We start from the raw sequence: 57,671 nt of genomic DNA, 5'->3' as shown, positions 1-57,671 counted from the left end.
TCTACAATGCCTAATTCGATAAATCCTGTAGAGTTAGTTTATTCCAACTTATGCGGCGTTGTTGAAAATTCCATGTCGCGCAATTCCGCTGTCGGACCTGCGTTGGATTCATTGTTCTGCGCCGGTCGTGCATGACATATTCGGGAGGGGTTGGTGGCGGGGACACGGAAGCAGGACGAGCGCGCCATGAAAAAGGTCGCGGTGTTCGGAAATGCGGGTGGTGGAAAATCGACGCTGGCCAGACATCTGGCAAGCCTGACCGGACTCCCGTTGTATCCGCTGGACATGATCCAGTTTCGGGCCGGAGGCGGGGAAGTTCCGCATGAGGACTATCTGGAGGCGCATGCCAGGTTGCTGCGCGGGGACGAGTGGATCATCGACGGCTATGGGAATGAAGTTTCGGCCTGGGAGCGGTTCGCCGTCGCCGACACGCTGGTCTACATCGATCTCCCCATTCCCGTACATTATTGGTGGGTGACGAAGCGTCTTTTCAAAGGCCTGTTCGTCACGCCCGAGGGCTGGCCTGAAAATAGTCCGATCTGGCGCAGCACGATGGACAGTTACCGGGTCGTCCGGCTCTGCGATCGCGAGATGACACCCAGATACAGGCAGCTTGTCGCCGATGCACCGGCGTCGAAGCGGGTTCACCACTTGACATCGCCGGCCGCGATGAAGGCGTTCCTCGATGCAGTCGGACGCGAATACGCAACAGCCTGAGGATTCTTGGTGGAATGCAACCGAGGCTGGCGCGGCACGCCATGCGGACGCAGCGGCCATTCCGAGGCTGGCCGACGACTGCGAATCCTCCAGAAGACTATCCCTTGTCGATGACCGCGTCCGGCCCGGCGCCGCAGACGATGGCGCAGATGCGTTCGCCGGGCTTGACCCGCACCCGACCCTCGGCAAGCGCGGCAAGCGAGGCGGCGCCGCTGAGATCGGCGGCAAGGCCCATCTCGAACCACAGGCTTTTTGCGGCGCGCAGCATCTCGGCATCGTCGACCAGCACGATCTCATCGACGTGGCGGCGGACGATGTCGAAGATGGCGTCGTCGGTCTTGGCGCAAGCCATGGTGGCCACCGAGGTCGTCACCTTGTCCAAGGCAATATTCCGCCCGGCTTCCAGCGAGCGCAGCAGCACCGGCGATCCCGTCGCCTCAATGCCGACGATGCGGACATGCGGCGCCAGCGCCTTGATCGCCGTCGATACGCCGCTGATCAGGCCGCCGCCGCCCATAGCGACCAGGATTGTCGTCACGTCCGGCATCTGCGCCAGAATTTCGAGACCGACCGTACCTTGCCCGGCCACCACCGCCGGATCGGCGAAGGGATGGAAATAGGTTGCTCCGGTTTCGCGGACAAACGCCTGCGCCGCCTCGTTGGATTCATGCCAGGCGGAGCCGACGATGCGGGTGGCCGCACCCCAGGCTTCCAGCTTCTCGATCTTTGCGGGCGAGGCGTTGGAGGGCAGGAAGATGGTGGTCGGCACGCCGGCCATGAAACCGGCGCGCGCGGTGGCGATGCCGTGGTTTCCACCCGAAGCGGCGACGATGCCGCAGCGCAGGGCGGTGCGGTCCAGTGACAGCAACTTGTTGGTGGCGCCGCGCGCCTTGAACGAGCCGGTGACCTGCAGCAGTTCCAGTTTCAGCATCAGGTCGACGCCGCCAGCCAGCGGCGTCTTGAAATTGGTGGCGGCGATCATCGGCGTGGACCGTATGTTGCCTGCAATGCGGGTGGCCGCGGCGCGGATGTCGTCGAGCGTGATCAAGCCAGTTCTCCCTCATAGCGCGCGGCAACGGTTACGCAGCAATTGCCGACGACGACACGTCCCGGCTGGCGGCGTCCATAGACGATGCCGTCCGCAGCGTAAAACAAAGTCTCCGGCGCGCGGCCGGGATCGCCCAGATTGTGGATACGTCCGGCCGCCTCACCGGCGTGGACCGTGGCGCCAAGCGCATGAAACGGCTCGAAGACGCCGTTCGTCGTCGCCAGCACATAGCCGTCATGGCCGGGAATGCGCAGGATGTTCTCGGGCCTCGCCGCCGGCGGCTTGCCGGTGGGCGGCAGCACGCCGAGATGGCTGAGCACGTTGCGCACGCCGCGACGGCAGATGTCGAGCGCATCGAGCGAGACGGTGCCGGCGCCCGCCATTTCCGTGCCGACCGTCGTCAACCCGGCGCGAACCGAGGTGGCGGTGGAGGTGCGGGGTTCGCCGAGATTGTCGATGACCACCGTCAGCGGCGCGTCGAAGGCCAGCACCGCTTCCATGTTGCGCTTGCGGTGTGCGGCGTCGGGCGCCGGCTCGATGATGGCGCTGGGCAGGATGTTGAGGGAGGACCCGCCGGAGTGCAGGTCGACATAGGCATGGCCGAGCGGCATGACGACGTCGCTGACATAGGCCGAGATCTGCTGGGTGATGGTGCCTGCGGGATCGCCGGGAAAGGTACGGTTGAGATTCAGCCCGTCGACCGGCGAGGTGCGCTGCCCGGCCAGCACGGCGGGGGTGTTCACCGCGGGCAGGAAGATGATGCGCCCACTGACCATGCCCGGATCGAGCTCGCGGATGAGTTCGCCGAGCGTGATAGGCCCCTCATATTCGTCGCCATGGTTGCCCGCCTGGAGGATCGCCGTCGGACCGTTGCCGTTGCTGATGACGGCAAGCGGAATGCGGGTGGCGCCCCAGGCGTCGTCATGCGGCGAATGCGGGATATCGACGAAGCCGACCTGCTTTCCGGAACGGCAGAAGTCGATGGTGGTGCGGGCGGTGGACATGCGGGCCATGTTCTCTTTGAAGGATGGGTATTCGGGAACGAAAGCGCGGGGCGGCGGCGGGACCGGTAAGCCCCGCCGCCGAAAATTCAGATCGGCGGGAAGTTCGCGGGCAGCGACGTGCCGATCCATTTCTGCGAGAGCGCCGACAGCGAACCGTCGAGCAGGCCGAGATGGATGTAGGTGTCGAGCCAGCGCAGCAGTTCCGGGCTGCCCTGCTGGATGCCGATGTAGCAGGGCGAGAACTGCATGATGAACTTCGGCTTCAACTGGACCTTCGGATCCTTGTCCATCAGGTCCTTGGCGACGACGTCGGCGGTGGCGAGCAATTGTGCCTGGCCCGAGGTGAAGGCGGCCGCCGCTGTGGCGTCGTCGTCGAAGCGCAGGATCTTGGCGTTGGGAGCGGCCTTCGTTAGTTCCAGATCCTGCGTCGTGCCGCGCGCAACGGCGATGGTCTCGTCCTTCAGCTCGGCCGGCGAGGTGACGGCGATGCTGTCGGGGCCGAAGACGCCGATCGAAAGCGCCGCGTAGGGCGAGGTGAAGGCGATCTGCAGCGCGCGTTCCGGCGTCGCGCCCATGGCGGCGATGACGATATCGAGACGGTCGGTGACGAGGTAGGGCACGCGGTTGGCGCCGGTGATCTGCTGAAGCTCGAGCTTGACGCCCAGCGCCTCGGCGATCTTCCTGGCCATGTCGACATCGAGGCCGACCGGCTCGTTCTTGGCGTCGACCGAACCGAAAGGCGGCACGTCGACCGGCACGCCGATGCGCACGGTGCCGGCGGAGAGGATTTTCTGCAGGTCCGCAGCCTTGGCCGGCAGCGCCGACATGGCGCCGGCGAGCAGCACGGCTGTGATGATCCTGGTTAGATGCTTCAACATAAGACTTCCCCTTTGGCTGCTTGGATTGCTTTTCTTAGTGAAGGACGGCGCTCAGGAAGTTCCTGAGTTCGGCCGTACGAGGCTCGAGCAAGGTCTCACGCGCTGGTCCGTCCTCGTGGATGCGGCCCTCGTGCATGAAGATCACGCGGTCGGCGACGTTCTTTGCAAAGTTCATCTCGTGGGTGACGAGCATCATGGTCATGCCCTCGCTGGCGACGCCCTCGAGCACGCGCAGCACCTCGCCCACCAGTTCGGGGTCGAGTGCCGAGGTGATCTCGTCGAAAAGCATCAGGGTCGGCTGCATGGCCAATGCGCGCGCGATGGCGACGCGCTGCTGCTGGCCGCCGGAGAGTTCGTCGGGATAGGCGAGGAGCTTGTCGGCCAGCCCGACCTTGGCGACGACCTGCCGGGCCACCTCACGGGCGGCCGGCTTCTCCAGTTTGCGCACCAGCGTCAGCGCCAGCATGACGTTGCGCTCGACATTGAGGTGCGGGAACAGGTTGTAGCTCTGGAACACCATGCCGGCGCGCTGGCGCAAAAGGTTGAGGTCGGCACCCGGCGCGGTGACGTCGATGCCGTCGACGACGATGCGGCCGGACTGCACCTTCTCCAGTCCGTTGATGCAGCGCAGCATGGTGGACTTGCCCGAACCCGAGCGGCCGATAACGGCGACGATCTCGCCCTTCTCCAGGGTAAGCGAGACGCCCTTCAGCACCTCGACCGCTCCGAAGCGCTTGCGGATGTCGGCGAGCTCAACGAGCGACATGAAGTCTCCTTTCCAGCGAGCGGGCGAGCTGGGAGAGGGAAAAACAGATGACGAAATAGATGGCGGCGGCGCTGAGATAGACGGGCAGCGGCGCGAAGGTCGCGCCGCTGATGATCTGGCTGGCCCGTGTCAGTTCGACGAAGCCGATCAGCGCGGTGAGCGACGTGTTCTTCACCAGTTGCACCAGGAAGCCGACGGTTGGCGCTATGCTGATGCGGACCGCCTGCGGCAGAACGACATGGCCGAGGCGCTGCGCATAGGTGAGGCCGAGGGCCGCGCCTGCCTCCCATTGCCGCTGCGACACGGATTGCAGGCTGCCGCGCCAGATCTCGCCGAAGAAGGCCGAGGCGTAGATCGACAGCGAGAGCGCGGCAGCCGTCCACGCGTCGACCGAGAGGCCGAGCAGCGGCAGGCCGAAGAAAAAGACGAACAACTGGCCGAGCAGCGGCGTGCCCTGGATCAGGTTGATGTAGCCGATCGCCAGCCAGTTGAGCGGCCTGAGCGGGACGACGCGCAGCACGGCGACGACGACGCCGAGCAATCCGCCACCGATGACGGCGGTCAGCGCGAGCAGCACTGTCCAGCGCGCCGCGGCGATCAGGTAGACGATGTCGGCCCCGGCGAATTCGCGGATCATCGGCGCGGCCTCCTGACGAAGACCGCCCAGTAGATCCCGGCGAAGATCGCACGGAAGCCCAGCGTCAGCACGAGGTAGGAGAGGGTGATCAGCGTATAGGTCTCGAACGAGCGATAGGTGCGCGAATCGATGAAGGCGGCCTGGTGGAACAGTTCGGTGGCGCCGATCGAGGAGACGACGCTGGTGGTCAGCATGATCAGCACGAACTGGCTCGCCAGCGCGGGATAGATGGACTTGACCGCCTGGAACAGCACGACATGGCGAAACGTCTGGCCGGCTGTGAGACCGAGCGAGCGGCCGGCCTCGATCTGGCTCCGGCGCACCGACTCGAAACCGGCGCGCAAGATTTCGGCGCCATAGGCGCCCATGTTGATCGACAGTGCGATCAAGGCCGCGGTGTTGGGCGCGAGCTTGATGCCGAGCGAGGGCAGCCCGAAGAAGACGATGAACAGCTGCACCAGCAGCGGCGTGTTGCGTAGCGCCTCGACATAGACGCGGGCACAGCCGCGCAGCAGCCGGAACGGGCTGATGGCCGCCATGGCGACGACCAGGCCGATGGCAAGGCCACAGACCATGGTGGCGACCGAGAACTGCAAGGTGAGCAGCACGCCTTTCGCGATCTCGTCGGTGTAGCGCAGCAGGACGTCAAATTTGAAATTATAGCTCATGGATGCAGAGCGCCTTTTTGCAATCGCGCTGAGATGGGCTATTTTCCGCTCGGATTTGCTGGACACTACGCTATCGCCGCTTCATATGTGGCGTCAAGCGTCATCTATGAAACGAGATGAAATGACCGACGAGAAGCTGAGCTATAGCGCGCCGGCCCTGGAAAAGGGCCTCGACATCCTAGAATTGCTGGCCGATGCAGGGCAGTCCATGGGCACGCGTCAGATCGCCGAAGAGCTGGGGCGTTCAAAGAACGAGATCTTCCGCATGGTCCATGTGCTGCTGGCGCGCGGCTATATCCAGCGCGACGAGAGTGGCGAGGGGCTGATGCTGTCGAACAAGCTTTTCGGGCTGGGCATGCAGACGGCGCGCGCCCGCGACCTGGTCAGCACCGCGGCGCCGATCGTCGAGCGCTTCGCCGAGGAGGTGCACCAGGCCGCCCATCTGGTCGTCGCGCATCGCGGCGAGACGGTGATCATCGCGGCCGCTTCGGGCGGCGCGGACATGAATTTCTCATTGAAGCTCGGCTATCGCCGGCCGCTGGCGGATGCCCATTCCGGGCTGGTGCTGATGGCCTTCCAGCCCAAGCCGATCCGCGACAGGATGATCGCCGAATGCCTGATGCTGATGCGCGAGCCGCCCGATCCGACGACCCTTGCCGCCGAGCTCGACGAGGTGCGCGAGCGCGGCGCCATCATCCACGAAAGCCGCGACATCATCGGGGTGACGGACGTGGTCTGCCCGATCATCGCCAGTGGCGGACGGGCCGTCGCCTGCGTGACGGTGGCGGCCGTCAGCCGGCGCAGCGCCGCGCCGAATTTCGAGGCGATGCTGGCAAGGCTAAAGCTCGCCTGCGCCGAGATCGCGCATGAACTGGGTGGGTGAAATTGGGGAGTAAGGGAGTAGGGAGTAGGGAGTAGGGAGTAGGGGAAGAGGATTGCTCGCAACCGAGTGAGCAAGTCTTGGATTGGGTTCAAATAGAACTTGCAGCATTCTGACGGATTGGCATCATCCTACTCCCCTACTCCCCTACTCCCCTACTCCCCTACTCCCCTACTCCCCTACTCCCCTACTCCCCTACTCCCCTACTCCCCTACTCCCCTACGATCAGATCGCGCGGCATCCGGCTCAGAAGCTCCGCGCCGGTCGGCGTGACCAGCACATTGTTGATGATGCGGGCGCCGAGGCCCTCCGGGCCGATGAACACCGGCGGCTCGATGGTGACCACCATTCCGGCCTTCAACACATAAGGGCTGTCGCCGATCATGTGCAGCGGTTCGGCCCAGCTCGGCGGGAAGCCAGGCCCCAGCGAGTAGCCCGATGTATGGACGCGGTAGGGTCCCAGTCCGGCCTCGCCGATGATGGCGCGGGCCGCCGCATGCGGCACGGTCGCCGGCACGCCGTCGCGGATCGTGGCGATCATCGCATCGCAGGCGCGGCGCACGACATCATGAAGTTCGAGCATGCGCGGCGTCGGCGCGCCGAGCGCGAACTGCCGGCCGATGGTGGCGGTGTAGCGGCCGGAGGTGGCGCCGAACTCGATGCTGCCGAAATCGCCCCGCTCGAGCAGCCGCGCGGTCGGTGCGCCATGGCTGTAGGCGGAGCGCGGGCCGGAGACCAGATTGATCGGACTGGCGGCGATGCCGCTGCCGTTCCTGAGCAAGGTCTCGTAGACGCCGCCCGCCAGCGCCAGTTCGGAGACGCCAGCCGAAAGGTCCTCGGCGAAGCGCGCCATGCCGAGATCGGCAAGTGCCGCCGCGCGGCGGATATAGTCGATCTCGGCCGGCGATTTCACCAGCTTGAGCCCGGCGATCAAATCGGTCGCTTCGCCGACCAGCGCTTCGCCCAGCAGGTCGCGCAGCGCCAGATAGTGATGCGGATGGAGATAATAGGCCGGCACCTCCAGGCCGACGCGAGATCCCGGCAGGCCGTGGCGGCGCGCCAGCTCGGCGAAAGCCGCGATCGGGTCCTCATTCTCGCCGCCGCCAAAACCATGCACCGCGTCGGCCAGCGAGTCGGTCTCGAATTCGTGGACCTCGCCCTGGCGCGTGAGAACAACGAGGGGTGCGTCGCCGGCCCCGACCAGCAGGCATTGGAATTCCTGGTAGCTCTTGGCATCGCTGCCGGTGAGCCAGTGGATGGAGGCGGGGTGGACCGCAACCAGCCAGTCGAGTTCCCGTACCGCCATGGCGGCGCGGACGCGGGCCAGCCGTCCGGCGAACTCTTCCGCGGTGAAATCGTTCTTCGACATCAGTCGCGCGTCACCGCCATCGCCTCGATCTCGATCAGCAGGTTTTCGAAGGCAAAGCCGGCGACCCGGATCGCGGTGACCGCTGGACCGGGCTGCGGATAGAATTCGCCCTGCACGTTGGCAATCACCGCGCGGGTCGCCTTGATCTCGGCCCAGCTACCCTCGGCATGGTAGTAGATGTACAGCTTGGCGACGTCGCTTTCGTCGAGCCCGCCTTCGGCAAGCGTGCGGCGAATGAACTCGAAGACGTTGCGGGTCTGCGTCTCAATATCGCTGCCGACCGCCTGCGCCTTGTCGTCGGCAGAGATCTGGCCCCCGATGAAGGCGAGCTTGCCGATCTTCCAGCCCTGCGTGAACTGGGTGTTGGGAATGCTCCAGTCCCAGTGGTTGGACGGCTGCAGCCGCTGCTTGTCGTCGCCGAGCATGCCGATGCCCTCGACCTGGATCAGTTCGTCGGCATCGCCCATGCCCTGGATGCGCAGCCCGGCGCCGGCGGCCGAGGGCACCGACATGTAGCGGCGGCGCACATTCGTCATCTTCTCCCAATAGTCGGTAACTTCGCGGCCCTCGCCGAAGAAGCGGAAATAGGTGTTCTGGCGCATCAGGCTGTTGCGGTCGCCGCCGCCTTGCCGCAGCATCGTATCGAGGTTGCGGAAGGCCTCGTCGGTCTGCACCTCGATATCGCCAAGCCCCAATACCTTGCCGTCGGCGTCGAGCGAACGCTGCCCACCGACGAACAGCATGTCGCCGACCTTCCAGCCATGCACGAAGGGCAACTCCTTGGCCCAGCGCCAGTGGCCGGGCGGGTCGAGCAGTTCGCCTTTGCCGCCGGTCACCACCCACGCATCGACCATCAGCCGCGCGCCCTTCTTGTCGAGGCCGCAGCGGATTTCCGTCGTCGTCGGGCCGGGCGCGGTGAAATAGCCGGCTCGGACAGAATCGAGTTCTTCGAGTAAGGTGCCGACGGCATCCGCGTCGCAGCTGAAATAGATGTTGTGCTTGACCACGTCGGCCATGCCGGCGCCCGCCTGCCGGAGCAGTGCCGACAACCTGTCGAAGATGGCGCGGGCCTGCCCGGCGACGTCGGTTGCGACGATCTCGCCGTCGCCGTTCGTCGCCATCAGCCCGCCGACGAAGATAAGATCGCCGGCGCGCACTGCCTGCGGTTCGAGGCTCTCGCCATCCCAAAATATCTGCTTTGTCATAAAAGCGCTCCAAGCGTCATTTTGTGACTTACTTACCTGCAAGTCAGTATTCCGTCAAATGCTGGGGATGTGATGAAGCGTCCACCTTCCGGCCGCGCGCATTGAGCTATGATGCGCCATGGACGAGACCGGCACGAGACAGGCGATCAAGGACACCGCGCTGGAGCTTCTGGTGCGCCACGGCTATCGCGGCACCAGCTTCGGCGAGATTTCTGCGGCGCTCGGCACGACGCGGGCCAACATCCACTACCATTTCGGCAACAAGCAGGCGCTCGTCGACGAGGTGCTGGACGACTATGTTCACACGACGCTCGCCGCCTTGCGGGCGGTGTGGTCGGCCGAGGGCGCGAGCCTAGCCGGCCAGGTGGAGGCGATGATCGACTACAGCCGCGCCCGCTTCCTGCGCTTCAATCCGGCTGGCACGGAAGGTCAGAACTGGAGCCTGATCGCGCGGCTGCGGCAGGACGCCGGTCTTCTCAGCCCGGGTGGACGCCGGATTCTCGGCCATTTCGGCGTGGAACTGTCGGCGCTGTTTTCCGCCGCTCTGTCGGCTGCCGCACAGCGCGGCGAGCTTGCGCCCGACATCCAGCCCGCCGACGCGGCGCTGCTGCTGGCGGCGATCGCCGACAATGCGGCGCCGATCACGCTCGCCGAAGGAGGATTCGAGCGGCTGGAAGGAACGTATCGCAGCCTGCGGCGGATGATCGAGAAGCCCAGAGCTTCGTGAACTCGGCCCTCCCGGCCCTCAGTTCCCCCTCCACGGCTTGCTTCGTGGACCGGCCTGCTTCACCTCACCAGCGCGGACGGAGTGGGCGAGGAGGCGGAATTCTGGCCTGCGAGGTCGGCGTAGTGACGACGCGCCACGTCGGGATGAGACCGCAGCCGGCTCTTCAGGACGTTGGTGCCGACATCGCGGAAAAGCGGGTTGTCGGGATCGCTCGCCGGCCCACGCGCCTCGGCGGCCAGTTCGGCCGGCAGCGTCAGCAAGGGGATGGTGGCGTCGAGCCTCGCGCTGAAGAAGAACGGCACCGAGATGCGCTCCACGCCGGCGGGCGGGGTGATCACCCGGTGCACGGTCGCGCGCAGATAGCCGTTGGACGCGAGTTCGAGCAGTTCGCCGATATTGACCACCAGCGTGCCGGGGATCGGATCGACATCGACCCAGCCGCCAGCATACTCGACCTGCAGGCCCTTGTTGGCGTCCTGCAGAAGCAGCGTGAGGAAGCCGCCGTCCTTGTGGGCGCCGACGCCCTGTTCCCCGCCGGTCAGGTCGCGGCCGGGATAGCGGACGATCTTCATGCGATGGTTGGGTTGCTCGGCATAGATCGCGTCGAATGCGCCTTCCAGCTGTTCGAGGGCGAGCGCGAAGGCTTTCAGCAAGCGGATCGCCACGGCGGTGGCCCGGCCCTGCCAGTTCAGCAGCACCGGCTTGAGGTCGGGCAGGCTTGCCGGCCACTGGTTGGGTCCCTGAAGGCGGGTCCAGGCCGGCAGGCCGGGCCGCTGCTCGATCGCCTCGCGTTCGACGCCGATGTCGAACTGCTCTCGCCAGTCGGCCTTGCCCCTGGTCAGTTCGCCGCCGGCGCGGGTATAGCCGCGGAACTGCGAGGAGTTGACCATGCCGATCGTAAGCTTGTCGGCTTCCGGCAGCGCGAAGAAGCGGCGCGCGGCGGCGAGCACGACATCGATCTGGCCGGTCGGGATGCCGTGGCCGGAGAGGTAGAAGAAGCCGACGTCGCGCGCCGCCGACCGCAGGTCTGCAAGAAAGGTGCGCCGCTCCGACGCGCCCTGTTCAAGGCGGGAGAGATCGAGCACGGGAACAATTCTGGTCATCGTCCGCCTCCAAGTCTTGTGTTGCCTGAGTAGCCAGGCGAACACATTCCGGCCGTCCCAAAGGCATCAGGCCGGGAAAGCCGACCCTTACGGCTGCGGCGACGAGCCATGCGGCCGCAGCGGCAAACCGTTCGCGATCACTGCGAAATCGATGCACAAACAGTGCCATGCGGGTAGCGGCGATCAAAGGAAACGGCGTTCAACGAGGAGGGCGCGGGAAGCAAATTGCAGGCGCGCGGATGCAGACGCAAGGAAGGGAATTCTTATGTCTATGGAACTGCTCGTTTATGAACGTCGGCGCTGTCGTCCCTGCCGGCGATAGCTGGCCGCACGCTCTGCCAAGTCCTCGGCGTCCTTGAGCGGCGCGGAAGTGTTCTTAAATTCCCTAAGCTGCCATCTTTGCGGTCACATCGAAGGGAAGGAATTGACCACCAATTCCTTCGTGGGGGTTTGCCGCGAGCGCGGCGATTCTCACGGGGCCACCGGGCGCTGGATTCCGACGAGGCAGCTCGTGGCCATCGATCACGAGCCATCCGCCGAAAGAGTTTCCCGCAGTCTGCGAGCCGACTTATTGCATGAACCAGCCATGGCTCACGACCAGCGACTGGCCGGTCAGCGCATTGGACTTTGCCGCCGCGAAATAGAGCACGGCATCGGCCACGTCGTCTGTCGTCGTGAATTCGCCGTCGACCGTGTCCTTGAGCATGACGGTCTTGATCACCTGCTCCTCGGTGATCCCCAGTTCCTTCGCCTGTTCGGGGATCTGCTTGTCGACCAGCGGCGTGCGCACGAAGCCGGGGCAGACCACGTTGGCGGTGACATTGTGCTCGGCGCCTTCCTTCGCCAGCACCTTGGCGAGGCCGACCAGCCCGTGCTTGGCGGTGACATAGGGCGCCTTCAGCTTCGACGCTTCCTTGGAGTGGACCGAGCCCATGTAGACGACGCGGCCGTAATTGGCCTCGTACATGTATTTGAGGCAGGCTTTCGTGGTCAGGAATGCGCCGTCCAGATGGATGGACAGCAGCTTCTTCCAATCCGCGAACGGAAAGTCGACCAGCGGCTTGACGATCTGGATGCCGGCATTGCTGACCAGCACGTCGACCTTTCCATATTTGGCGATGACATCGGCGACGCCCTTGTTGACCGCGTCCTCATCAGTCACGTTCATCGCCACGGCGAAGGCGTCGCCGCCCTTGGCCTTGACCTCGGCGGCCGTTGCGTTGGCCGCATCGAGGTTGAGGTCGGCGATGACCGGTATGCCGCCCTCTGCGGCGAAGCGAAACGCGATCTCCTTGCCGATGCCGCTCGCGGCTCCGGTGACGATCGCTACCCTTCCATCAAAACGCGACATGGTTCGAACCTTTCGAGGTTTCCGGGATCAGTCTTTCTTCAGATAGTCGAACACGACCTCGCCGAGGCCGAGCGTCAGGTCGGCGATATAATGGCTGGCCGAGATCACTTCGCGCACGGGCAAACGGGCGACGTCGCACATGGCGTGCTCGAACAGCTGCAGGGCGGCCGGGCCGGACCAGGCGCCCTTGAGCGTCACGTCCTCCATGTAATAACGCACCAGCTCGCAGATGCGCGGCGTGCAGTCCACATGGGGGATGATCTTGATCATGAAGGCAGGCTTGGCCATCGCCTTGGCCAGCGGCGCCAGGTCGAGTTCGCGGTGCTTGTAGCCCATCGTGGCGGTGACGCAGAGCACCGAGCCGTAATGCAGCGTGCCGACGATCGTCTCCTGCTCGTGCCGCAGCTTCGGCGTGGCGAGTTTCTTGGGAAATCCCCAGATCTCGCGTCCACCAGCGATCGGGGAATTGTCGTCGAGATACATGGCGTGCACATAGCCGCCATCCTGCACTTCGCCCGACGGCGTCGTGAAGCGCACCGGGATCACCTGCCCGGTCTCGGTATAGTCGCCGAATCCGGTCGAGTCGGGCATGCGGATGAACTCATACGCCACGGTATCGCCCACCACCTCCAGCGGCTCCGGCACCATTGCGCGCAGGATCTCGGGGTCGGTGCGGTAATTGATGACGACGAATTCGCGATTGTAGAATTTATACGGCGGCTTCGGATAGGCCGGATCGTTGAGCGGCATCGCGAAGGCCTTGGCGCGCACGTCGGCAATGTTCATGTGTCTGCTCGCTTTTCGGCTGGATTGGGGTAAGCGCTTCCTATTCGGGCGGCAACTGCGCAAGGTCGAAGGTCGCCACCCCGTCCGCTGTCTTCGGGCGCTTCAGCACGCGGGGATGGCTGAGCGTGCGGATGGCGTCCTCGTAGCCGGACGCCCAATGCTCTTCCATCGTCAGCCGGGAGAATTCGTAGTCCTTGGAGCTGCCTTCATAACTTTTTGCCCGATAGATGAGGTGGATGATGTTGTAGACAGTTTCGTCGGCCTCGCTGATCAACAGCTCGGTGTCCGCGTCGGCATTCTTCAGTTCGTGCTCCGGCATCAGCTTCAGGAGCTTGGCAAGCGCCCGGCGCATGCGCTGCATCTTCCTGAACTGGTCCGTTGCCGCGCGCGTGCGGCTGGAGAACCGTATGTCTTTCTGGCGCAGGTCCGAACTCATCAGATCCCGCGGAAATTCCCCGTGCGCGCACCACAGGTCGACCTGGAAGGCGAGCGTGTCCTTGCGCGGACGGTCGTCGAGCACCCATTGCAGCGGCGTGTTGGATACCAGGCCGCCGTCCCAATATTGTTCGCCGTCGATCGTCACAGCCGGGAAACCGGGCGGCAACGCGCCGCTGGCCATCACATGCTCGGGGCCGATCACATGCGTGGTGGTGTCGAAATAGGCGAAATTGCCGGTTCTCACATTCACCGCGCCGACACTGAAGCGCATGGATCCCGAATTGATGCGGTCGAAATCGACCAGTGACTCCAGCGTCGCCTTGAGAGGGCTGACGTCGTAGAAGCTTTCCGCATCGACGCTGCCAGCCGGCAGCAGGAACGGCGGCACCGTCCGCGGCGTGAAGAAGCCCGGAGCTCCGGCCATCATGTTTGCAAAGGCCCGGCCCTGGTTAAGCAGTCCATGCCCGAAATCGCTCCTCGACCCTACCGAATCCAGCCATGACGTCACGAAACCGGGAACGCCGCTCGGAGCCGTCGTGACGCGCTCCCAGAACGCGCGCAAAGCCTCCACGCGCTTCTCCGGTGCGTTGCCGGCGATCAGTGCGGAATTGATGGCGCCGACGGAAATCCCGGCAACCCAGTCCGGATGGATGTTCGATTCGGACAGCGCCTGGTAGACGCCGGCCTGATACGAGCCCAACGCGCCGCCGCCCTGCAGCAACAAGGTGATACGTTCGAAATCCGGCCGCTCGCTCAGGCGGTGAGGCCGGCTTTTCGGCGGGTGCTGTACGGTCATACGGTGTGCAACTCTTGGATTGAACTATCCATGCGGCAGTGCAGCATAGACCGAATGCGAGCGGCTTGCACAGGGGTGAAGCGACGCAGGCCTCGCCGGCCCTATCGCGCGGCGGCTCCCTTATCCGTGCAGGCCCGCGGCCAGCGGAACCGGCGTTCGACGTATACGTATTGAAAAATGAAGTTGCAGGGACTTGCACGTGAATCTGCAGGAAAGAGAACGATGAAACGGAGAACTGGGTCTGCGCCATCGCCCTCCATGACTCCCTCCGGATAGACTTATGGGCGAATGGCAATGCCAGATGGCAAGCGGGCATCCGGTTATGCGTCGAGCCGGCAACGCGGCATGCCGTCTGCAGCCAACGCCACTGTCTGCATCACCCTGTTCATACTATCGTGAAGCTTCTGGGATGGAGATTTGGCAGCATGGCAAAGATTGTCTTCGGAATGAACCAGTCCCTGGACGGTTATGTCGATCATCAGGGGTTTGCGCCAAGTCCAGCGCTCTTTCGTCACTGGATAGAGCACGTGCGCGACCTGGCCGGCAGTGTGTACGGTCGGCGCATGTACGAGGTCATGCGTTATTGGGACGAAGACCGTCCTGAGTGGACTGCGGAGCAACACGAGTTCGCGGCGGCGTGGCGGCGCCAACCGAAGTGGGTCGTGTCGCGCTCGTTGAAGTCGGTCGGCCCCAACGCCACACTTATCGAGGATGATATCGAGGCGGTGATACGGGGCCTGAAGGCTCGGCTTGTCGGAGAGATTGCAGTTTCCGGCCCGGACCTGGCGCAAAGCCTGTCCGGCCTCGGCCTTGTCGATGAGTATCGCCTCTACTTCCACCCCGTCGTGCTCGGTCGCGGCAAGCCATTCTTCGCTGGCCCCCGGCCGCCGCTCCGCCTTGTTTCCACCGATCTCGTCGGCAAGGACACGGTAAGGCTGACATATGTTCCTGCCTAGTCGCCCGATGGACTGCGCCGTCGGACCCGCTTTTCGGTCCAGTCATTTCAATTTACGCAGGCCGCTGGCCCGTGCGGTGGGTACGGGCGGCAGGGCCAGCGGCCCCGGAACGGCCGGATTTGGTTTTTTCCCTCCCGAACCGCTCCGCCAGAAGATTGCACGTATTCGTCGGGGCTGGTTGATAAATGTCTGCCGCCGATACCAAACTTGATTCAGCGTCGGCAGCGTGAATCATTCGGCCAAAGCCACCCTATCTTGGGTGATTAAATCCCCGTGGCCTCCCGCCAATCGTCCATGGCGGTCCGGTGGTGCGCCACATCGTTGGGGTGCTGCGTCGCGGAACCTGTCTCGTTAAGAGAAGGTTAACTATGTTCTGAATTAGATATTCTGCATTTATATCATCGTACTTCCACGACTCAGATATTGTGGGAGTTGGCCGGGCTCACTGCACACCATCACTCGGCGAACTCAGGCAACATATCGCCGGTGTTGAGGTGAGCCCGGTCACCCCTGCTAAGCTCGCCCGGCCATCAACCCACCCGCCCATGGCCCGGCGATGCTTCATTCCCGATTTGGTACATCGGGCGCCGGCTGAGAGCCGGCCACCTCAATCAATGCATTTGTCGTGCCAAGGCGTTCGAGGCAGCGTACAGCGCCACGGTTCCGGTCTGGCGGAGATGGCGGAGGGGTTGAACGTCATGGCTTTGGAAACGACACGGTTCAGAGGATTATAGAAAACTGGACGCAACCGCGACGGCTGGAACGCCGGCTTGCATGATCCTGGCACCGACTTTCAGCTGAATGCTCTTGCCGATCCACGGTTGTCAGTTGGTTTCTTACACGAGGCGGAGGAACGCATACGGTCCTCGACGGTACCTGACATTTGTCAGCATGCGGGCAGTCAAGTTGTTTAACTTGTAAGGGGATTTTCTCTGGGAGAGTGAGATGAACGGGCCGGGCAGCGAGCCGCACCCTTGGGCATGGGTGCTTTGGCTTTGGGTTTTTCTCGTGGGCTGCAGCGTGGTCTATGTGAGCTACCTTCAATTCTGATGGACGTCGTCAAGAACTTCCTCTTCGCGGAGGAAGCTTTGCACTGTGCCGATTTGGGAAGGAGGCGTTGACTGAATTGCTGCGTGATTGCTGCTGTGGCATAGACCTTATACGATGTCCTGCCGCCGAAGGATGAGTGCGGCAGTCGACGAGTGTAATGATCGATCCCGGAACCGATGCCCTTGTTCGCCTCGCTGCCGGTCTCGAAGGCATTGACGAAGACGTATTCGTATTTGAGGCTACGCAACAGCCGCTCAATGAAGACGTTGTCCATCCAGCGGCCGCACCCGTCCATGGAGGTGAGGATGCCGGCGTCCTTCAACGTCGTCGTGAAGGCGAAGCTGGTGAACTGGGCTGCCAAGCCGGCCCGTGTATTTGAGTTGGCAGCGGTGGGGCGCGCAAAGGCGAATTTCAGATCACCACAAAATCCGCCGCGGTGATCGTCGGATGCCCAGTCAGCGTGGCAAAGTGGATGCTGCCGCCGGCCGCACTGCCATTGGCATCGTAGAACAGCCTGCCCGTATCGGTGTCGTAGATGATGCGGTCGTTGCTGTCGTGGGCAACGCCGGCCGTGCTCGCCCAGAAGGCCGACGCCGCCAGCGGGCCGGTCGCTGTCAATGCCTTGAAGATCGCGTTTTCAAGGCGGATCGTGTCGTCGGGTGTCTTGAAGTCGACGATCGTGTCGACATTGGAAGCGCCCAGCGCGGTGGAGAAGGTGAAATAATCCCTACCGGCGCCGCCATACAGCGTGTCTGAACCGCCTTTTCCGTCGATGATGTTGATACCGGCATTGCCGATTATCTTCTGAGCGATCTCGTTGCCGACCAGCCTGATGGTTGTGGTGGCGGACGAACTGTTCGTCTGCAACTGCTCGACATGGACGCCGGCCCCGAGCCTGTAGTCGGTCGAGGTGAAGACCTTGTCGGCATTGCCCTGCGACGCCGTCTCGACGATGACCGCGCCGGAATTGTAGATGCGGTAGGTGTCGTTGCCGCCAAGCCCGCTCAACTTGTCCGCCGCGCCGATAGCGCCCTCGCTCAGCACATTGGCGCCGGCATTGCCGGTGATGTACTGCTTCAGCGCGTTGCCGGTGAGATTGATCGCCGCGGTGCCGGACGCTCCATTCGTCGTCATGATCTCGACGTACACACCCGGCTTGAGCGCATAGTCGACGGCGGCCATCACCTTGTCGGCAGTGCCCTGCGAGGAACCCTCGGCAATGGTCGTGCCGGAACTGTAGATCTGATAGGTGTCGTTGCCCGCGAGCCCGCGCAGATGATCGGCCGCGCCACCGCCGTCGCGCAGCACATTGTCGCCGTAGTTGCCGATGATCTCCTGTTTCAGGACGTTGCCGGTGAGATTGATCGCCGTCGTGCCCGTCGAGAGATTGGTCGTCAGTTGTTCGACATAGACACCTGCCGCCAGCACGTAGCTGACCGAGGCCGCTACACGATCAGCCGCGCCCTGGGCGGACGTCTCCACCACCTTTGAACCTGCATTGCCGACGACGTAGACGTCGTTGCCGCTCAGCCCACGCAGGGTGTCGGCACCACTGCCGCCGCCGTCGCCAATGACGTTCCTACCGGCGTTGCCGATGATCTCCTGCTTCAGCGTGTTGCCGGTCAGGTTGATCGCCGACTTGCCGGTGGAACTCGTCGTGGTCAACAGTTCGACCGCCGAATTGGCCGTCAGCTTGTAGCTCACCGAGGCGAACACACGATCGTTGCCTTCCCCCGCATTCTCCACGACACGGTCTCCGGCGTTGTCCACATACATCAAATCGTTGCCGGCTCCGCCGAACATCGTGTCTGCGCCGCCGCGCCCGTTCAACGTGTCATTGCCTCCAAGTCCATAGATCATGTCGGCCAGAGCGGTGCCTATCAGCGTGTTCGCCAGGCCGTTGCCGGAGAGGGGCAGGTCGGTGCCCGGCGGCTGCGGGTAGATGTCGGTCAGGTCGCGGTCTTCCGAGACATAGATCGGAATGCCGTTGTCACGGAGGTACTTGATTTCGGTTTGCAGCATGCTCGCATACTGCGTCTGGCGGGCTTGCGTCATGTATTCGACCACGAAGACCTGCACGCCGCTCTCCTCGGCGAGTTCCAGATACGGCTTGGAACCCTCGTACCAGCCGTTCGGGGCGGGGGCGAAATCGTCCTCGTGCCCGTTTTCGTAGTAGAACCTGAGGTCCTCCTTGCCCATTCCGTCGATCGCATTGCGGTAGGTCGCATTCTCGATCAGTTCCTCGGCGTTCTGGCCCATGATGACGAAGTCGCGCGTGTCGCCGAGCGAAGCCAGTTTCGCTTCCGCATGGGCGCGGATGGCTGCCACGAAATCAGCCATCTCCTGCGCGTAGTCCATTCCCGGGACGGGATCGATGTCTTCCCAGTATTGATAGGCGTCTATGATATCCATGTAGACGCCGTTGAACCCGGAGGCGATGATCTGGTCGACATACTGGAACATGATGGTCTGCCAGGCCGGGTCCCAATATTTGACCTTGTAGTTATCCGGCCATTCCGGATTGGCGCCCGACAGGAAGTCTGGCGGGTTGGAATCCCAGCTGCTCTGCCAATAGGGGCGGTAGTCCTCCGCTTCGCCGATACTGAGATAGCTGACGATCAGCTTGTCCTGACCGCCGCGCATCACGTTCAGCTCGGCGGGCGTGTGAGGTCGTGTCCCGTTGCTTGCGTCGACGGCATAGTCGATAACCACGAGCCCGGCATTGTCGGCGCCAATTCTCGCTGCTTCTGTCGCGTCCACATTGCCAAGATGATAGAGCCAGCTGGTCACACCATCGAGTGGGTTGGCCATAGAGTCCCTCCTTTAGCCACTGAAATGATTTGTCCCACCGCGTGCCAAGCAAGTTACTTTGCGGGCTATTTCATGTCAGAATCATCTCTTTCCACAGCAGCATTTCCTGCTGGCAAATGTATTGCCATTTCCAAGAGCTAAGTTTTTGATTTTACTTAATTAGCTTTTGCTAAACTGGGTTGTGTGCCGGCGACGGGATTACCTGCGGCAGCCGGCAGATCGGTCCGCAAGTCGCGCATGAGTAGCGGATTTGCGTTCGAAATGTGGCGCGCGGCGGGTCGAATCACGCCGTGAAACGCGAACGAAGATACGGCGGATCCGTCGCTGCGGTCCGCTAAACGGCGGCAAGCCACCCGCTGTCGCGCGCAGTCCGGCAGCAAAGCAATCAAGAGAATTAAGTATAGCGGAAGGCGATTCCGGCTTGCGCCAGAAACACCATGCTCCGCTGACAAATATCAATCCCGCTGGGCTCGCCGTGGCTAAAGGTGAACGAGGGGTTAATTTGTCTGGGGCAGGTGGGTTCTTAAGGCAGGAACGAGGAATATCACGGATCTCTAATCAAGCCCGCAGGGGCCTTGCGCCAGCTTAGGTGTCCGGGCCACTGGCATGATCGAAATGGCGTAGCCTTCCGGTACGCCGCCTTCGAGAGACTCCTCCTTTTGCCAAAAAATCCGGCTGCTCCGTGCCTGCGGGCTGTGATGGACCATCACGTAAGCCTGCCGTTCCGGAGGAAGACCTATGGCTCGTGAAGTTGCGTTCCTGGATGCCGACATTTCCGCCATCGAACAGTTGAGGGCCCACCTCAAGGACGGAGTGTACGCCATCGTCCTGTCGCGCGACGCGCCCGCGCTGGCTCAGATCGCCGATGGCATCAAGAGCCATCGAGACATCGAGGCGATCCACATCATCGCCCATGGCCGGCCGGGCAGCATCGAATTTGCCGCGGGACCTGTCGGCGCGGACGCACTGGACCTCCATGCGGACGACCTCGCGGCGATCGGCAGATCGCTCGACGGCGGCGAGATCAGGCTGTGGACCTGCGAGACGGCTAGCGGTGCGGAGGGTGTTGCCTTCCTTGCCGCGCTGGCCGGTGCCACCGGCGCCTCGGTGGCGGCTTCGACAGGTCTTGTCGGCGCAGCCGACAAGGGCGGCACCTGGGAACTCGATGTGCAGACACGACCGCGGTATGCCAGCTCGCCGCTGACGGCGGAGGGTATGGAGGCCTATTCGGGCGTTATGAGCATTGATGACGGCACGGTTACAGCAGGTGCCGATGGCTTCCTCAACGCCTCTGAACTGGCCGGCGGATTGACGATCGACAACATCTCGCGCAGTGCGAGTTCTCCAGGCAACGGCTTCCTCGTAGCGGTCTTCACGAGCAGCTCCGCAACGTCGCCAATCTACTGGATCACCAGCAATGGCGATCAGCTGACACAAAGCAGCACGGACATCGATCTCACGATTCCCACAGCGGCGCTGGGGGGATATCAGGGACAAATCTATATTCGCATCTATCAAGGCGATGTTATCGCGGCCACTTCGTCGAACAGCGGCAACGTCGTCGTCACCGACGGTGTGCCTGCGACCGTCAACTGGCCAGCTGGCACCGTCTTTGAGCTAAACGATACCGCTTCAACTGGCGTCACAACATCGACCGCGATTTCGGCTTCCGGGCAAAGGACCCAAGGGCCATTCACGATCGATACGTCGGTTCCGAACGCGCCGTCCATCACCTCGATCACCGACAATGTCTCGCCGATCACCGGAACGCTGGTCGATGGCGGCAGCACCAACGACACCACTCCGACTATCCGTATTAACCTGACCGGCACGAACGCCGTCTCCGGCGACCGGGTCCAACTCTACAACAATACAACGACACTCGGCACGGCGGTAACGCTGACCGCTACCGACATATCGAACGGCTTCCTGGATATCACGACGTCGGCGCTGACGAACGGCACCGCCTACAATTTCCGCGCGGCTGTGATCGATGCGGCCGGGAACACCAGCGCTTCCTCCGCGAGCGGCGCCTGGGACATTACCATCGACACGACCGTACCGTCGGGGACACCGACGATCAGCGCAGTGACCGACAATGTGGCGCCGACGACGGGCAATGTCGCCAACGGCGGCACCACCAACGACAATACCCTCGCTATTTCCGGCACGGGGACGACCGGCAACACGGTCTCCATCTATGACGGCGCCACGCTCCTCGGTTCGGTCGTTGTATCTGGCGGAAACTGGTCGTTCACGACGGCCGCCCTGACGGACGGGGGCCACAGCTTCACGGCCCGCTACACCGACGCGGCCGGTAACGAAGGCACGGCCACCGCCGCCCGCACGGTTACTGTCGACGCCACTGCGCCGAACGCGCCGACGATCGCCACAGTCTCCGACGACGTGGCGCCCGTCACCGGCACGGTGTCCGACAACGGCAGCTCCAACGACACGACGCTCACGATCTCCGGTTCGGCCGAGGCCGGCAGCACGGTCACGATCTATGACACCAACGGCACGACCGTGCTTGGCACCGCGGTCGCCACAGGCGGTACCTACACAATCACCACCTCGGCGCTGGGCCAGGGTGCTCATACGCTCACCGCCCGGGCCACCGACGCCGCAGGCAACCAGGGCGTCGCCTCGACCGCGTTCCACGTCACCATAGATACGACCGCGCCGACCGCTCCGACGATCGCCACCGTCTCCGACGACGTGGCGCCCGTCACCGGCACGGTGTCCAACAACGGCAGCTCCAACGACACCACCCTGACCATTACGGGCAGTGCCGAGGCAGGCAGCACAGTCACCATCTACGACACCAACGGCACCACGGTGCTGGGAACCGCCGTCGCCACCGGCGGCACCTACACGATCACTATGTCGGCGCTGGGCCAGGGCGCTCACACCCTGACCGCCAGGGCCACCGACGCCGCCGGCAACCAGGGCACCGCCTCGACAGCGTTCAATGTCATCATCGATACGACTGCTCCCAACGCGCCGACGATCACCACCGTCTCCGACGATGTCGCCACGGTTACCGGGCCGGTAAGCGACAATGGTACATCGAACGACGCCACGCTCACGATCAGCGGTTCGGCCGAAGCCGGCAGCACCGTCACGATTTTCGACACCGACGGCATCACCGTCCTTGGCTCTGCAGTCGCAACCGGCGGCACCTACACAATAACCACCTCGGCGCTGAGCGAAGGTGTTCACACCCTGACTGCCAAGGCGACAGACGCCGCAGGCAACGAGGGCGGCGTTTCCGCTGCGTTCCATGTCACCACCGACACGACTGCGCCGACGGTCTCGGTCTCGGTCGACAATACGACGCTCATCACCGGCGGTACGGCAACGGTCACGTTTACATTCAGCGAGGTTCCTTCGAACTTCACCGACGCCGACGTGACCGTCGAGAACGGCACTATCACGTCGCTTAGCCCGACCGGCAATCCGCTTGTCTTCACCGCGATCCTGACCCCGAATGCCGGCGTCGAAGACAGCAGCAACGTGATAACGGTGGGAACGGCCTGGACTGACGCGGCGGGCAATCCGCCTGCTGGGTCGACGACCTCGAACCCATACGCCATCGATACGGCAGCCTCCGCCCCGATCAGCATCGATCCGGTGACCGCCGACAACACAATCAACAACACGGAATCCGGCCTCGCCACGGTGACCATCACCGGCACGGTCGGTGGCGATGCGCAGGACGGCGACATCATCACACTGACCGTGAACGGGCACGACTACGCCGGTTCGGTCAATGGCGGAATCTTCAGCATCGATGTGAGCGGCGGCGACCTGACGGCTGACACGAACATCCACGCCAGCATCACGGTGAGCGACACGGCCGGCAATGTGACGACGGTCACTGCCGACCATGCCTATCAGGTCGATCTCGCGGCCTCGGCCATCATCGCGGTCAACAACATCACCGCCGACAACATCATCAACGCCGCGGAGGCCGGCGGCCAGGTGGCCGTCACGGGTACGGTCGGCGGCGACGTGCTGGACGGCGCCACCGTCACGCTGACCGTGAACGGGCACAACTACAACGGAACTGTCAGTGGCACGAGCTTCAGCATCAACGTGGACGGCGCGGATCTCGTGCTTGACACGAACGTCCATGCAAGCGTCTCGGCGACTGACGCCGCCGGCAACGCGGCGACGGGCACTGCGGATCATGCCTATCAGGTCGATCTCGCGGCCACTGCAACGATCGCGGTGAACGACATCACCGCCGACAACGTCATCAACGCTGCCGAAGCCGGCGGAACGGTGATGGTCACCGGCACAGTCGGCGGCGATGCAAAGAGCGGCGATGCCGTCACGCTCACCGTGAATGGCCACGCCTACAATGGCACGGTCAGCGGCTCGACCTTCAGCATAGACGTGGGCGGCGCCGACCTGGCAGCCGACACGAACATTCATGCCAGTGTCACAGCGACAGATGCCGCGGGCAATCCGGCAACGGCGGAGGACACGAAAACCTACAGCGTTGACACCACCGCCGACGCGGGCGGCGACCTTGCCGTCTCGGTCGGGGACAATCTCGTCAACAATGCCGAGAAGGCCAACGTCGCCTATACTGTGAACGGCCTGGACGCCGGCGCCACCGCGACCGTCACCTTCTCTGACGGCAAGAACTCGGTTGTCGGCGCCAACGGCGTCGTCGACCTGACCGGCCTGACCGACGGGCCGATCACGGCCACCGTGTCGGTTACCGATGCCGCTGGCAACACCGCCACAGGCGTGTCCGGCGCGACGGTGCTCGACACCACGGCCGACCAAGGCAGTGATCTGGCGGTCTCGGTTGCGGACGATCTCGTCAACAATGCCGAGAAGGGCAATGTTGCCTACACCGTGACCGGCCTCGACGCCGGCGCCACGGCAACCGTCACCTTCACTTCCAGCAACGGCGGCTCGCCGATCGTGCTGAACGGCGTCACCGGCAGCGGCATCGCCAACCTGACCGGCCTTGCCGATGGCGACATCACCGTCACCATCACGGCCAACGATACGGCCGGCAACCACGCCGACGGCGCTCCCGGCGCGACCTTGCTCGATACACAGGCGGATGGGTTCGTCATCCTCGACCCGATCACCGACGACAACGTCATAAACGCCACCGAGGCGGCAACGGCGAACATCGCCATTACGGGCTTCGTCGGCGGCGACGCCAAGGACGGCGACAGCGTAACCCTTACCGTCAACGGCGAAAGCTACACGGGGACGGTGTCGGACAGCGCCTTCAGCATCAACGTGAAGGGCAGCGACCTCGCGGCCGATACCGACAGCACGGTCGATGTCAGTGTGGCCGCAACCGACGACCTCGGCAACACCACAGCGCTGACCTCGAGCCAGGCCTACACCGTCGATACGACCGTCGAGGCGTGGATCGTCATCAATCCGATCACTGACGACAATATCATCAATACCGAAGAGGCGGGGCAGACTATCGCGGTGACCGGCCAGCTCGGCCCCGATGTCGCGGACGGCACCACAGTCACGCTCACCATCAACAGCGTAAACTACACCGGTGAAGCCTCCGGCGGCACGTTCAGCATCGACGTACCCGGCAGCGCTCTGGCGCTCGGAAGCTCGGTCCATGCCAGCGTCACCGCTACGGACGCGTTCGGAAATGAGGCGACCGAGACGGCAGATCTGGCCTACGCCGTGGACCTTTCGGGGGCGGCAAGCATCACGCTCGACGCCATCGCCGGCGACGACATCATCAACGCAGCGGAAGAGTCCGGCTTGGTGACCCTGACCGGTACCGTCGGCGGAGACGTCCAGGACGGCGACCTCGTAACCCTGACGGTCCATGGCAGCGAGTATGTCGGCTTCGTCTCGGACGGTACCTTCAGCATCGATGTGCTCGGGACCGACCTGGCCCTCGACACGAATGTGCACGCCAGCGTCTCGACGATCGATTCTTCCGGCAATCCGGCAACGGCGACGGCTGACCGGCCCTATACGGTAGACGCCACCGCCGACCAGGGCGGCGATCTTGCCGTTTCGGTTACCGACAATCTCGTCGGCAACGCCGAGAAGACCAGTGTCGCTTACACCGTGGCAGGTCTCGATGGCGATGCGACCGCGACAGTGACGTTCACCGACGGCACCAATTCGGTCCAGGGCGTCAACGGCGTGGCTGACCTGTCGGGACTGACCGACGGGCCGATCACGGCTACCGTCTCGGCCACCGACACTGCTGGCAACACCGCCGCCGGCGTGTCCGGCGCGACGGTGCTCGACACCATCGCCGACGAGGGCGGCGACCTCGCCGTTTCGGTCGGGGTCAATCTCGTCAACAACGCCGAGAAGGCCAGTGTCGCCTACACCGTGACCGGCCTCGATCCAGATGCCACGGCAACCGTCACCTTCTCTGACGGCAAGAACTCGGTTGTCGGCGTCAACGGCGTCGCTGACCTGTCGGGACTGACCGACGGACCGATCACAGCCACTGTCTCGGCCACCGATGCAGCCGGCAACACTGCCGCCGGCACATCCGGCGCGACGGTGCTCGACACTACCGCCGACAAGGGCGGCGACCTCGCTGTCTCGGTTACGGACAATCTCGTCGGCAACGCCGAGAAGGCCAGTGTCGCCTACACCGTGACCGGCCTCGACGGCGATGCGACCGCGACGGTGACATTCACCGACGGCAAGAACTCGGTTGTCGGCGCCAACGGCGTCGCCGACCTGTCGGGACTGAGCGACGGGCCGATCACGGCTTCCATCTCGGCCACCGACACGGCCGGCAACAGCGCCGCTGGCGCGTCCGGTGCAACCGTTCTCGACACCACCGCCGACCAGGGCGGCGACCTTGCTGTCTCGGTTACAGACAACCTCGTCGGCAACGCCGAGAAGACCAGCGTCGCCTACACAGTGGCAGGTCTCGATCTGGACGCCACTGCAACCGTCACCTTCTCCGACGGCAAGAACTCGGTTGTAGGCGTCAACGGCGTCGCCGACCTGTCGGGACTGAGCGACGGGCCGATTACCGCCATTGTCTCGGCAACCGATACGGCCGGCAACACCGCTGCCGGCGCGTCCGGTGGAACCGTTCTTGACACCATCGCCGACGAGGGCGGCGACCTTGCCGTCTCGGTCGGGGACAAGCTCGTCAACAACGCCGAGAAGACCAGCGTCGCCTACACCGTGACCGGCCTCGATCTGGACGGCACGGCAACCGTCACCTTCTCCGACGGCAAGAACTCGGTTGTCGGCGTCAACGGCGTCGCCGACCTGTCGGGGCTGACCGACGGACCGATCACGGCTTCCGTCTCGGCCACCGATACGGCCGGCAACACCGCCGCCGGCGCGTCCGGCGCGACCGTGCTCGACACCACCGCCGACCAGGGCGGCGACCTTGCCGTCTCGGTTACAGACAATCTTATCGGCAATGCCGAGAAGACCAATGTCGCCTACACCGTGGCAGGCCTCGATCTGGACGCCACGGCAACCGTCACTTTCTCCGACGGCAAGAACTCGGTTGTCGGCGTCAACGGCGTCGCCGATCTGTCGGGGCTGGCCGACGGGCCGATCACGGCTTCCATCTCGGCTACAGATACGGCCGGCAACACGGCAACTGGCGCACCAGGCGCTACCGTGCTCGACACCACGGCCGACGGCGACCTTGCCGTGTCGATTGCGGACAACCTCATCGGTAATGCCGAGAAGGCGAACGTCGCCTACACCGTGACAGGCCTTGATGTCGGCTCAACGGCAATTGTTACCTTCACGTCCAGCAACGGCGGCGCGCCGATCGTCTTGACGGGCATTACCAGCAGCGGTTCGGCTAACCTCTCCGGCCTGGCGGATGGAAACATCACCGTCACCATCTCGGCCACCGATACGGCCGGCAACACCGCCGCCGGCGCATCCGGTGCGACCGTGCTCGACACCATCGCCGACGAGGGCGGTGACCTTGCCGTCTCGGTTACAGACAACCTTATCGGCGCTGCGGAGAAGGCCAATGTCGCCTACACCGTGACCGGTCTCGATGGCGATGCCACGGCAACCGTCACCTTCTCTGACGGCAAGAACGCGGTTGTCGGCGTCAACGGCGTCGCCGACTTGTCGGGGCTGACCGACGGGCCGATCACCGCCACCGTCTCGGCCACCGATGCGGCCGGCAACACCGCCGCCGGCATATCCGGCGCAACGGTGCTCGACACCACGGCGGATAACGGCGGCGACCTTGCCGTCTCGGTCGGGGACAATCTCGTCGGCAATGCCGAGAAGACGAACGTCGCCTATACCGTGACCGGCCTCGATCTGGACGCCACGGCAACCGTCACGTTCTCTGACGGCAAGAACTCGGTTGTCGGCAACAATGGCGTCGCCAACCTGTCAGGGCTGACCGATGGACCGATCACGGCCTCCATCTCGGCTACAGATACGGCCGGCAACACGGCCAACGGCACATCCGGTGCAACGGCGCTCGACACCACGGCCGACCAGGGCGGCGACCTTGCCGTCTCAGTTACGGACAATCTCGTCAACAATACCGAAAGGGCCAATGTCGCCTATACCGTTGCAGGCCTCGATGGCGATGCGACCGCGACCGTCACCTTCTCTGACGGCAAGAACTCAGTTGTCGGCGTCAACGGTGTCGCCAACCTGTCGGGATTGACCGACGGGCCGATCACGGCTTCCGTTTCGGCCACCGACGCGGCTGGCAACACCGCCGCCGGCACATCCGGCGCGACCGTGCTCGACACCACGGCAACAGCGACGATCGCCATCGACCTGGTCACGGCGGACAACACGCTCAGTGCGGCTGAAGCGGCTGGCAACGTCTCGATCACCGGCACGGTTGGTGGTGATGTGGAGAATGGCGATACCATCACTCTGACGGTGAACGGCCAAAACTATACCGGACAGGCGCTCAACGGCGGTTTCAGCATCGACGTCAAGGGAGGCGACCTCGCGGTCGATGCCGACAGCACGATCGACGCCAGCGTGTCGGCCACCGACGCGGCCGGAAATACTGCCGTCGCGCAAGATTCCCAGACCTATCTGCGCGTACTCAACCAGGCTCCTGTCATCACCTCCAATGGCGGCGGGGCCACGGCCGCAATCTCGGTGCCTGAGAACAGCACTGCAGTGACGACCGTCGCCGCGACGGACCCTGACGCAGGAACGACGTTGCTCTACTCGCTCTCCGGCGCGGATGCGGGCAAGTTCCAGATCAGCTCGACGGGCGTGCTCAGTTTTGTCTCAGCACCGGATTTCGAAATACCCGGCGATGTCGGCGCCAACAACGTCTATGATGTCGTCGTGCAAGTCTCCGACGGCACGCTGACGGACAGCCAGGCGATCGCCGTTACGGTCACCAATGTATCCGGCAACGTCCCTAGCGACGACAATGACAACGTCCTGATCGGAACCGATGAAGAGGACACGATCAACGGACTGGGTGGCAACGACCTGCTGAGAGGCAAGTTGGGCAAGGACGCCCTCGACGGTGGAAGTGGTTCCGACACGGTCGATTACAGCGACAAGACGGCAGCCGTCGTCCTCACGCTGAACGGCAGCACGAATGCGACGGCCTTTGTGGGCGGTGTTGCAGAAGACACGGTCAAAAACGTCGAGAACATAATCGGCGGATCTGGCGATGACACTCTGACGGGCGACGGCCAAGCAAACGTTCTCAAGGGTGGGGCCGGCAAAGACATCCTCGACGGCGGAAATGGTTCCGACACGGCCGATTACAGCGACAAGACTGCATCTGTCGTCCTCACGCTGAACGGCAGCACCAACGCGACAGCCTCTGTAGGCGGCGTCGCGGAGGATACGGTCAGGAACATCGAGAATGTTATCGGCGGATCCGCCAACGATACCCTGACCGGCGACAGCAAGGCAAATGTCCTCAGCGGCGGGAACGGCAGCGATGTGCTGACGGGCGGAGCAGGCGCCGATACGCTGGACGGTGGCGCGGGAGGCGACCGGGCATCGTATCAGACTGCGGCAGCGGCAGTGATCGCCAGCCTGGCGAACGCACTGGGCAACACGGGCGATGCCGCAGGCGACATCTATGTCTCGGTCGAAAGCCTGACCGGTTCGAACTTCAACGACACCCTTACCGGTTCGGATGCGACAAACAGCATCATCGCTGGAACCGGAGACGACACCGTCTTCGGACTGGGCGGAAACGACAGCCTGTACGGCCAGGACGGCAATGACGTGCTGGTTGGCGGAGCTGGTGCAGATGCCTTGAGCGGCGGCAATGGCAGCGACCGTGCATCTTACGACACGGCAACGGCGGGCGTAGTCGCCAATCTGACGAGCGCCGGCGCCAATACAGGCGACGCCCTGGGAGACACGTACGCCTCGATCGAGAACGTGACCGGGTCGGCGTTTGCAGACATCCTCACGGGTACGACCGGCACGAACAGCATCATTGCGGGTCTCGGCGACGACAAGGTCTTCGGCCTGGCCGGCAGTGACAACCTTTTCGGCCAGGATGGCAACGACATCCTGGTCGGCGGGATCGGCGCCGACGCTTTCAGCGGAGGCGTTGGATCGGACACTGCATCTTACGAGGATGCCACCGCCGGGATCATCGCAAGCCTGGTGTCTCCGGCGGCGAATACCGGCGATGCAAAAGGCGACAGCTACAACTCCATCGAAAACCTGACGGGTTCAGCGTTTGCCGACACGCTCACCGGCAACAACGGCGCAAACATCCTCAGCGGCGGGAACGGCAGCGACGTGCTGACGGGTGGAGCAGGCGCCGATACGCTGGACGGTGGCGCGGGAGGCGACCGGGCATCTTATGAGACTGCGGCAGCGGCAGTGATCGCCAGCCTGGTGAACGCGCTGGGCAACACGGGCGATGCCGCGGGCGACACCTACAACTCGATCGAAAGCCTGACAGGTTCGAACTTCAATGACACCCTCACCGGTTCGGATGCGACCAACAGCATCATCGCCGGAACCGGAGACGACACCGTCTTCGGACTGGGCGGAAACGACAGCCTGTTCGGCCAGGACGGCAATGACGTGCTGGTTGGCGGATCTGGTGCAGATTCCCTGAGCGGCGGCAATGGCAGCGACCGTGCGTCTTATGACACGGCAACAGCGGCCGTTGTTGTCAGCCTGACGAACCCCGGCGTCAACACAGGCGATGCCCTGGGCGATACCTACAATTCGGTCGAGAACCTGACCGGTTCGGCATTTGCGGACATCCTGACAGGCACTACCGGCACGAACAGCATCATTGCGGGTCTCGGCGACGACAAGGTCTTCGGCTTGGCCGGCAGTGACAACCTTTTCGGCCAGGATGGCAATGACGTCCTGGTCGGTGGGATCGGCGCCGACGCTTTCAGCGGAGGCGTTGGATCAGACACCGCATCTTACGAGGATGCCACCGCCGGGATCATCGCAAGCCTAGTGTCTCCGGCGGCCAATACGGGCGATGCAAAAGGCGACACCTACAACTCCATCGAAAACCTGACCGGTTCGGCCTTTGCCGACACGCTCACGGGCAACAACGGGGCAAACATCCTCAACGGTGGAAACGGCGCCGATCTGATCGTTGGAGGGCTGGGGAACGACACGCTGACAGGCGGCGCCGGTACCGACACGTTCTTCTTCAACGCCGCGCTGAACGGCAGCACCAATGTCGACACGATCACGGACTTCTCCGTCGCGGACGACACTTTCCGGCTGGAGAATACTGGCTTCTTCACCGCACTGACGGCAACCGGCACGCTCGCCAGCACCGCTTTCGTCGTCGGCGCTGCGGCCGCCGATGCGCTGGACCGCATCATCTACAACTCCAGCACGGGAATCGTGAGCTACGACAGCGACGGAACAGGTGCGAATGCGGCCATTGCATTCGCCAAGGTCACACCGCTCACGGCACTGACCAACCTGGATTTCTTCGTGGTGTAGCTGAGACCAAAACGCCCACCCTGTCGAATCCGGCAGGGTGGGCGCAGCGAAGCACAGCTTGGTGCTTGTGCCGATATCGAAAGTTGAGTCGCGCTCGTACCAGGCAAAGTAACCCCTAAGCGAAAGCGCACAGCCCCTTGCCGCATTTTGATGAAAGTCGAATTGGTCGAGGGTTTCTTAGAAAAAGTTATACTGCTCGCCTCGTTTGGGGAATTTAGCCCCGCTGCTCTAGGGAACAGCGGGGCCAGTCTGCGGATAAACAGACAAGGCAGAATATCCCCTACCCAGGGCGCGGGACGGATTTATTGAATCCGTCTCGCGTTCTGATTGTAGCAATTGCAAATTACCGGTCCATAGCCTGAATGCGTCGTTCCGTGGGTCCAGCCCTGGAGGCTTTTTTGAACTGTTTGCGAGTTGAGCGCTCTGTTTGAGTATGATGCAGACGAAGGCGAAGAGTTAAGACCTTGGAGTGTTCGGGGGCATCGTTTGTAGTCCTGGACCAGTCTTCTGGGGCAGATCGCCGAGTTGAAGGATCGTTCGACGATCCATCATCTTGGCAAGAAGACAAAGCCGAGCTTGGCTCTCGGAGAGCTTGGCGATCGCCAGTTCGAGGCGAGATGTCGGGTCCGATGTTGGGAGATGTGGAGCACCCGACTTCTCGCCGCCGGTCAGGTTTAAGGCGATGATGGTGCCGACGCATCTGATTTAACGTCGGTTTTCGTCGTGAACGCGTGCGGGAAGCGATCGAGCGCCTGACTTTTCTGCCCCCCTTTGGCGCTCGCCGCCGGGATATGGGCGCGCACGATCGTGGAATCGAACACCTGGATGAGATGTGCCGAACGGCTCATCGATGCCAGCGTCTCGAAGAAGTTTTCGAACAACCCCACCTTGCTCAGCCGGCCGACGCGCTCCAAACCGAGTTCCACGGTCCGATCAACTCCGGTACGGTCACCGGTGCAGCGTGAAGAAGTGAAGCGCCTTGCGGGAAGCGCCGGCCGTTCGACGCCTTGCGTCCACGCCGCGGCAGGCAGGCCCGGAATATTTTCAACATGGCCGCAATCCGCTTCGTCCCTCCGTGTCGACATGGCTTCCTATCTCCGGCTCAATCGGAAGCCCATGAAGCAGAACCGATTCCGCCCAAGAATCTCGAAGCTTCTGGGAGGTCCGCATGGACGACAAGGGCGCGGTCTCGGCGTCGGACCTTATTGCAAGCCGGATTGAACGAAGCCGTGGGAAGGCCAGGTGTTATAGGGATTGTGTCGGATCCGGCTGGACAAGCGATTTGAAGATTGGCTGCCGAACGCTGTATCTCCTGGCGGCGGGACGCACATTGGCGGCGTCAGCGAAGGCGCTGTGCTGGTGGTTCAACAGGCGCCACGCAACCGCCACTTCGAATCGCTCGGCTTGCCCCGTCTATTCCGGTGGTGTGGGAGGGGCGGCGCCGTGGAGGCGTTCCCTGTCCCGCTCAATCCCAAATCGAAATCGCAAGCTTGCGCCCTTTCATGGTCCGCAAGCTTGCGATCTCAAAACTTTAAGCTCCGATGATCGTCCCGCAAGATCAATGAATTGATGTTGTTCACCGGCGGACTCATGACGGCGTCACCGGGGGATCATCCCCAAGCGTGAATGCCGCGCGGCAAGCCTCTCATGCAGGCAGAGAATCTGCCCAAACGCTTCTTTCTCCGGGCCATCATGGGACGCTTCCGGCCGTATATGGCGGCCCTACCGACCTCAAGCCACCACGAAGTCAGCATATGAAAGGTTCAACCCGACCGTCAACGTGGCGAAGTGGATGCTGGCAGTCACGCCGGTGCCGTCCTCGTCGTAGAACAGTTTTCCCGTATCGCTCTCGTAGATGAGGCGATCGTCGGCATCACCGGCGAGGCCGGTCGTGTTGGCGCGGAAGGCGGAGGCAGCAAGCACGCCGGTCGCGGTCAGCGCGGTGAACACGCCGTTTTCCAGCTCGATGCGATCGTCCACCGTGCTGAAGTCGGTAATCGTATCGACGTTGTCGAGCCCGAGCGCGGACGAAAAGACGAACATGTCCTTGCCGGCGAGGCCCGTGAGCGTGTCGCCGCCGCCTTTGCCGTCGAGCCGATTGGCGCCGGCATTGCCGACGACTTGCTGGGCGATCTCATTGCCGGTCAGGTCGAAACTCGATGTGCCCGCGCCGCTGGTGGTGGCCAGCCATTCGACGAAGACGCCCGAGCCCAGTGTGTAGTCGGCATTGACCAGGGCGCGATCCGTCGCGCCTTGCGTCGGGCCCTCCACAATGGTCGTGGCGGCGCTGTAGATGAGATAGCTATCGCTGCCACCGAGGCCGCGCAGCACGTCGCCCGCGCCGGCGCCATCCTTCAGCGTGTTCGCGCCGGCGTTGCCGATGATCTCCTGCGCGAGCGCATTGCCGGTCAGGTTGATCGCACTGGTGCCGCCCTCGGAGGTCGTGCGCAGGGTTTCCACTGCGGCACTCGCAGCCATCGTGTAGCTGACGCTGGCGACAACAACGTCGCTGCCGGCTCCGGTGGCCTCGACAACAGAGTCTCCTGCGTTGTCGACGAAATAGGTGTCGTTGCCGGCACCGCCCGTCATGGTGTCGGCGCCGGCGCCACCGTTCAGGATGTTGTCACCGGAATTGCCGTTGATCACGTTGGCGAGCGTGTTGCCGGTGCCGTTGATGGCGGCGCTGCCCGTCAGCGTCAGGTTCTCGACATTGGCGCCAAGCGTGAAGCTGACCGCGCTCTGGACTGTGTCGGTTCCCGCACCCGCCGCCTCGATCGCCTGGTCGCCCGCGTCGTCCACGACATAGATATCGTTGCCGCTGCCGCCGGACATCTTGTCGGCGCCAGCACCGCCGTCCAGGGTATTGTTGCCGGAGTTGCCGGCGATCGTATTTCCAATTGCATTCCCAGTGGCGTTGATGGCGGCGCTGCCCGTCAAAGTCAGGTTCTCGAAATCGGCACCGAGCGCGAAGCTTATGGAGCTCTGGACAGTGTCTGTCCCAGCATTCGCCGCCTCGATCACCTGGTCTCCGGCGTCGTCTACGACATAGGTGTCATCGCCGCCGCCGCCCTCCATGATGTCGGCACCGGCGCCGCCGTTCAGGATGTTGTTGCCGGCATTTCCGATCAGCCTGTTGGCAAAGGCGTTGCCGGTGAGATTCAGGGCCGTCGTGCCGTTGACGTCCTTGGCGCTCAGGGTTTCGACGTATTGACCCGCCAGCAAGGCGTAGTTCACTGTTGCGTACACCGTGTCGTCGCCGGCGCCGGTTGTTTCGAACACCTGATCGCCGGCGCTGTCGACATAGTATTTGTCGTTCCCGTCAAGCCCGTAGAGCTTGTCATTGCCCGCACCGCCATCCAGCGTATTGGCGCCGGAATTGCCGACGAGCTTGTTGACAAGCTCATTGCCGGTGAGGTTCAGCGCATTCTTCGCGGCCGCATTGTGTGCGGATAGAGTCTCTACTTCCTGACCCGCGGCAAGGGTGTAGTTCACGGTCGTGTAAGCGATATCGTCGCCGTTTCCGGTCAATTCGATAATTTGATCGGCAGCATTGTCGACGTAGAATTTGTCGTTGCCCGCGCCGCCAAACATGGCATCGGTGCCGATGCCGCCGTCCAGCGTGTCCGCACCGATCCCACCGATCAGAATGTCGCTGCCGCCAAGCCCGTTGAGCTTGTCGTCGCCCCAGGCGCCGTCGAGCCGGTCGGGGTCCGGAGTGCCGTTGAACGTGTTGTTCACACCTGCGGTCACTCGCAGAGTCACGTTGAACGGGTCCAGATGCCCATGGCCGTCGTCCACCTGGAATCCGAGGCTGATATCCTGCGGCGCCACATCCGGGAACGAATAGGTGAGGGACTGGAACTCGGCCAGCGTCAGGCTTTGCCCGTTAGCGATGGCCACTCCGTTGAGGAGGACCTGGCCGAGACTCGGCAGGCTGGCGACGATGAATGTCTGGATATCCCCATTTGGATCGGCCTGAACCGACAGGTTCAACGGCGTATCGGTCGATGCACGCTCCATGGATACAATCTTGGTCGGCAGGAGACCTAACCCATCGTTGCCGTCGAGGACGGTGATCGTCAGCGGCTTGGAGAAGGTGAGCGCCGGATTGCCGGCGTCGGTCGCCGTCAACGTCAACGAGATCGTCGGTTCCGTTTCGAAATCCACTTTCTGGCCGGCCTTGAGATAGAGCCCGCCATCGTTTGCGTCGTAGAGGAACCGAGTGTCGCTGACGGTCACGGTGTTGTTTCGCATCAGCGGATCGACATCATTGTCGACGACTGCCAGCGTTGCCACCTTGGTGAGCGCTGCCGTTTCCTCCAGCAACCCGGTCAGGCCTTGGACCGTAATGTCCGTAGGCGCGGTGTTGGTGGGCGCGGTCTGCTGGACGGAAACCACGTGGTTGCCCATGCCGCCGAGATCGAGCGTCAGGATCTCGCCGGTCTGCGTGTAGCTCGCGCCCGTGACGGTCAGGCCGTAGCCGGGCAGGTTCTTCAGGTCGACGACCACTTTCCCTTCGCCGGCGATGGTGAAGCTGAGGCTGGTGCCGTCGCCGGTCAGGCCGACCAGCTTTGCGCGCTGACCGATCGAGGTGATATGCGTCACGTCGTCCTGCGCAGTGCCGAGCTCGATCTGGAAACTGCCGCCGTCAGCGTCGAGAAAGACGCTGTCCTCGTCATAGGCGTACCAGCCGGCGACGCTCTTGATCTTCTGCCCTCCGGCGAGTTCGTCGAGATCGAGCGAGAAGGTGCCGAGCGAATTCGCTTCCGGCGTCACCGTAGCGTTGATCGTGTTGCCCGACACGGAATACGAGAACGTCGTGTGATCGAAGGTTTCGATGCGCTGGGCGAGATCGGCAAGCGTCACGAACTCGGCGCCGGCCTGGAATGCGGCCTGGATGAAGCTCGTATACATCGCGAGCGTGTATTCCGATGCCGTCGGGAAATCGATCATCCACTCGGTCGGGCCGTAATCGTGCCAGGGCCATACTACAATCGGCATGTCCGAATTCTTCGACAGGGCGTTGAATTCGGAGAGCCATGCGGCCGCAGCCTGCTCCGGCGTCAGGTTCTGCCAGCCGACCAAGGTGAAGTCGAAGGACATGTTCGGCGCGAGGTAGACCTTGTCGTTCTCACCGGGGGTAAGATAACCGATAGCGCCTGGATAACCGGCGCCAACCAGGGAGGCGCCACCGCTGAGGTATTGGTAATATTGCAGGATCTCACTGGAGGTGGTGTGCGATTCCGGCATGCCGGGCACCGCTGCGCCATCGATCGTTATGCCGAGCTGTGTTTCGAGAATATGCCTCGATGTCTCGAACTGGAACTGGAACGTGGCCTCGAGCAGAGCCTTGTCCACGGTGTCCAGCGTGGTCGGATCGGCCACCAGCTTTGCGGCGGCAATCCGATTGTTGATCTCGGTCAGCGACATGTTGGCAAGCTGGTTGATGATCGCCTGACTGGCGTCCTCGCGCATGCCGTAGGGCGTGAAATTGCCGGGCCGATTGCCCGGCACGATGTTCGGATCGGCGTAGGCGGCCTTGATTTGATCCAGAACAGCCTGGGTCAAGGTGTCCGGGAACAACAGGTTGGTGTTTTCCGGATGCGAGACTGAATGTGAGCCGATCTCGTTGCCCATGGCCAGAATCTGGTCGTAGAAGGGCTTGGAAACGGTCCAGTTCGTCTGCTGGCCGTCTGCAGGGTAGAGGCCGATATCGGCATAGTAGGACCCGACGAAATTGTAGTCGGTCTTCCACTGCTGGAGGATGTTGACGAGCGACGCCAGAATGCCGCCGTTACTTCCGACATCCTCGGTTTCCATCGCCTGGTCGAGGTCGGTGCGGGAAGCCACGACTGACTCGTTTCGGGTCATGTGCAGCGAAAGCTGCGGCCCGTCATGGGCGTCCTCGGTCACCCAGTCGAGCGCCTTGCCGAGAAGGTTGTTGTCGGCAAGGAAGCCATCCGTCGCAAAGTGCACGTTGCGTCCGCCGGTAACGGTGCCGATCACGGCATTGTGGGCCGTGCCGCCATTCACCGTCTGCTCGGCGATGACCGTCGATGAGTTGCTGCCGAAGGCTTCGAAAAAGGAAGTTCCGACGCCACCCCCCTCGAAGCCGGTGTACGAGCGGATCAACTGGCCGTCGCCATAGCCGTCGGTGATCTGATGGTCTTCGGCGATGAGGTTGACGGTTCCGGTCGCACTGCCGTTCACGGTAACGCCGAGCAGGGATTGCATGCGTGCGTAGGCGTTGCCTGGCAGCGCGTTGCCCTCGGCATCGCTTGTCATGAAATTGCCGGCGCTGATCAGCGGGACATGATGATCGAAGACGAGGTCGTTCAGTACAGCTTCGATCTCGGCATAGTTTGCCGGCACGTTCTGGAACGACGGGAAGACGATCGCGTCATAGCCGGCCAGAGTCGAAAGATTAGCATTGGTCAGGTCGGCTTCGGACAGCACGTCGAAAGGAATACCGGCAGCCATGGCCTGGCTTTGCGCGGCCATGAAGAGCTGCGAATAGGCCGTCTCCGAAAAGTAGTTCTGGGCCGTCGTCGCGGAGTAGACGATGGCGATCTTGTAGCCGTCGCCGGCCGGCTGCGGGATCGACGCGGGGTCGGTCACGGTGAAAGGCTGGTTGGAATAGAATTCCGGCAAGAACTTTTGGTCGCTGATGTCGGCGAGCATCTGGACGGTGTTGACGCCGTTGCCAATCAGCGACTTCGCCAGTTCGAACTCGATCGACTTGCCGTCTACGGCGATCTTATAGTCGATGTTGCCGATGAAGGTCTGGCCGGCACTGCCGGAATACAGGCGGGCCACGCCGTCGCCGCCGATGTTGACGTTGAACTCGGCGCCGAGCGTATTGCCGAAGATCTGATACCCGGTAGAATTGTTCCCGTCCGTGTTGAACCAGAACGTCGTGCCGACATCGATATCGATCGCGCTCTTCACGCCGAACACGAAGGCGTCGTTAGCGAACTTTCCGTAGACCTCGTAGCCGGCCTGAACATTGGTGCCGTGGTCGAGCCGCTGCGACTGCGACCAGTCGTTCAGATTGCCATCGAATTGCGACGGAACTGAAGGATCGGTCAGCGAATAGTAGCCGCTTGCATAGGCTCCCGGCAAAAACTGGTGGTCGTTCACGTCGGCCAGTATGCCGAGCGACGTCACCGATGGACCGAGAAGCGACTTAGGCAACGCAATCTCGAGGGAGAGGTGGTCAGGGCTCAGGGCGTAGCTGATGTTGCTGACGAGCTGGCCGGTACCGCCGTTATAGAGATGCGGCACACCTGCAATATCGAAGTTGATATAGAATTCCGCGCCGCCATATAGATCGAACACCTGGTAGCCAGTCGTCGGATTTCCGTCCGTGTTGAGCCAGAACGTCGTGTTCGTGCCGATTGCCTCGCCTGAAAGCAGGGCGAGATAGAACGTGTCGCCTTCGACCCGCCCGTACATCTGATAGCCCGCGACTTGCGTGGCTGAAGTCTCCAGACGATCGTCCTGCGTCCAGTCTAGGAGCGATCCGTCGATTGCGATCGTCATGGTGATGACTCCTGTTCATAATCTGGTTTGAAAATGGCGTCAGACTGCGCCGGCTCTGCCGCCGCCGGCGGAGGCGCGAAGCCCCGCGCAAGAAGCAGCTTCAGAAAAGACAACCGTCCCGCGGAGCCGCCCGGCGGATGGTCTGCGACCAGGAAGTCGCAGGCACGGTCCTCCGGCAGGCCGACGCCGAGCTCCTGAAACGCGTACCCACAGGACCGGGTGTGGGAAGGAGCAGCGGTGGAGGCGTCGTGCGTCGTAAACGCCGCGGCCTCTCCTGCCGAAAGTAACGCCTTTACCGGCGCTGGTTGATACCCAATGCCCCACATATCCTCATTCCCGGAGAAGACACGGTCCCCGAAAGGCATGGATCAAGCGTCCATGCTCTAAGTGATTTTCCAACCGCAGCATTACTTTGGTTGTTCCCGGTCTTGGTTGACAACTGTCAACCAGGACAGAAAGGGGAAAGGTGATGCGGCGGTTGCCCAAGAACTAAAACCTACCGCGCCCATTCTGCCGGGCCGGTTTTGGCCAAATTCTTCGGTCTTCGTCTTGTCCGGCTACCAGCCCGACCGACGGCGAAGCCCTCGACCTTGACCCAAACCGGCCCGACATATTGAGCGCGACACACTTTAGGCCGGCCGATCACTGTCATGGTTCGCTGCCGATTGGATACGCCGCAGCCTGCCGCGCCAAGCTCACGACATTAGCCTTGCTGTTCCGCAGCAAAGCTGCGTTCCGGATGCTCACTCGACGGTCACCGACTTCGCCAGATTCCTGGGCTGGTCGACGTCCCTCCCAAGCTGCAGGGCGACATGGAAGGCAAGGAGTTGGAGCGGGACTGCGTAAAGGATCGGCGCGAGTGTCGATGCCACCTTCGGCATGATGAATTGTGCCGCAGCCTCTACGCCCGAACTCTCAATGCTGCGCCGGTCGCCGATCAGGATAACCTTGGCGCCCCGAGCGGCGACTTCCTGCAGATTGGATATGGTTTTGTCCAGCACGTCGTCGTTGGGCAGGAGCACCACCACGGGTACGTGCTGGTCGATCAACGCAATGGAGCCGTGCTTCAACTCGCCTGCCGCCAGGCCTTCCGCGTGTATGTACGAGATTTCCTTGAGCTTGAGGGCTCCTTCGAGCGCAAGGGGGAACGAGGTGCCCCGGCCCAGATAGAGGACGGTCGTGGCGCCGGCGATCTCGCCCGCGATCGCCTCGACCTCCCGCTCGCGCAGCAGAACCTCGCGGACCAGCCCCGGCAGCGCCGCGAACTCGTCGAGAAGGCTCGGCAGGTCGTCGGCCGCAACGGTTCCGCGTGCGCAGCCAGCATGCAGCGCGAGCGCCAGCAGAGCCGCGAGCTGGCAGGTGAATGCCTTGGTCGAGGCAACCCCGATTTCCGGACCGGCATGGATCGGGACGACCATTTCGCTTTCGCGCGCCATGCTCGATGTGCGCACGTTGAGCACGGAGCAGACATGTTGCGACCGGCTCTTGCCGAAGCGCAGGCAGGCCAGCGTGTCGGCTGTCTCGCCGGATTGCGAGATCAGCAGCATCAGCCCGTTTCTGGGCATCGGCGGTTCGCGGTAACGGAATTCCGATGCCACATCGATCTGGACCGGCAACTGGGCGATCTTCTCGAACCAGTATTTGGCGACAAGCCCGGCATAATAGGCCGTGCCACAGGCGGAGATCGTCACCTGCTCCAGCGTATGCCAGTCGAAAGGCGTTTCGAGCGGATTAAGGCGGCCGCCGGCAAAATCGACATAGGCGGCGATCGTCTTCGCGATGACCTCCGGCTGCTCGTGGATTTCCTTCGCCATAAAATGGCTGTAGTGGCCCTTTTCGACGAGCAGGGAGTCTGGTGTGAGAGCCTGCGACTTTCGCTGGACGGGCTGACCGGCAGTGTCCAGGAATTCCACCATTTCGTGATGGACGACTGCGACGTCGCCTTCTTCGAGATAGGTGACGGTCTCGGCAAGTGGAGCGAGCGCGAGCGCATCGGAACCCAGGAAAGCGCCGCCGGGGCCTTGTCCGACGGCGAGCGGCGACCCTCGGCGGGCTCCAATCAGAAGGTCGTTATGGCCCACGAACAGGAACACGAGCGCGAACGCACCGCGCAGGCCGGGAAGTACCGATAGAACCGCTTCCTTCGGCGAAAGCCCGGAGCGCATCTGCCGGCTCACCAGATGTGTCACCACCTCCGTATCCGTTTCGGATTCGAAGACGACCCCTTCCGCCTCGAGGCCGCGGCGGAGCTGCCGGAAATTTTCGATAATACCGTTGTGGACCACGGCCACCACGTCGCTCGCATGGGGATGCGCGTTGGTCTCTGTCGGCTTGCCATGCGTTGCCCAGCGCGTGTGGCCAATTCCGATGTAGCCTTCCAGCGGCGTCGTCCGCAGGGTTTCCTCAAGGCGCGCCAGTTTGCCCTCGGCGCGCCTGCGGGTCAGGCGCCCATCGTCCAAAGTGGCGATCCCAGCCGAATCGTAGCCGCGGTATTCCAGCCGCTTAAGCGCCAGGACGATCCTCGGCGTCACGGGTTCGCGCGAGACTATGCCGACAATGCCACACATGGCCCAATCTCCTTCAGTTTGGTTGTCGCGTGGAGGCTGAAGATGTCGCCTCATGGCCATTGGTGGCGGCATGACGCCTGACTGCCTCGTACCGTTCCCAGGCAAGCGCTTGCGAAACAATGTCTTTCAGATTGTCGAATCGCGGCCGCCAGTCGAGGTGGGATCGGATCTTGTCCGCCTTGGCAATCAGCGCCGCAGGATCGCCGGGACGCCGGCTGCCGAAGATGACCGGAAAGTCCACGCCCGAAACGCGCTTTACCGCGTCGAGCACCTCCAGGACGGAGTAGCCGCGGCCGTAGCCGCAATTCAGCAACAGATTGGTGCCCGTTTCGCGGAGATAAGAGAGCGCGCAGACATGCGCATCAGCCAGGTCGCTAACCTGAATGTAGTCGCGCACGCCGGTTCCGTCGGGCGTTGGCAAGTCGGTGCCGAAGACGGTTATCGAAGGCCGCAACCCCAGTGCAGCTTGGCATGCGACCTTGATCAGGTGGGTTGCATGTTCGGTGGATTGTCCTGCCCGCATCTGCGGATCCGCGCCGGCCACATTGAAATAGCGCAGGATCGCATATCTCAGTCCCGTGGCAGCCGCTGCATCGCCGAGCATCCATTCGCTCATCAGCTTTGAGCGGCCGTATGGATTGATGGGACCGGGAGCGACGTTCTCGTCCACCTCGACCACGTCCGGCTCGCCATAGACTGCGGCGGTCGAAGAGAAGATGAATCGCTTGACGCCGTGAAGGACTGCCGTCTCGATCAGAGACCGGGTCTTGACGGTGTTGGCCTCGTAATAGCTGAGAGGCATGCGTACGGAATCCGGGACGACGGTCCGTGCCGCGAAGTGGGCTATTTCGGTGATGTCGTGATGCCGGATGATCCTTGCCACCATGTCGGAATCGGCGACGTCACCGTCGTAGAAGGGAGTCTCGGCAGGCACGGCCGACCTGAAGCCGGTCGAGAGATCGTCGAGCACGACCACCTGCTCGCCCTTGTCCAGCATGCCGAGGACCATATGGCTTCCGATATAGCCGGCCCCACCACTGATCAGCACTGTCAATTGCGTGCTCCAAAAAGAGAGAAATTAGAGCCAATGCATAGCAATGGCCGAGATGTTCATTCATCTGGCTCTAAGGTTTTTCAAGTATATCCAGTTGAAGTCCGGTTTCCTTGATATTCATCAACGCTTCCGAATGTGGATTTTTGGCGCAAACAGCTTGGGGATCAGAGGATGCTCCCCTGACGGGGCGGCACACTGTCCCCGGCGTTGGTAGAAGTGCTTTTGGAGAAAAATCGTAGACTTTGGCCAACAGGTCCGGACAATCTTACTCGACCTTCCGGTGTAGATCTGCCGGGGCAACTCTGCCGGCCGCTTGCGCGCCCGCGGGTTTTCAATCACACGACAGGTCCCTGAGCCAGGGCCTGAACCAGTACTTGTCCCTGATAGGCGACGAACACGGCACCGTTGAAGGCCACGCTTCGACCGCCACCGGGTCGCGGTCCATCTTCTCGTGGTCGTTCAGGTCCTCGTAGCGGAACGCAATGACGACCGCCGTCGGCTCGCGCAAAGTCTTCAATCTCGTGTCGAATCCAGGTCCTGATCGCGCCATCCATGAAACGACTGCCAAGACAGTCGACCAGACCGCCGGCGCAAACCATCAATCCAGCAGAAGTGCACCGGCATCTGAGGAAATAGTTCCCTGAATGCCAGTGCACTTCAACTGAGATTTCGAGGCTAGTCGCGCGATCCGCGCAAATGCCTGTAGATGCCCGCGATGTCGGAGATGCCGAACTCGTGAGGCGTATAGGCGATAAGCAGCCCCTTGGACGTCAGGCGCTTCAGCGATCGCACGACCGTTTCCACAGTCAGTCCGAGGTAGCTGGCGATATCGGCCCTGGACATTTCCAGATGCACGCGGGAGCCGTTGGTCAATCCGGGATTGGTGCGCCGGCCTATCTCGATGATGAAGTTGGCGACGCTTTCGTCGGCCGACAGGTGCAGCCGGCGCAAGGTCTGGAATTGCATCGTCCACGGCTCGCTGTGCAGGCAGGTCAGATATTTCTCCTGCATCTCGTCCTGAAGCTGGTTGGCCTCGACATCCTGCCAACTGCGCCGGCGATAGAGACAGTCCGACAGGGCTTCCGCCGAGCAGAGATATCTGCCTCTGTGGGACATGTTGAAGACTTCGCCTGCAAGAGCGAATCCACATATCACGCGATGTTCGTCGGACATGAAGCGATAGAAAGCGACCGTGCCCCTCACTAGATGAAAGACATTGTCTCCCTCATCGTCTTCGAAAAAGAGCGAGTTGCCGGCACGCAATTGCAACAGCGGCTTCGCACCCGCCGACCGGAGCGCGTGCACGGAACCCTGCAGCACCACATGTTCCGCGATCGATGGAAAATATTTTGAATTACTGAAAGTATGCACTACATCACCCGTCACCGCGTCTGCTCGACGCGGTGTCCCCAGCTACCCATTAACCCCACGGTAACATTACTTTGCTATGGCATCGCTTGAAAATTGCTATTTTATTCATAAGAGATACTGAAAATTCGGTAGGAAATTGCACTGCATCTAAACAGTTCGCTTAGCCTAAATTGGTAAGGGCACAGTTTTTCTGACGCGCGGAACGGATGCACTCACGCGCCAGTGGGCGCGATGGCAAAGTGAATAAAAGCAGAGCTGTTCGCCTTGGTTCGCGATGTCGCGGAAGGCGGCTTCGCGATTTAACGACGCCGGTTAGCGGCCCCATTCTTGTCCGAAAAGAACAGGGCGGCCTGCGTCCGATTCTGGAGCCCGAGTTTCTGCAGGATCGAACGAACATAGACGCGTACGGTTGTATCGTTGATCCCGAGTTCCCGGGCGATCATCTTGTTGCTCTGCCCCTCCGTCAGAAAGTTCACGACCTCCGTTTCGCGATGGGTAAGTCCGAACTCGGCAATGAGATCAGGAGTAGAAGCGTCGGGAGTCACGGCCTTGCACAGGGCGAGGATATCTGCCGGAAGAATGACCAAACCGGTCCGCATCGCCCTGGCGGTCATAGCGATCTCCTGGGCGGTGCTCGATGAGGGTAGGATCGCGCCGACTGCCCCGATGACAGGAATGAGGTCGGCAAGGACAGTGTCCTCGTGGGTCATGACAGCGACCCTTTGCAGGAATCGCTCGTGAGTTGCACCAAACTGCAACAGGGACGCGACCTCCGCCTGGGGCGACTGCATGTCGTACAGGACAACGTCAGCGTCCGTTACCGGGAGGTTTATACCGCCAAGATTCGGGCTTCTGACCACTATGTCGAAGTGCTCCCGAACAGCCTCGTCGAGGGCAGCCACAACAAGCGCGCTTGGGCTGACGATAGTCGCCGTCGCCATTTTTTCCTCTAACAACCCGTAATATAATACACTACAACTCGTCCACTGCGAAACGAATAGTTTGATAACCTTAAAGTCGAGCGCTCGGCAGCAAAACGAGCACGAAATAAGTACAAGCCCCGCACTCGCTTGGGGAATTATCCGTTCCCACCTAGGGTTGAATTCGAAAGGTGGATGTAAACTTTGTTCGGATCGCTTTGCCGAAGCGTATATTTTTCCCTGCCATGCCTGTTCCCGGAATTCCCGCCCAAGTTTTTCTGTCCGTGATGATCGAATTCCATCCACGAATTCAACTACGGACCGACGGGGCCGGCGCAGTTGACGTTTGTCAACCAATGGGCGAGCGCGCTTGGTAAAGAATGATTTAACAACAGACATATCAGATCGGAACTGGAACGATGCAGATCCAGTTTTCAAGAATAGCGAGACTTCACAGGTACTTCTCCAGATGGGCGTGGTTCGGGACGCTGGAGATGACCGCTCTGCTTTTCGCGATGGCCGCTGTCGATCACGCTCATTGGCTTCCGTTCAGACTGACACAACTACAGCCGCATCCGTACTGGATTCCGGTGGTTCTGGCCGCATCCTGCTACGGTCGGCCAGCCGGGTATTTCGTCGCAATCTGCGCTACCATCCTCGACTGGTTCCAATTTGCCGATCATCCGGACTTCTATGATTTTCTGGTGGCGAGTTCCAGGAACGCCATTCTCTGGCTGATTGCCGCTGCCGTGCTTGGCCGCTTCCGCGAGCGGCAGGTAGAGCGCCGAAGAGAGGCCGAAGAAGCTCGCGACCAGCGCACGGAAGAAGCGCGTGTCCTGGCCGAGCGGTGCCGTGCGCTTGCGCGGGAGGCGGCCGATCTCGAGCGCCGCATCGCTTCTTCCGGCGCATCGGCCGCCGGCTCTGTCCTGGAAGTCTTCCAGAAGGTGCTGCGGCTTTCCGGTGAGCGAAGCATCGATGGTTACAAACAGGCGCTTCATCTGCTGATCGGCGCCAAGGAAATAGACATCTATGTCCCGGACGGGTCTGGCTGGATTGCCCTGCCGGACTCGGGGGAGATCGTCCCGGAGGTCGTGCCTGGAGAGGTTTGCGACGCCGTCGCATCATCAGCCAACGTGCTTTCCTCTCTCCGTCCCGCCGATGCCGAGTTGCTGAATGGATATGGGGCGATGGCCGCCTGTGTCCGGGGCAAGGACGGCCGGCCGGTCGGCGTGGTCTTCATCGGCGAGGTCGACCCTGCCTGCATGACCAGCGCGGGAGAGGCAGCAATTTCACTCGGAAATTTCATCCTCGGCTCCCGCTATCTCGAGACAGAGACGCCTGTTCTGGAGGAAAGCCGTACACATCCGAAGATTCAATTGAAGGTCGTGAACAGTGAAGGCGCGAGGGGCCAATCGCAGTCATGAATATTCAGGGGAACAGTGAAATCAAACTCCCGCAAGCACGCGGGTCTATCTTCATACTCGTAGGCGCCGTCCTGGCGTCGGCGTCCGCTGATATCCTGCTGATCGCGGCCGGTTTGCAGAATTTGGCGCCGCTGCCGGTCCTCCTGGCACTGCATATAGGCATCGCGCCTTTCATCTGGCTGGCCACCCGGAATTGCGATCCAACCCTGTCTGCCATGGCCGTCATCGCCAACCTTGCTATGGGGCCGGTAGGCGCGTTGGGAACGCTGCTGCTTTGCGCTTCTCTGGCCGGCAGCAAGTCTCCCGCGAGTTCGCTGGCAGACTGGCACAGCAAACTTGCGAAACCGTCCCAGGTCGACCTGTCCCAGCGGCTTTCGCAGGCGATCAGCGAAGGCCGTATGCTCGAACCGGGCGCTACCAACCCTGCGAGTTTTCAGGACGTCTCCCAATACGGATCGATTGCGCAGCGCCAGACGATGCTGGGGCTGGTTTCCCAGCGGTTCGATCCGGGCTTCAGCGAGATTCTGCGGCAAGAGTTGAGGAGCGAAGAGGCCGCCGTCAGGGTGTCGGCGGCGGCAGTCTTTTCCAAATTGCGCGACAAGAACCGGCTGCAGATGGGAGCCGGCAAGCCGCTGCCGGATGTGCTGACTCCCAAGGAGGCGCAAGATCGAGGAATTGCCCTGGCGCGCGGCGTCAAAAGCGGGTTGCTCGACCCTGCGGATCTCACCGCCGCACGTAATAAAAGCCTTGACCTGCTCCAGCGCGCCCGTCCTCGCGCGACAGACGCCGACGAACTGGAAGAGGTGATTTGCACTTTGCTGTTTGAAGCAGGGCATCACGACGCGTTGCAGGAGCGCCTGACGGCAATTGACACCGGACAGTCTGCAGTCCTTCGCAGTCTGCATGCGCGCCTGCTGATGAAGGCCGGACGGATGACGGAAGCGGCTGAGGTGATCCGGCGCCGCCAGGGGAACTCGGTGCGGCTGAACCTGTCGCGGCGTGCGGAGGGCGACCACGCGTTATTGTCCCTTGGGCATGGAGACGGACAATGACGGCCGTTGGCATACCTGCGTTCGACCGAATCCCGGGGCAGGAGACTGACGTCTGCCTGATCGTGGAAGGGTGCTACCCGCACATTACCGGCGGCGTTTCTTCCTGGCTCGACTGGCTGATGCGCAATCTGCCGCAATGCAGCTTCTCCGTCGTATCGCTGGTTTCGGGTGACGAGGTGAGGGCGAGCAAATATACTTTCCCGCCAAATCTGCTGCGCTTTGCCGAGATCAATCTGAAAGGGCCGCCGAAAAAGGCGTTCGCAGGTCATTTTAAAGCGAACGCCGAACTGGCGGAAGCCTTCGCCGAACAGCTTACCCGGTTGCTCCAGCAGGGTGGCGCCGACGTGCTTGGCGAGGTGCTTTCTATTCTGGATCGCTTTCCGCGCTGCCCGACATACCATAACCTGACCCGCTCCGAATTCGCGTGGCAGGTTGTCTGCAGCATGTACCGGCGGATGATGCCGGAAGCATCGTTCATCGACTATTTCTGGGCGTGGCAATCTCTGGTGGGCGGCCTCTTCTCGACGCTCTTGTTCCCTCTGCCTCCAGCCCGGAACTACCACGCAATCTCCACCGGCTATGCGGGGTTGCTGGCAGCCCGGGCGGCGGTCGAAAGGGGCGCGCGTGCGATCGTTACCGAGCACGGCATCTATACCAATGAACGCCGCATCGAAATCCTGACCGCGGATTGGATCGAAGACACGATTGACAACGGCCTGGCGGTCGAGAACAGGCGCAAGGATCTGCGCGATCTCTGGATCGATACTTTCGAGAGCTATGCGCGGACCTGCTACGATGCCTGCGAGAAGATCACCACCCTCTACAGCGACAACCAGAAGCTTCAACTCGACATGGGCGCCGAGTATGGCAAGCTGACGGTCATCCCGAATGGCATCGACCTTAAGCGCTTCGGCTCGCTGACACCGGAGCCGACGGCCCGGCCGACGGTGGCCTTGATCGGGCGCGTCGTTCCGATCAAGGACGTCAAGACCTTCATAGCTTCGGCCCAGGCCGTGCGTGACGCCGTTCCTGACGTGTGCCTTCTGGTCCTCGGGCCGCTCGATGAGGACAAGGAATACGCCGACGAATGCCGGGCCATGATCGAGGACATGGACCTCGAGGAGACGGTCGTCCTGGCCGGCCGGGTCAATGTCCTCGAGTGGCTGCCGAAGATTCAAGTCATGGTGCTGAGCAGCCTCAGCGAAGCGCAGCCCCTTACCGTACTCGAAGCAGGCGCCGCGGGAATCCCCTGCGTGACCACCAACGTAGGCTCCTGCCGCGAGATCCTGCACGGAACGGCGGACGAGAATCCCGCCTTTGGCATGGGCGGAATCGTCACCGATGTTGTTGCCCCGGACCAGATTGCGGAGGGCGTGATCAAGCTGCTGCGCGACGACCAATTGCGGCGTCAAATGGGGGAGAACCTGCGGGCGCGCGTACACAATCTCTATTCCTCGGAACTCTCCCGCGACGCCTACGCAAGGCTCTACGGACAGGCTGAGGGCCGGGAGGCGGCAAGATGGCAGGCATAGGCTTCGTTCTTCGGGAGCTGGACCGGCGGGATACGATTACGGGATCGATCTCCTCGGCAGGTCACGGAATGATCGTCGCGGCCGGCCCGTGGCTCTTCACGGTCGTGTCGCTCGCCCTCATTCATCGCGGCACTTCGACGGCGCTGACGTCGGATGAGAGCTATGGCTTCCGAAGCCTCGTCATGTACGCCTTCGCCATATCGCTCCTGGCGACGGCGCCTTTCGTCAACGTCGCTATCCGGCTCGCCTCCGATGACATCTATCGGCAAACCTTCACCAGCGTCAGGGCTCGCTTCCTGGCGGCGTTGTTTGTCGGCAGCCTGGCTTCGGCGGCGGCGGCGCTGGCCATTCACATCTTAATCTTCGGGCTCAAGGGCAATGATCTTGTCCTTGCAGTCTGTTCAACCGCGATCGTCGCGCTGATCTGGCCGACATTGGCCTTCTGCGGTGCTGTTCGCGACTACAAGGGCATCACGACCGGCTTCAGCGTCGGCATGCTGGTTTCGATTCTTGGCACGATCTGGATCGCGCGCCAGGGTTTTGGCGCCGCGGCCATGATCGGCATGTTCCTGCTCGGCTTGGCGATCGTGTTTTTCGCCCTTGCCAGCCGCATCCTGCTCGCCTTCCCCGATCAGGTAGGAGGACTGGCAACGAATTTACTGGAACTGGTAACGGGCTTGCGCCAGCACTGGATGCTCGCCGCAGGCTCTCTCTTCGCCATCGCGGCCATATGGGCCGACAAATGGATCATGTGGGTCGGGCCCGACCAGGTGGTCCTGTCCAACGGGCTGTTCAGCGCGCCTGCCTATGACGGAGCGATGTTCCTGGCCTATCTCGTCATGATCCCGGCCCTCGGCCTGTTCGTGACGGCAATTGAAACAACCTTCTTCGAGGACAGCCGGCGTCTCTTCGACGCGATCCAGGGCCAGGCCCCGCTCGGGCGTATCGAACGGTATGCGCGTGACCTCGAGAAGCAGACCTACCGCATGGTCTACCGCGTCCTGATGACGCTGGCTGCCTTCTGCGCGGTGTCCATCCTGCTGTCGCCAGTGCTCGTTCCGATCGTCGGGCTGCAGTATCATCAGCTCGGCATTTTCCGGCTGGGAATCCTGGCGGTCTTCTTCCAGTTCATGTTCGTGGCGGCCACGTCGATCGTGCTGTTTCTCGACCGTCAGGCGAGATTCCTGACGCTTCAGCTCATCTTCTTCGCCACACAGGTCGGCTTCACGCTCATGACCATCATCCTTGGCCAGGAATATTTCGGCTACGGGCATCTTCTGGCCTGTGCCTTCAGCGCCTTCCTCGCCATGGCCGTCCTCGACCGGACACTCGGCAATGTCGTGTTCCTCTCTTTCGCCACTGCTTTCCGGCGGCCAAACGGCGCCACTATCCCCGCTACGGCAAGGAAGAAAGTGGCCAATAATCCCATCAGGCTTGAAGAAGAAGTAGTGCCCGTATTGCCAGTCCTGCAGTCTGGTCCGCTCCTGCGGCCATAACGAACCTTGGAGGATTCAACATGACTACCGTATCGAAAAATTTCAAAACTCAACTTTCGGCTTCAACTTCCATATGCGCCGCTGCTGCGGCGGCGTTGCTGCTGTTCTGTCCCCCAGCTCGCGCGGCGGAACCGCAGGCTGCCCCGGTCGAAGGCACGGTCGCTTCCGACACGGTCGGCGCGATCACACCGACCACGAGGGGAACTGGCGTTGGGGAATCAGCCGCCAAAGCTGTCTCGGGCGAGGAACTCATGATCGGCGACAAGGTCCGGGTGAGCTTCTTCGAGCAGTTCGACCTGGGACAGGGGGCCGATGCAGGGCTAACCACCGACGCCAGGACGTTCTATCAGCGGCTCGACCTGACAGGCGAGCATGTGGTCGGCGCGGACGGCGAGATCAGCATTCCACTGCTCGGCCGCTTCAAGGTGGCTCAGGAAACACCCGAAGAAGCGAGCGCCAAGATCATCCAGGCCTATGACGAAATCATGGGCCGAACAGGCCAGGTCGATATAGCCATACTGGAGCGCAAACCGGTGTTCGTGACCGGGATCGTCAAGGCGCCGGGCTCCTTCCGCTTCGAGCCCGGCATGGTGGTGCTCCAGGTCATCGCCCTGGCCGGCGGCTATGACCGGGGCGCCGAGGCGGCGGCCCGTCTCCTCGAAGCGCAGCGCGAGCGCGAGCGCCACGCCCAGGCGGTCGACCGTCTGCAGTGGCTGATCGCCAAGCGCACCCGCCTCATGCAGCAACACGATGCGACGGGGAACGGCGTACCGGAGAAGCAGACGAACGCAAACGACGGCGAGGACATCAACAAGGCGATGGAGGGGGAGTTACGCCTTCTGGATGCGGAACTGGCTGCAAATTCGGGAGCCGACGGTCTTCAGAAGGCAAGGCTTGCCTACGCCCATGGCCAGGTGGAGACACTCAAGACACTCATGGATCGGCTGGGACGGCAGATCGACGTACGATCCGAAAGGCTGCGGGTTCTGCAAACGGTGCAGGGACGTGGTTTCTCGACGCTCGAAACCCTCTGGAATGCCCAGAAGGACGTGAGCGATCTTCAAATGCAGCATGAACGTCTCGTCGCCGAATTCGCGTCCGCCAAACACAACGTGGTCCAGGCGGAAGCCGAAGGCGAAAAGCTGGTAACGGATCGCCGCGTGCAGATCGAGCGCGAGCTGGCCGATATCGAAGAGGAGATCAATCAGCAGCAGACCATCGTCGACGCGTCCGAAAAGATGATCGCGGCGCTCGAGACGGCCACCTCTGGTGCCAGGATGGGCGAGCCGCTGCGTGTGAGCATACTGCGCCGCACGCCCGGCAAGACCGAAATCATGAAGGCCGAGGAGACGACGGATTTGTTCCCGGGCGACGTCGTGAAGGTCGAGGTCGTGTCGGGAAGCGACGCGGCGATCGAATCAGCCAGCGCGCTCTGACACCGTGATGACGCAGCTCCGACATATGCTGAACTTGACGCGGCGGGCAGTCCTGGCCGGGCTGCTCCTCCCCGTGGGGTTGGCGCGGAGCGGCGACGCCTCCATGCGTGCCCTTCCTGCAGCCAGGCAGAAATCACGCGACGCGTTGATGAAGGTCACCCATTGGGGCTGCCAGTATCAGAACGTCGACCTGGAGGCCGTGGCCCGATCCGATCTCGACCTGATCGTCCTCGATCCCAGTCTCAATGACGATCTCGGCCGCTTCGTTACCCAGAGGGAGTGCCGGTCGATCCAGAAGCGAAGCGACGGTTCCCGGCGCGTCGTACTTGGTTATCTCTGCGTCGGCGAGGTCGGTACCAACCGCTGGTACTGGCCCTCGGCCTGGCGCAAGAACGTGCCCGACTGGGTAGGACCGGAAAACCCGAACTGGGCCGGCGCACGCAGCGTCCAATACTGGAACGCGGGGTGGCAGGACCTGGTGTTCGCCGGCAGCGACTCCATGCTGGATCGCATCATGGATGTCGGGTTCGACGGGGTATTCCTGGATCGCGTCGACGGCTACGGCGATTGGGGGATGAAGCCGGAGGCGCTGGACGCGATGGCCGAGCTGGTCGCCAGCCTCGGAGAAAAAGCGCGCAAGCGCGATCCGTCGTTTATCTTGATGACTCAGAATGCCGAGCACATCCTTCATCACGCCAATCTGGTCGAGGCCATCGACGCGCACAGCAAGGAAAGCCTGCTCACCGGCCTTTCCGGGCCGGACACATTGAACCGGCAGGAAGACGTCGACTGGAGCCTTGGATATCTGCAGCCCCTGCAGGGACTGGGCATTCCAACATTCGCCACCGAATACATAACGAAGCCCGAGCTACGGACCGAGACCGCGCAGCGCCTGACCGAGCTCGGCTTCAAGCCTTTCTTCGGCACGCTCGGGCTGGACCGTCTGCCCGGCCAGGATGCGACCTCCAGGACTTGACGCGAGCATGGCAAACTCCCTTCGCATAGCTGTTTTCGGTCTCGCGTTCAGGAGCGTGCAACTGGCCTTGCTCGTTGTTGCCGGCTTGCTGATGGTCCAGGGAACGGCCGCCGCGGAGGCGGTCAACCGCCGCATTCTCGTGGTCTATGACAGCACCTTCGAAACGACGTCGGCTGCGACGCTCGTCCATTCGAAGGCGGAGATGCCGCTCAACCATCTCGGCTATATCCTGGACTACGTCGATGCGACCAAACCCCTGCCGGACCCGGAAAGCCTGTCGGGCTATGCCGCGGTCTTTACCTGGTTCACGTATGACGTAAGCCGCCCAGGTGAATATATGGCCTGGGCAAGGCGGGCCGCCGGAAGGGGTGTTCCCTTCATCATCTTCGGCCAGGCGGGTGCACCGGCCACGCCTCGGTACCTGTCATCGATCAACAAGCTGCTCGGCCCTATGGGCATCGCCTATACGACCAATTTCGTCGAAGCGACGGGCGGGACGAGCGTGCTGGTCAGCGACGCTTCGGCAATCGGATACGAGCGTCCGCTGGGAGCCATATTCCCGAGCTATCCGATTATCCGCCGCGTAGCGGCGCATGCGGGGGTGCTGCTCGAAGTCCAGGCGCCGGAGCGCGAGCGGCAGGTTCGCAGCGCGCTCGTGACGGCAGGCCCGAAAGGCGCGTTCATTCCATCGGGTTTCAATCTTTATGTCGATCCCTCGCACGGCCGGACGCAGTGGATCGTCAATCCCTTCACGATTTTCAGGAAAGTGCTCGGCGCCAGCCCCTTTCCGGTCCCGGACACGACAACCGTGTCGGGACGCCGCCTCTACTTCAGCCATGTGGACGGGGAGGGATGGAACGACGACGTCGAAATGGACCGCTATCGCAAATCGAAGGCGCTCGCGGCGGAAGTCATGGCCAAGGAATTCATCGAGCCTTATCCAGACCTGCCCGTCACGGTCGGGCTGATCGCGTCCGATCTCGATCCCGCCTTCGGAGACGGCGAACGGGCGGCCGCGGCGGCGCGCCACATCCTATCGCTTCCCCAGGTGGAGGTGGCGAGTCATTCGGCTACAAGTCCTTTGGTGTGGTCCTTCTATGAGAACTACAGCCGCGCCGAAGAGGAGAGGCTGATGGCCGGCACGTCGGACGCCGGCGGCTCCGACAACTGGCTGAGCGCCGTGGGAGTGGCGTTCGGCATCGTCCAGACGACCTCCGACATCGAGCGCAACCGCGCGCTGTACCTTTCGGGTGAGCGCGCGCTGCCTCGCGCCTATCTGCGCGATCCCTTCTCGCTCGGGACGGAGGTGCTGGGTGCCGCCAAAACGGCAAACGGGCTCGCTCCCGAAGGCAAGCAGGCGACGGTCTATACCTGGACCGGCGATGCCATGCCGTTCGAGGCGGCCGTGAAGGCGTCGCGGCTCGCCGGACTCCGCAATATCAATGGCGGCGGCTCCCGCTTCGACACCGATCATCCATCGATGAGTTATGTGACCCCGATCGGACGGCAGGTTGGGGCCGAGCGCCAGATCTATGCCGTCGACGCCTCCGACAGCGGCTTTGTCGACGACACCAAAGCAAACTTCGGTGCATTCTCGGCACTCAAGGCCACGCTGGAAGCGACGGAAAGCCCGGTCCGGCTGAAAGGTGTCGATCTTTATTATCATGCCTTCGCCGCGAAGACGCCGGCATCGCTGAAAGCGGTGCGCGGCCATCTCGACTGGGCGCGCGGAGCCGATCTCGCGCCCATCACCGCGTCCCAGTATGCGGCGATCGCCGACGGGTTCTTCTCGACTCGCCTGGAGCAGGCCGGCCCAGCCAGGTGGCTGGTTTCCAACCGGGATGGACTGCAAACGGTGCGTTTCGACAATGTCGCCGGCCGATCGGTCGACATTGGCAACAGTACCGGAGTGGTCGGCAGCACGCGCTACCAAGGCTCGATCTATGTGGCGCTCGACGCAGCGGTTCCGCAAGCGCTGGTTTCGCTACGGCCCGCACAAGCCGTGGACGACACGGTGGCGGACGCGACCCTCGCTCAACTCGACGAAGCGAACTGGATGGTGCGCGATGTCGAACGCGAGACGTGCCGGCTGAGCTATTCCGCCAGGGGATACGGCGCCCCACAGTTCTTGTGGAAGGACATCGCGCAGGGTGGCTACCACATCGAGGCCAAGTTTGGCACCGACGTGGTGTGGCAGGCCGAAGTGACTGTCGATGGCGACGAAACTCTGAAAATCGAGCCTCCCGGGCTCGGAATGGGCCCCTTGGACTTCACCGTAAGTTGCGTGAAGCCTTCGCCGGAGAAGGCGTCATGAACAGGCTACCGGTCATCGCTTCTTTTGTCTGCGCAATGGGCGCCGCGGTCGGCGGCTACTTCATGGTCCCGGGCGAGGGCGAGCGGCTCGCCATGCTGGTGCGTGACGGCCAGGGCGAAATAGCGCTGGAAAAGGCCAACGATCTGTTCGCACGCGGCGTCCGCGATCCGGCACTGCTTCTCCAGGCATTCTTTCTCAACCAGCGCGCCGGCGAATACGACCGCGCCTCCGAGATCCTCGACGCCTATCTGAAACAGCGTCCCGACGACGCCGTGACGTGGCGGGCGCTGGCCGAGGCCTTCGAGGCGTCCGGACAGTCCGAGCAACTCCGGAACGCGCTCGAGAATGTCGTCAGACTGACACGCGATTCGGCCTCAGCCAGCCAGCTCTCGGCCATCTATCGTCTCCGCGGCGACGATGAAAACGAACTGCGCGTGCTCGGCATGCCGGAGGCAGCGGGCCTCGCCGAGGCCGATGCGATCCGGCTTGCCCATCTGCTCGCGGTGCGGGGCCGATCGTCCGAGGTGGCCGGCATCCTGGGACCCCTTGACGGCAAGGCGCCGGGACTTTCCGATGAGGGCCGCATCCAGCTCTTTACGGCGCTGCTCGACCGGGGGGAATTTACCAAGGCCGTGGACCGGGCGCTCGTATGGCAGAAGGACAAGAAGCGCCTGGCACTGCAGGACGTCTTCGTCGGCTATCTGCTGCGCACGGGCGCCGACGAGGAGGCTCTCCGGCTTGCGACCAGCCGGGAATCCATCGACGACGCGAAGTTGATGGCGCGCGTTGCCCAGCTCCTCTCCGACAACGGCCGGTATGACCTCGTCGAGCGGGTCGTGCGGGAATGGCTTGCCTATGCCCAGAAGCTGCCGGTCGACCAGCTTGACGCCTACCTTGCGGAGGTTGTCAACATTGCCCGCGCCAAGGGGGCGGGCAACAGGCTCTTTGGCGATTTGCTCACGACCATGGCGCGACATGGTTCTCCCGAGGTCGAGGCGAGCTTTGCCCAGACCATGTACGATCAGTTGGGTTACGTGGGCATCGCACCGTTCCGCTATGCCATCGGCCCGCGCGTCCTGCTGATCAGGCCGGTTTTCGCGGCGCGCCTGTTTACCGTGGAGCGGAATGCGCTGGCGGCGCGCCGCTTCCTGATGGCCACCTACTTGCCCGACCAGCAGGCGAAGGCGCGGTTCGAATGGCTCGCCATGGCACAGGAGATGCTGTCTCCGCAGGAACTGGGCTCCGAGCTCGCGCGCCGCGCCCAGGCGGGAGCCATTCCGCCGGAGATGAAGCGGGCGATCCTGGACGCCATGCCGCGCGATGGCTCGCGGCAGCAGACCATGGCGGTCTGGCAGTCGTTTTTCGACACCGGCAAGCCGAATTTCGAGGCGTTGCCGAAACCGAACGGACCGAGAATAAACTGACGCGAAAGCCTGATGAAGGCGTTTTTCAATTCCCATTTTGGTCTTGATGTACCAAATCGGGAAAAAAGGATTGCTTTCAAGCCGCCAAGAACGAATTGCGCCTCGATCACAATAAAACCCGTTCAAGCCATGGCTGGCATCGCCACGTCTCGCGGGTCATACTCGACTTCGCGATGATGGTCGCGACCTGCCGTCGCGCAAATGCGTGTTCTGCGAACCCAAAAAACGATATGCAGACCAAAACGCTGGAGCGACAAATGATCTGCTGGTCGATCCAGGAAATCCGACGGATTGCGATATGCCTCGCGCGCCGGCGCATCATCGCGCAGCTAGATCGCGCGCTTTGTCAAATAGGGCGAAACGGTTGGCGGCCGCCCGTCGTTGACGCCGGGGCCATACACCGATAAATCCTAAAAGCGCCAATAATTGCAGCAGCATAGCAGCTTATGCTGGCGGAGAGAGCGGGAAACTCTCTCCCATCATGCTAGACCCCTTGTATCCCTTGACTTTCAGGCACTCTAGGCCGATCTCTGGGGCACCAACGTGGGGCACCGGGGGTCGAAATGGCAAGCCAAACGCAATTCCTTGAGTGGCACGGACAGCAATGGCGTGTTCGCGTTAAGGTCCCCGCCAAGCTCCGCTCCGTCATTGGTCGCGGCAAGCTCATTGTGCCCTTGCATACGGCCAACCTCAAGGAAGCCAACGAGCGCAAATGGGCGCAAGTGCACCGGCTCAAGGCAATCATCGCCACCGCCGACCGCGCTGTCACCGCCAAAGACCCCATTGAGGCAGAAGCCCTATTGCATCGGCTCAGCGCAAGCGATGAGGGCACCGTCTATGCAATCGGCCTCCGGGCGGAGCAAATCGAACAGGCTCAGGGTTTGGCTGCGGCGACGGCGTTTGCAGACTTGGCGAGTGGCAGGGTGACCCCGTTAGACCACCATCAGGCCGATTTCGTGAGCCACCAAGCCTACCGGATGAAATCGGAGGGCGACTTCACACGGGCATTGGGTTGGCTCTCCGCTTGGCTCCGCGATAGCCATGCTGCGGTGGCCATCGAAGCCGTGGGCCGCAAGGAGGCCGGAAGGTTCATAGCGGAAAGCCTCACGGTCGGCCGTAGCGCGAAGAAGGCAACCTCCTATCTCGGCTTCCTCCGCCAATATTGGAAATGGATGGTCGAGAAGGGGCACGCTACCGAAAACCCATGGGCTGGCCAAAGCCTCCCAACGTCGCCGCGTGGTCGCCGCGATGCGCTGCGTGATGGAGGTAAACGCCCCTTCACGGATGCGGAGGTGGTGACGCTGCTATCCGGCGATGCGGACCCCTTGCTTGCTGACCTAATGCCGCTTGCGGCGCTGAGCGGGATGAGGGTGGAAGAGATATGCCAGCTTTACGTATCTGACTGCACGGACGGCAGTTTCAACGTGTGGGCCGGCAAGACCGACAGTGCCCGCCGC

At 62.5% G+C, this 57,671-nt stretch carries 34 protein-coding genes and 3 pseudogenes (1 of these 37 cut by a window edge); 15 read left to right on the top strand and 22 right to left on the bottom strand.

Annotated features, from left to right (window positions below):
• Window positions 1-186: 186 nt before the first annotated feature.
• Window positions 187-717, top strand: coding sequence for a hypothetical protein (locus ACSBOB_RS29835; RefSeq protein ID WP_442579639.1), 531 nt, complete (start codon window positions 187-189; stop codon window positions 715-717).
• A gap of 97 nt (window positions 718-814) precedes the next feature.
• Here ACSBOB_RS29835 and ACSBOB_RS29830 read toward each other — a convergent pair whose 3' ends face one another.
• The 6 genes from ACSBOB_RS29830 to ACSBOB_RS29805 all read right to left on the bottom strand — a co-directional run bounded on the left by ACSBOB_RS29830 (window position 815) and on the right by ACSBOB_RS29805 (window position 5,718).
• On the bottom strand, window positions 815-1,765 hold the full coding sequence (locus ACSBOB_RS29830; protein WP_442579638.1) for a threonine ammonia-lyase: 951 nt from the start codon (window positions 1,763-1,765) through the stop codon (window positions 815-817).
• Entirely contained in the window at window positions 1,762-2,778 is a 1,017-nt protein-coding gene (locus ACSBOB_RS29825; RefSeq protein ID WP_442579637.1) for a succinylglutamate desuccinylase/aspartoacylase family protein, read from the bottom strand. The genes ACSBOB_RS29830 and ACSBOB_RS29825 overlap by 4 nt, the downstream gene beginning before the upstream one ends.
• 77 nt (window positions 2,779-2,855) lie before the next feature.
• Complete coding sequence (locus tag ACSBOB_RS29820) at window positions 2,856-3,647, bottom strand: transporter substrate-binding domain-containing protein (protein ID WP_442579636.1); 792 nt, start codon at window positions 3,645-3,647, stop codon at window positions 2,856-2,858.
• A 34-nt stretch (window positions 3,648-3,681) separates the two neighbouring features.
• Window positions 3,682-4,413, bottom strand: coding sequence for an amino acid ABC transporter ATP-binding protein (locus tag ACSBOB_RS29815; protein ID WP_442579635.1), 732 nt, complete (start codon window positions 4,411-4,413; stop codon window positions 3,682-3,684).
• Window positions 4,400-5,050, bottom strand: coding sequence for an amino acid ABC transporter permease (locus ACSBOB_RS29810; RefSeq protein ID WP_442579634.1), 651 nt, complete (start codon window positions 5,048-5,050; stop codon window positions 4,400-4,402). Before ACSBOB_RS29810 ends, ACSBOB_RS29815 begins: the two co-directional genes overlap by 14 nt.
• Complete coding sequence (locus ACSBOB_RS29805; RefSeq protein WP_442579633.1) at window positions 5,047-5,718, bottom strand: amino acid ABC transporter permease; 672 nt, start codon at window positions 5,716-5,718, stop codon at window positions 5,047-5,049. The genes ACSBOB_RS29810 and ACSBOB_RS29805 overlap by 4 nt, the downstream gene beginning before the upstream one ends.
• Before the next feature lie 121 nt (window positions 5,719-5,839).
• Between ACSBOB_RS29805 and ACSBOB_RS29800 the strand changes: the two genes are divergently transcribed.
• Window positions 5,840-6,601 (top strand): IclR family transcriptional regulator, encoded by a 762-nt coding sequence (locus ACSBOB_RS29800; protein WP_442579632.1) that lies wholly within the window; start codon window positions 5,840-5,842, stop codon window positions 6,599-6,601.
• A 208-nt stretch (window positions 6,602-6,809) separates the two neighbouring features.
• On the opposite strand, the gene ACSBOB_RS29795 is transcribed toward ACSBOB_RS29800, so the two are convergent.
• Window positions 6,810-7,967, bottom strand: coding sequence for a M24 family metallopeptidase (locus ACSBOB_RS29795; RefSeq protein ID WP_442579631.1), 1,158 nt, complete (start codon window positions 7,965-7,967; stop codon window positions 6,810-6,812).
• Window positions 7,967-9,172, bottom strand: a complete 1,206-nt coding sequence (locus ACSBOB_RS29790; protein ID WP_442579630.1) for a RidA family protein — start codon at window positions 9,170-9,172, stop codon at window positions 7,967-7,969. Before ACSBOB_RS29790 ends, ACSBOB_RS29795 begins: the two co-directional genes overlap by 1 nt.
• Before the next feature lie 118 nt (window positions 9,173-9,290).
• On the opposite strand from ACSBOB_RS29790, the gene ACSBOB_RS29785 reads away from it, so the two are divergent.
• Window positions 9,291-9,899 (top strand): TetR/AcrR family transcriptional regulator, encoded by a 609-nt coding sequence (locus ACSBOB_RS29785; RefSeq protein ID WP_442579629.1) that lies wholly within the window; start codon window positions 9,291-9,293, stop codon window positions 9,897-9,899.
• Between the two features lie 59 nt (window positions 9,900-9,958).
• On the opposite strand, the gene ACSBOB_RS29780 is transcribed toward ACSBOB_RS29785, so the two are convergent.
• The 4 genes from ACSBOB_RS29780 to ACSBOB_RS29765 form a co-directional block, all read right to left on the bottom strand.
• Window positions 9,959-11,002 (bottom strand): isopenicillin N synthase family dioxygenase, encoded by a 1,044-nt coding sequence (locus ACSBOB_RS29780; protein ID WP_442579628.1) that lies wholly within the window; start codon window positions 11,000-11,002, stop codon window positions 9,959-9,961.
• A gap of 568 nt (window positions 11,003-11,570) precedes the next feature.
• A complete protein-coding gene (locus tag ACSBOB_RS29775) occupies window positions 11,571-12,353 on the bottom strand; it encodes a 3-hydroxybutyrate dehydrogenase (protein WP_442579627.1) in 783 nt (260 codons plus the stop codon).
• A 27-nt stretch (window positions 12,354-12,380) separates the two neighbouring features.
• Complete coding sequence (locus ACSBOB_RS29770; RefSeq protein WP_442579626.1) at window positions 12,381-13,139, bottom strand: acetoacetate decarboxylase; 759 nt, start codon at window positions 13,137-13,139, stop codon at window positions 12,381-12,383.
• Window positions 13,140-13,179: 40 nt separating this feature from the next.
• A complete protein-coding gene (locus tag ACSBOB_RS29765; protein ID WP_442579625.1) occupies window positions 13,180-14,373 on the bottom strand; it encodes a patatin-like phospholipase family protein in 1,194 nt (397 codons plus the stop codon).
• Between the two features lie 425 nt (window positions 14,374-14,798).
• On the opposite strand from ACSBOB_RS29765, the gene ACSBOB_RS29760 reads away from it, so the two are divergent.
• Window positions 14,799-15,329, top strand: coding sequence for a dihydrofolate reductase family protein (locus ACSBOB_RS29760; RefSeq protein WP_442579624.1), 531 nt, complete (start codon window positions 14,799-14,801; stop codon window positions 15,327-15,329).
• A 1,150-nt stretch (window positions 15,330-16,479) separates the two neighbouring features.
• Here the strand turns inward: ACSBOB_RS29760 and ACSBOB_RS29755 are convergent.
• Both ACSBOB_RS29755 and ACSBOB_RS29750 read right to left on the bottom strand, forming a co-directional pair.
• Window positions 16,480-16,755 (bottom strand): annotated as a pseudogene (locus ACSBOB_RS29755) (integrase core domain-containing protein); the annotation flags it as partial.
• 35 nt (window positions 16,756-16,790) lie between these two features.
• Window positions 16,791-19,190 (bottom strand): MJ1477/TM1410 family putative glycoside hydrolase, encoded by a 2,400-nt coding sequence (locus ACSBOB_RS29750; protein ID WP_442579623.1) that lies wholly within the window; start codon window positions 19,188-19,190, stop codon window positions 16,791-16,793.
• A 738-nt stretch (window positions 19,191-19,928) separates the two neighbouring features.
• On the opposite strand from ACSBOB_RS29750, the gene ACSBOB_RS29745 reads away from it, so the two are divergent.
• Window positions 19,929-31,106: an Ig-like domain-containing protein gene (locus tag ACSBOB_RS29745; protein ID WP_442579622.1), complete on the top strand. Its 11,178-nt coding sequence runs from the start codon at window positions 19,929-19,931 to the stop codon at window positions 31,104-31,106.
• A gap of 674 nt (window positions 31,107-31,780) precedes the next feature.
• On the opposite strand, the gene ACSBOB_RS29740 is transcribed toward ACSBOB_RS29745, so the two are convergent.
• The 8 genes and pseudogenes from ACSBOB_RS29740 to ACSBOB_RS29705 form a co-directional block, all read right to left on the bottom strand.
• On the bottom strand, window positions 31,781-32,191 hold the full coding sequence (locus ACSBOB_RS29740) for a hypothetical protein (RefSeq protein WP_442579621.1): 411 nt from the start codon (window positions 32,189-32,191) through the stop codon (window positions 31,781-31,783).
• 646 nt (window positions 32,192-32,837) lie between these two features.
• Entirely contained in the window at window positions 32,838-38,648 is a 5,811-nt protein-coding gene (locus ACSBOB_RS29735) for a hypothetical protein (protein WP_442579620.1), read from the bottom strand.
• 743 nt (window positions 38,649-39,391) lie between these two features.
• Window positions 39,392-41,215, bottom strand: coding sequence for a glutamine--fructose-6-phosphate transaminase (isomerizing) (gene glmS / locus ACSBOB_RS29730; protein WP_442579619.1), 1,824 nt, complete (start codon window positions 41,213-41,215; stop codon window positions 39,392-39,394).
• A 13-nt stretch (window positions 41,216-41,228) separates the two neighbouring features.
• Window positions 41,229-42,269: a UDP-glucose 4-epimerase GalE gene (gene galE / locus ACSBOB_RS29725; RefSeq protein ID WP_442579618.1), complete on the bottom strand. Its 1,041-nt coding sequence runs from the start codon at window positions 42,267-42,269 to the stop codon at window positions 41,229-41,231.
• 331 nt (window positions 42,270-42,600) lie between these two features.
• Window positions 42,601-42,786, bottom strand: a complete 186-nt coding sequence (locus ACSBOB_RS29720) for a hypothetical protein (RefSeq protein ID WP_442579617.1) — start codon at window positions 42,784-42,786, stop codon at window positions 42,601-42,603.
• 158 nt (window positions 42,787-42,944) lie between these two features.
• A complete protein-coding gene (locus ACSBOB_RS29715; protein WP_442583875.1) occupies window positions 42,945-43,385 on the bottom strand; it encodes a helix-turn-helix domain-containing protein in 441 nt (146 codons plus the stop codon).
• A 3-nt stretch (window positions 43,386-43,388) separates the two neighbouring features.
• Window positions 43,389-43,574, bottom strand: a pseudogene (locus ACSBOB_RS29710) (Crp/Fnr family transcriptional regulator); the annotation flags it as partial.
• Between the two features lie 365 nt (window positions 43,575-43,939).
• Window positions 43,940-44,581 (bottom strand): response regulator transcription factor, encoded by a 642-nt coding sequence (locus ACSBOB_RS29705; RefSeq protein WP_442579616.1) that lies wholly within the window; start codon window positions 44,579-44,581, stop codon window positions 43,940-43,942.
• A 473-nt stretch (window positions 44,582-45,054) separates the two neighbouring features.
• On the opposite strand from ACSBOB_RS29705, the gene ACSBOB_RS29700 reads away from it, so the two are divergent.
• The 10 genes and pseudogenes from ACSBOB_RS29700 to ACSBOB_RS29655 all read left to right on the top strand — a co-directional run.
• Entirely contained in the window at window positions 45,055-45,984 is a 930-nt protein-coding gene (locus ACSBOB_RS29700; RefSeq protein ID WP_442579615.1) for a hypothetical protein, read from the top strand.
• Window positions 45,981-47,036 carry a hypothetical protein gene (locus ACSBOB_RS29695; RefSeq protein WP_442579614.1) on the top strand — a complete coding sequence of 352 codons (1,056 nt, stop codon included), beginning with the start codon at window positions 45,981-45,983 and terminating at the stop codon, window positions 47,034-47,036. The genes ACSBOB_RS29700 and ACSBOB_RS29695 overlap by 4 nt, the downstream gene beginning before the upstream one ends.
• Window positions 47,033-48,568 (top strand): GT4 family glycosyltransferase PelF, encoded by a 1,536-nt coding sequence (gene pelF / locus ACSBOB_RS29690; protein ID WP_442579613.1) that lies wholly within the window; start codon window positions 47,033-47,035, stop codon window positions 48,566-48,568. Before ACSBOB_RS29695 ends, pelF begins: the two co-directional genes overlap by 4 nt.
• Window positions 48,556-50,064 carry an exopolysaccharide Pel transporter PelG gene (gene pelG / locus ACSBOB_RS29685; RefSeq protein ID WP_442579612.1) on the top strand — a complete coding sequence of 503 codons (1,509 nt, stop codon included), beginning with the start codon at window positions 48,556-48,558 and terminating at the stop codon, window positions 50,062-50,064. The genes pelF and pelG overlap by 13 nt, the downstream gene beginning before the upstream one ends.
• A gap of 20 nt (window positions 50,065-50,084) precedes the next feature.
• Window positions 50,085-51,500, top strand: a complete 1,416-nt coding sequence (locus ACSBOB_RS29680) for a polysaccharide biosynthesis/export family protein (protein ID WP_442579611.1) — start codon at window positions 50,085-50,087, stop codon at window positions 51,498-51,500.
• Between the two features lie 25 nt (window positions 51,501-51,525).
• On the top strand, window positions 51,526-52,476 hold the full coding sequence (locus ACSBOB_RS29675; RefSeq protein ID WP_442579610.1) for an endo alpha-1,4 polygalactosaminidase: 951 nt from the start codon (window positions 51,526-51,528) through the stop codon (window positions 52,474-52,476).
• Window positions 52,477-52,483: 7 nt separating this feature from the next.
• Window positions 52,484-54,790 carry a hypothetical protein gene (locus ACSBOB_RS29670; protein ID WP_442579609.1) on the top strand — a complete coding sequence of 769 codons (2,307 nt, stop codon included), beginning with the start codon at window positions 52,484-52,486 and terminating at the stop codon, window positions 54,788-54,790.
• Window positions 54,787-56,214, top strand: coding sequence for a tetratricopeptide repeat protein (locus ACSBOB_RS29665; RefSeq protein ID WP_442579608.1), 1,428 nt, complete (start codon window positions 54,787-54,789; stop codon window positions 56,212-56,214). The genes ACSBOB_RS29670 and ACSBOB_RS29665 overlap by 4 nt, the downstream gene beginning before the upstream one ends.
• Before the next feature lie 65 nt (window positions 56,215-56,279).
• A pseudogene (locus ACSBOB_RS29660) lies at window positions 56,280-56,417 on the top strand (IS701 family transposase); the annotation flags it as partial.
• Window positions 56,418-56,777: 360 nt separating this feature from the next.
• On the top strand, window positions 56,778-57,671 hold the 5' portion of the coding sequence (locus tag ACSBOB_RS29655; RefSeq protein ID WP_442579607.1) for a tyrosine-type recombinase/integrase. The gene runs 492 nt beyond the window's last position; only the first 894 of its 1,386 coding nucleotides appear in the window; its start codon is at window positions 56,778-56,780; its stop codon lies beyond the right edge, outside the window.

The organism is Mesorhizobium sp. KACC 23794 (genome assembly GCF_052180275.1).
GTDB lineage: Bacteria > Pseudomonadota > Alphaproteobacteria > Rhizobiales > Rhizobiaceae > Kumtagia.
This window is presented reverse-complemented; position numbering and strand designations above follow the sequence as displayed.

What these genes read in the sequence shown, in the direction of transcription:
- ACSBOB_RS29820 (WP_442579636.1), bottom strand. Translation starts at nt 3,647, where the DNA reads ATGTTGAAGCATCTAACCAGGATCATCACAGCCGTGCTGCTCGCCGGC.
- ACSBOB_RS29705 (WP_442579616.1), bottom strand. Translation starts at nt 44,581, where the DNA reads ATGGCGACGGCGACTATCGTCAGCCCAAGCGCGCTTGTTGTGGCTGCC.
- ACSBOB_RS29770 (WP_442579626.1), bottom strand. Translation starts at nt 13,139, where the DNA reads ATGAACATTGCCGACGTGCGCGCCAAGGCCTTCGCGATGCCGCTCAAC.
- ACSBOB_RS29675 (WP_442579610.1), top strand. Translation starts at nt 51,526, where the DNA reads ATGCTGAACTTGACGCGGCGGGCAGTCCTGGCCGGGCTGCTCCTCCCC.
- ACSBOB_RS29700 (WP_442579615.1), top strand. Translation starts at nt 45,055, where the DNA reads ATGACCGCTCTGCTTTTCGCGATGGCCGCTGTCGATCACGCTCATTGG.
- ACSBOB_RS29795 (WP_442579631.1), bottom strand. Translation starts at nt 7,967, where the DNA reads ATGTCGAAGAACGATTTCACCGCGGAAGAGTTCGCCGGACGGCTGGCC.
- ACSBOB_RS29745 (WP_442579622.1), top strand. Translation starts at nt 19,929, where the DNA reads ATGGCTCGTGAAGTTGCGTTCCTGGATGCCGACATTTCCGCCATCGAA.
- ACSBOB_RS29810 (WP_442579634.1), bottom strand. Translation starts at nt 5,050, where the DNA reads ATGATCCGCGAATTCGCCGGGGCCGACATCGTCTACCTGATCGCCGCG.
- ACSBOB_RS29680 (WP_442579611.1), top strand. Translation starts at nt 50,085, where the DNA reads ATGACTACCGTATCGAAAAATTTCAAAACTCAACTTTCGGCTTCAACT.
- ACSBOB_RS29740 (WP_442579621.1), bottom strand. Translation starts at nt 32,191, where the DNA reads ATGTCGACACGGAGGGACGAAGCGGATTGCGGCCATGTTGAAAATATT.
- ACSBOB_RS29715 (WP_442583875.1), bottom strand. Translation starts at nt 43,385, where the DNA reads ATGTCCCACAGAGGCAGATATCTCTGCTCGGCGGAAGCCCTGTCGGAC.
- ACSBOB_RS29815 (WP_442579635.1), bottom strand. Translation starts at nt 4,413, where the DNA reads ATGTCGCTCGTTGAGCTCGCCGACATCCGCAAGCGCTTCGGAGCGGTC.
- ACSBOB_RS29805 (WP_442579633.1), bottom strand. Translation starts at nt 5,718, where the DNA reads ATGAGCTATAATTTCAAATTTGACGTCCTGCTGCGCTACACCGACGAG.
- ACSBOB_RS29835 (WP_442579639.1), top strand. Translation starts at nt 187, where the DNA reads ATGAAAAAGGTCGCGGTGTTCGGAAATGCGGGTGGTGGAAAATCGACG.
- pelG (WP_442579612.1), top strand. Translation starts at nt 48,556, where the DNA reads ATGGCAGGCATAGGCTTCGTTCTTCGGGAGCTGGACCGGCGGGATACG.
- ACSBOB_RS29780 (WP_442579628.1), bottom strand. Translation starts at nt 11,002, where the DNA reads ATGACCAGAATTGTTCCCGTGCTCGATCTCTCCCGCCTTGAACAGGGC.
- ACSBOB_RS29800 (WP_442579632.1), top strand. Translation starts at nt 5,840, where the DNA reads ATGACCGACGAGAAGCTGAGCTATAGCGCGCCGGCCCTGGAAAAGGGC.
- ACSBOB_RS29670 (WP_442579609.1), top strand. Translation starts at nt 52,484, where the DNA reads ATGGCAAACTCCCTTCGCATAGCTGTTTTCGGTCTCGCGTTCAGGAGC.
- ACSBOB_RS29735 (WP_442579620.1), bottom strand. Translation starts at nt 38,648, where the DNA reads ATGACGATCGCAATCGACGGATCGCTCCTAGACTGGACGCAGGACGAT.
- glmS (WP_442579619.1), bottom strand. Translation starts at nt 41,215, where the DNA reads ATGTGTGGCATTGTCGGCATAGTCTCGCGCGAACCCGTGACGCCGAGG.
- ACSBOB_RS29825 (WP_442579637.1), bottom strand. Translation starts at nt 2,778, where the DNA reads ATGGCCCGCATGTCCACCGCCCGCACCACCATCGACTTCTGCCGTTCC.
- ACSBOB_RS29775 (WP_442579627.1), bottom strand. Translation starts at nt 12,353, where the DNA reads ATGTCGCGTTTTGATGGAAGGGTAGCGATCGTCACCGGAGCCGCGAGC.
- pelF (WP_442579613.1), top strand. Translation starts at nt 47,033, where the DNA reads ATGACGGCCGTTGGCATACCTGCGTTCGACCGAATCCCGGGGCAGGAG.
- ACSBOB_RS29760 (WP_442579624.1), top strand. Translation starts at nt 14,799, where the DNA reads ATGGCAAAGATTGTCTTCGGAATGAACCAGTCCCTGGACGGTTATGTC.
- ACSBOB_RS29790 (WP_442579630.1), bottom strand. Translation starts at nt 9,172, where the DNA reads ATGACAAAGCAGATATTTTGGGATGGCGAGAGCCTCGAACCGCAGGCA.
- ACSBOB_RS29665 (WP_442579608.1), top strand. Translation starts at nt 54,787, where the DNA reads ATGAACAGGCTACCGGTCATCGCTTCTTTTGTCTGCGCAATGGGCGCC.
- ACSBOB_RS29785 (WP_442579629.1), top strand. Translation starts at nt 9,291, where the DNA reads ATGGACGAGACCGGCACGAGACAGGCGATCAAGGACACCGCGCTGGAG.
- ACSBOB_RS29695 (WP_442579614.1), top strand. Translation starts at nt 45,981, where the DNA reads ATGAATATTCAGGGGAACAGTGAAATCAAACTCCCGCAAGCACGCGGG.
- ACSBOB_RS29750 (WP_442579623.1), bottom strand. Translation starts at nt 19,190, where the DNA reads ATGGCCAACCCACTCGATGGTGTGACCAGCTGGCTCTATCATCTTGGC.
- ACSBOB_RS29765 (WP_442579625.1), bottom strand. Translation starts at nt 14,373, where the DNA reads ATGACCGTACAGCACCCGCCGAAAAGCCGGCCTCACCGCCTGAGCGAG.